Below are 57,671 nucleotides of genomic sequence, written 5' to 3' on the forward strand. Positions count from 1 at the left end.
CTGGTATGATCGTATAATTCGTTTCCCAGTAACTGATGAAGTCTTCAGCAACTTTAACCATCGCCGGGATTCCTTTTATCAGATTCGCTGTCTGATCACGGACAATTGGCCAAATATAAATGACAAAGAGAAAGGCGACGAGCAAAATAATGACGAATACCATAAGAATCGCGACAATACGATGGATTCTAAAACGTTCAAAAAAGTGCATCAACGGCTTCGTCAGATAATAAAGAATCCCTGCTCCGATAATCGGAAATGCTACCGCGCCAACCAATTTAAACAATGGCATAAATATAAAGTCATTGATTGAAACTAGCCAAATCAATAAGAAAATCAAAATCAGACCAACCAGCACTTCAAAAAAACGTTTATTCCTCACCAAAACCATACCCCCGAACCCACTAATCTATTATTCTCATTTTCCCTGCTTTTGTGCTTTTAAATTTATACTATATAATAGTATTATTAACAAAAACTCATGATTTTATTCATGATTCATAGAATAAAAGAATCTGCTGTGTTAATATTTTGATATATATACATATTTAGGGGGAGCGAAATGGCGAAAAACTGGGAACAAACCTTTGAAAAATGGCTTGCTTTCGAGAACTTGGATAGTAACCTCCAAGCCGAATTAAAGGATTTGAAAAACGATCCTAAAGAAACGGAAGATGCTTTTTACCAAGAGTTGACGTTCGGAACAGGAGGTATCCGCGGCGTGCTCGGACCCGGCACGAACCGGATGAATATATATACCGTAAGAAAAGCAGTCAATGGACTTGCAAATTACTTATTGGAGCATGTTGTGAATGCAAAACAACGCGGTGTTGCAATCGCTTACGATTCACGTTACATGTCCCAGGAATTTGCTGTTGAAGCGGCAAAAGTATTAGGGGCATATGGGATTCGCGCGTCTGTCTTTACATCAATCCGGCCTACCCCTGTCCTTTCCTATGCGGTTCGTTACTTGAACGCAGCAGCTGGGATTATGATTACGGCAAGTCATAACCCGCCACAATACAATGGGCTTAAAGTCTACAACGAACAAGGCGGCCAAATTCTACTGGAAGAAGCGGAGCAAATTACAGCAGCAATTCAAGCGACAGGGGATGAACTGCAAGTACCGGTCCGTGACAAGAAGGAATTAGAAGATGAATTGCTGCTTTACTGGCTAGGTGAAGAAGTAGACCGCTCCTACCTGGAAAATCTTATTGGAATGACGAAGATGGGCCAGGAAGAACTTGAACGAGAAAAGGATCTGAAAATCATTTACACGCCGCTTCACGGAACAGGGACAGACTTGGTTGCGCGCGGATTTAAACAACTGAATTTCCCAAATGTCACGATTGTGGAGGAACAAGCAGTCGCAGATCCAGAATTCTCGACCGTTGAATCACCGAACCCGGAAGAACATCAGGCATTTAAGCTGGCGATACAGTATGGGGAAAAAGAGAATGCCGATGTCCTACTTGCGACAGACCCGGATGCCGACCGGCTTGGAGCAGCTGTTAAAAATAAGGCAGGCGAATATGTCGTCCTTACTGGAAACCAGCTCGGTTCTTTATTGCTCGATTATATTTTATCCCATAGCAATCTGAACGTTTACCGAAATGCCCGGATGATTAAAACAGTTGTCACGACAGAACTTGGCCGAGCGATTGCTGATTCTTATGGAGTAGAGACGATTGAAACACTCACTGGCTTTAAATATATCGCAGAGAAAATTGCAGGTTTTGATTCAACTGGTGAAACATTCATGTTTGGTTACGAGGAAAGTTACGGTTACCTTGCAAGTGGATTTACCCGTGATAAAGATGCTGTTCAAGCGGCGATGCTAACTGCGGAAATGGCCCATTACTGGAAGAGCCAAGGGAAGTCTGTTTTAGAAGCCCTTCATTCACTATATGAGAAACACGGCTATTACCTCGAAGGGCTCAATTCCTTAACACTCGAAGGAAAAGAAGGTTCAGAACAAATAGCTAAAATTATGGAAGAGATCCGTCACCGGCCAATGGAAGAAGTTGCTGGAATCCGTGTGGAAAAAGTCGAGAATTACGTAACGAGTGAACGTACGGACACAGCAACCGGCACGACTGAAACGATTAACTTGCCGCAAGAAAACATGATGAAATTCATTCTTGAAGAAGACGGCTGGGTTTGTTTCCGCCCATCAGGAACTGAACCGAAATTGAAATACTACTACGGTGTCCGGGACAAGAGCGAAGAAGCAAGCACGAAAAAGTTAGAAATGATACAAATTGCACTAGATGAAATTCTTGCAGAAATCATCAAAAAATAGCAAAAAACTTTCCTATTCATGTATAAATATTTTGATTTGGGGAACAGTAGAATAGAAAAAGTTTTTACAAATCGCATATGTTTTCCCTGTATGGGGTAAAGATTGACATTTTAACTAGAATAGTGTTTAATATTCCTAAAGATTCCTAAAGGGGAGTAGCTGTACAATTTAAGTCGTCATTACGAGATACCTATCTCCGGCTTGATTGGCAACAATTGTTGTTAGCGAGACCTTTACCCATCGCAGGTAAAGGTCTTTTTCTGTGGCCTTTATCTATAAAGGCCATTTTTTTGTGCCTAAAACCACGCTGAGGGAAGCAGGAGAAGGAGTGTGTACCAATGGGTGCAGATTTGATTTTAGAATATTTATGGGTATTGATCGTTTTAATCGGTCTGGAAGGACTGCTTGCTGCAGATAATGCGCTCGTATTAGCGATTATGGTAAGGCATTTACCGGAAAAACAACGAAAAAGAGCTCTGTTTTATGGACTGGCAGGTGCCTTTGTCCTTCGTTTCGGTTCTTTATTAGTCATTTCTTACCTCGTAGAATTTTGGTGGATACAAGCGCTAGGCGCGATATACTTACTTGGAATTGCAGCTAAAAACTTATACGACCGTTTCAAATCGAAAAGTCCAGAGGAAGCGAGCATTCCAAGGGATAGAGAACCCCTCAAGGAGGCAACACCGAAAGAATTTTGGTTTACGGTATTTAAAGTTGAATTCGCCGATCTTGCTTTTGCTATCGACTCCATATTGGCAGCTGTTGCACTCGCAGTAGCCCTGCCGCCTACTGGACTCGGTCATATTGGAAGTCTTGATGCTGGACAGTTTGCAGTTATTTTTGCCGGCGGGATGATCGGACTAATCATTATGCGATTTGCAGCGAATGTTTTCGTTGGTTTACTTGCTAAACGACCAGGTCTCGAGGTAGCGGCATTTCTCATTGTCGGATGGGTCGGGGTGAAGCTTGCTGTTCTTGTCCTAGCCCATAAAGATATTGCGCTTATTCCACAAGGATTCCCGCATACAACGGGCTGGAAGCTAACGTTTTACATCGTGCTCGTTCTAATCGCAGTTATCGGTTGGTTCTCATCGAAGAAGACGACAACGGATACAGAAGACATTCAATAAATGCTAGGGTAGATGAGCTATGAAGAGAAACGACCGAGGTGGATTTTTCCTTGGTTTTTTTCTTTTAAGCAACTATAAAAGGGTAAGTTCGATTAAGTACGCTCACGTATGGGACAACATCGAACTATCTACCGTCCTGTAAGGCACAGTTTGTACGTTGCTGCGACTACTGTACGTGCTAGTACAAACGCTCTTCGGTGGGACGAGTAATCGTAGTCCCAGGCGCCCGCGTAACGAATCGCGTACCTAGCCTGTAAGGGCACTTGCGCCTTTGTTTTTTTGCTTCCTGTTAAGTAAATAGCAAAAATTATGCTACAATCGGGCTAAGAGGTGATTACATGGCGGAACATAATTTTTATTTGAAGGCGGAATGGCCGGGTGGAAGAAATAGTAGCGGTCGGATTGATGCTGGGAATTTAAAAACAGAGATTTCAATCCCTAAAGAAATGGATGGTCCGGGTATTGGTACGAATCCGGATGAAATGCTGCTTGGAGCAGCTGCGACCTGTTATGTCATCACACTAGCGGCGATGATCGAACGGGCGAATTTGCCACTGGAGGAAATGTCCCACGATGCTGAAGCAATTGTCGACGTGACAAATGGTGTGTTTACGTATAAAAAAATAATCCATAAGCCGACCGTAGTCTTAAAAGCTTCCGCAACGGATGAAGAACATGCGAAATTGAAAAAGTTAGTCAAAAAAGCAGAAACGAGCTGTATGATTTCCCGTGCAATTAAAGGAAATGTTGAAATCGAACTTAAGGCTAATCTAAGATGAAGAAATGATTCCACCTCGGATTGTGGAATCATTTCTTTTATTTACAGAAAGCTTTAATCTCTTAAAGAAAAGCTAATAAACATGTAAATTTTCCTGATAAACTCATTTCTTGCACATCGGATTAATTCATAGTATAGTCTATATCAGACTAATTCTATGGGAATAATAATTTAGGAGGGAAATGATGGATATCGTCTTTATAGTTATAAATATTATTGTCTTATTAGCAATTATTGGCTTGCTGTATACAATGCAGAAAAAACATGTATCCTTTGCGAAGCGTGTCTTTACTGCAATGGGTCTGGGGATTGTTCTTGGTGCCGTCCTGCAGATTATTTACGGAGCGGAGTCGGATGTGTTAACCGGGACGCTTGACTGGTACGATATTGTAGGAAGCGGATATGTCCGTCTCCTGATGCTTATTGTCGTACCACTCGTAATGGTTTCCATTATTCGGGCAATCATCAACTTGGAGAAAACGAAACAACTTGGGAAAATGGCTGGCTGGGTTATCGGTATCTTAATTGGTACGACGATGATTGCAGCTGTTGTCGGAATTAGCTCTGCACTTATTTTTGATCTTTCTGCCGACCAGATTGAATCGGGTCAAGCGGAGAGTGACCGAGCGTTAGCACTTGAAGAGCGCTATTCGGATATGGAAGAGCAGACAACGCCTCAACGAATTTTAAACTTTATTCCAAACAATATTTTCCTTGATATGACTGGAGAGCGTCCGACATCTGTTATTGGTGTCGTTGTCTTTTCATTTATTACAGGTGTCGCCGTTTTAGGTGTCAGAAGGAAACAGCCGGAACAGGCAGAGCTCTTTGTTAAAGGTGTAAATGCGATTTATGCGGTTGTCATGCGGATCGTTACATTGATTCTTCGTCTAACACCATACGGAGTACTCGCGCTAATGACAAATATGGTTGCGACAACGAACTATGCGGGAGTGCTTGAACTCGGTAAATTCGTTCTTGCTTCTTATGTAGCGTTAATTGTCATGTTTATCATCCATTTGGTCCTAGTGTCAATCAGTGGTTTGAACCCATTCATTTACGTGAAAAAAGCTTTCCCTGCCCTTGCATTTGCATTTACATCCCGTTCAAGTGCCGGAGCGATTCCAATCAATATTCAAGCACAGAAGAACGGACTTGGAGTAGATGACGGAACAGCGAATATATCTGCCTCATTCGGTGCGACAATGGGACAAAACGGTTGTGCTGGTATTTATCCGGTTATGCTTGCCGTTATGATCGCTCCAACCGCAGGAATCAATCCATTGGCATTTGACTTTCTAATCCCGCTTGTTATCATCACAGCAATTAGTTCATTTGGTGTAGCGGGTGTAGGTGGTGGAGCTACATTTGCAGCAATTATCGTCCTTTCTTCCATGGGTCTTCCAGTCGGTCTGGCAGGTTTATTGATATCTGTTGAAGCATTAATCGACATGGGGCGTACTGCTTTGAACGTGAATGGAAGTATGGTTGCCGGCACACTTACATCCCGTATTCTCGGCACACATGATTCAGACAAATTTAATGATAAAGATTCCGTTGCTGATGAAGCAATCGTATAAGTTTACGCGAAAAAACCGTCTCTCCATAGGGATGGTTTTTTTTGATTTCAAAAATATTACATTTTGTCATCTAGTTTACATGAGGCTAACAAAACAATGAAAACGCCGCATCATTCCAGCTATTTGGGGCTGTAGCGGGTACAATGGTTTTAGTGACGAATAAAATAATCATGAACAAAAAGGATGAAGAACAATGGAAAGAAATGCGTATTTTGATAATGCTAGAACGATATTGATCTTCCTCGTTGTATTTGGTCATTTGATTCAACCGTTCGCAACGGATTCACTTGGTATGAACACATTATATACATGGGTCTATATTTTCCATATGCCTGCCTTTATTTTAATCTCCGGTTTCTTTGCAAGGGGGGCAGGGGATAGCAAATATATTTGGAAACTCGTAAATAAATTACTTCTGCCATACCTTATTTTCCAGATGTTGTACACTGGCTATTATTACCTTATTGGTAAAGCGGACTGGCAGGCGAGCTTATTTTACCCGCAATGGTCGCTCTGGTTCCTAATAAGCCTATTTTGCTGGCACATATTACTCGAACAATTTAAGAAGCTAAAACCAATGCTAGGTATTAGCATCGCTTTACTGATTGGGATTGTGGTCGGTTACTTTGGCGAGATTGGCCATACATTAAGTTTGTCGCGGACATTTGTCTTTTTCCCATTTTTCCTAATTGGCTACTGGCTTACGGAAGAGCAATTCATGCTTGTGAAAAAGAGATCTGTCAAAATAGCGGGAATTGTCATTATGGCGGTGTTCGCCTTCTTAATCTATTATTTACCGGAAATTAATACCGGTTGGTTGCTTGCTTCGAAATCGTATGGTGATTTAGGGGTGGAGAACTATGGAGGAATTGTTCGTCTGCTCGTCTATGCAGGGTCGGCATTGATGGTTATAAGCGTCCTTGCCTGGATTCCGCAACAACGGATAAAAGGGGTTACCCATCTTGGAGCCCGGACAATCTACGTCTATTTATTACACGGATTCTTTATCCAATACTTCCGTGAAGCGGGATTATTTTCTGTCGACAGTCCACTCGACCTCATTGGCCTTGCCGCCATCTCAGCAGGAATCGTCTATCTCTTAGCATGGAAACCAGTACTCGGCATCTTCCAACCACTAATCGAAGGCCGCACCACCCTCCTAAGAGAAAAACTAAATTAAGATCTGGGACAGGGGGTTAAATTAAGATCTGGGACAGTGGGTCAGAGACACTGTCCCAATTCGAGATCTGGGACAGCGGGGTCAGAGGCACTGTCCCGATACGGGATTCCTATAATCTTTACAAAAAATGAAGAAAGCAGTGAACCGGGTGATGGTCCACTGCTTTCTTCATTTTTTAATCCCGGAAGTGAAGGGATGAGAGTCTCCCGTTCACTTAGCTCACTGGGACAACTGCTCTGACCCCATGTCCCGCTCAAAAGGAGGGACAACTGCTCTGACCCCATGTCCCGCTCAAAAGGAGGGACAACTGCTCTGACCCCATGTCCCGCTCAAAAGGAGGGACAACTGCTCTGACCCTCTGTCCCGATTTCTAAAACAAGAGGTGTGCGATTAGTGTGATGATTGGGAGTGTGATGATCGTCCGTAATAAGAAGATGACGACTAGGTCGATGAAGGAAACTGGAATTTTGGAACCTAGTAATAATCCTCCGACTTCGGATAGGTAGATCAACTGGGTCACAGATAAAGCGGCAATGATGAATCGTGTCATCTCTGACTCAATACCGGAACCGATAATTGCCGGTAAGAACATATCCGCAAAACCGATTAGAATCGTTTCGGATGCTTCCACAGCATTTGGTACTTGCATAAGTTCTAAGAGCGGGATAAACGGTGTTCCGATCCAACTGAAGAATGGTGTATATTCGGCGATGATAAGTGCAATCAGACCGAATGCCATCACAACAGGAGCAACCCCCATCCACATATCTAAAATGTTTTGGAAGCCCTCTTTAAAGAATTTAGACGCATTCGTTTCTTTCTTTGCACGTTCCAGCGCATTTTTCAGACCGTAACTCAACACGTTATATCCTTCAGGAATGGTTTCATCAAGAACATCGTTACTTCCGTCGATATAGCTATCCTTTTTTCGTGAAAGCGGTGGAATTCGCGGCATGATCAGTGCAGCAACAACGCCGGCAATCACAATTGTGATGTAATAAGGAACAAACATATGCTCCAGTCCGACTTCGGATAATACAACTAAAGAAAATGTAATCGACACGATGGAAAACGTTGTCCCGATTACCGTCGCTTCCCGCTTCGTATAAAAGCCGTCTTCATATTGCTTGCTTGTTAGTAGTACTCCGATTGTCCCATCTCCAACCCATGAAGCGAGTGCGTCAATCGAAGACCGTCCCGGAAGTTTAAATACAGGACGCATAATTTTCGTCATCAATGAACCGAAGAACTCAAGTAAGCCAAAGTTCGTCAATAATGGCAAAAATAATCCGGCAAACAAGAAAACCGCGAATAACGTATGCAATAAACCATTAAGTAATGTTCCACCGGTGTCCGGGCTATAAAATGCCTCATGTCCCAGTTTGAAATAGACCATGATCGCAAACACGGCAGCAATCGTCCGGGTAATCGTCCAGAATAATGAAGTAGTAAATAATTGCTTGAAGAAAGGTGTTCGTGCATAAACTTTACCTTGCGATACAAAGCCGATTATTGTACAGATTGCAGTAATCAAGATGATCAGCAACATAATTAGTGATAGATAAGGTGCAAGTGCATCCTCGATAAATCCCGCAAGTAATGCAATTGGAATCGTCGTCCCGTCACTAGTTGAAATCGGGGTAATAAATAAAAGAATCCCGATCAAGGAAGGGATAATGAATAATAAATAGTTCTTCCATGTGTATCCTTTTAACATTTTTTCATCCTCCAAATTAACGTACTGCATAATTATACATCTGGCTGATAAAACATGCAATAGCTGAATAAAATTTCAGTGAATTCTAACTTCTGCTCCGATGTAACTGTTCGTAAAACTCCTACCACAAAAACTCCAGGTCATGCCAAGGAAGTTTGGAGAGGGATAACGGACGCTAAAACCCTGATTCATTCAACTAACAATCAGAGGGAAATGAAGCAAAACCCACATTGATTAAAGTTTCAGTTTAGGTTTGTGTAAATCGGATGATTAAGATAAGGTGAAAGTAGGGAAGATAGGAACAGAGGTGGTTCATTTGCGGAAGCTGCTCAAATATAATTTCCTTTATCGCTATTTAGTAATTATCACCCTTACGATTTCATTTATAACGAGAATATATCTATTCCTGCTCCTTCATTCCGTATGGGATGAGCAGACGAATAAGAAATGGAACAAACTGCTTGAAGAGCTCGGGAAGAAGTACCGGGAGAAAGCAGAAAACCTCGGCGGCGTACTCATTAAAGTGGGACAATTCTTAAGTACAAGAACCGACTTTCTTCCTGATGTCTTCATCCAAGAGTTAACCGGCCTTGTCGACCATGTGCCGTCAATGCCTTTTGAATATGCGGAAAAGATTCTCCGGGAAGACTGGGGAGAGAACATATATGAACATGTGAAATATATTAAGAAACAATCAGTCGCCTCTGCATCGATTGGTGAAGTCTATTACGGTATTTTAAAAAATGACCAAGAAGTTGCAATCAAAGTAAGGCGCCACCGGATTGAAGAAGTATTCCATAAAGATTTTGTCGCACTGCGGATGGTGTTCTGGATTCTTAAAGTGTTTACAAACTTTGGGAAGAAAGCTGATTTAACAGCACTGTATCATGAACTGGTCACCGTCATGGAACGTGAACTTGACTACGGGCAGGAGCTTGAATTCGGAAAGTATTTTAAAAGACGCTATGGTGATATGGAGAATATTCATATTCCACACTTTTATGAAGAACAATGTACGAAACGTATCCTTGTGATGGAATGGATTCATGGGGAAAAAATTACGGATACTGCATTCTTCGCGGAACATCACCTGAACCGGGAACAGATATCCAAGAATCTTTTCGACTTTTACATCGATCAATTCCTGAATCCTGGTAAATTTCATGCAGATCCCCATGCGGGAAACATCCTGCTGCGTGAGGACGGTACCGTTGCGATCATTGATTTCGGAATGATTGGAGAGATTAAGAAACAGGATACTGAAAATTTTAAACTGCTCATCCAAGGATTTATTATCGATAATTATGAAATTGTCATTGATGCATTGGATAAAATGAATTTCCTCCTCCCGAACGCGAATAAGAAGAAAATTAAAGAAGTGTTGATTGATGCCGTTGAAATGTATTCCGATGTTTCATTAAAAAATTTAGATAGACAGGCGATAAATCAAGTATTCGACGAGATAAGCGAGATTGTAAAAGAACAGCCAATCCAGCTTCCTGCCGATTATGCTTATCTGCTCCGAGCGATATCGATCGTCGTTGGGATATTATATACCATTAATCCGGAAATTGATATCGTGAAATGGGGGAAAGATGAGATTAAGGACTGGTTCGGCACGAAGAGTATCGTCGAATCTGTTACCAAGCAGTATGTGAGACGTGCGACTGATCCGTTGTTGTCTTACCCGCGGGCTCTACTTAATTTCTTAGAAAGCGGAGAACGGGACCGGGTCTGGGATAAAGAAAAGAATCAGATAAAAATGAAGCATCAATACTATTTACTGTTAGAGGTTTTTTCCTTTATTATGGTAGTAGTAGGAACATTAATCAGCGTGTACAGCTATGCGATCGATGAAGCTGCTATTCGCTATACAGGTTGGACCATTGCCGTAATTTTTTTTGTTTTATTGAATATCCTATTACTATTCCATCGTAGAATGATACGCAAGCAAAATAAAAAGGGGGTGTAATTGATGACAGATTACTTAAAGAAAGGCTTCTTACTAGGACTTGGTGCTGCAATTGCAAGTAAAGAAAAGCTGGAAAGTAAGCTAGACGAACTCGTTTCTAAAAATGAGATCTCCCAAGAGCAAGCGAAACAAATGATGAATGACTTCATTGAAAAAGGAGAACAAAAAACGGAAGAATGGTCACAGAAACAAGACGACCAGAAACGCAGAGCTGCTGAGGACTTAGGTCTTGCTACAAAAGAGGACATTGCCGCCTTGCACGCACGAATCACAGAACTGGAGTCAAAACTGGAGAGTCAAGAATAAACTTAACGAGAACTGGTTGAATCATCAGCCGGTTCTTTTTTTTCTGTAAAGTTCTTGAAAAAGGCTATAATGTACTTTATAATTGACCCAAACAATCGACCTTTCAAAGGGGGAAGTAAAGCTTTGGAAGAATACAATCAGTTTTGCTTAAACACGGAAATAGTCCTAGGGAGAGCGCTAGAGCAAAGAGAACTGGAATTTTTGTCATGGCTTTACAATCGGTATCTAGAGGAGCAGCAATTAGGGGCAGCAAGCAGACCTCATAAATCCGAGCAGGAGTCTTAGCGGTAAGCTGAGGCTTTTTTGTGTGTCGGAAATTAAAAATTAAAGATGCTGGGGATGACTGGAATTGCTAGCGATAGCCACGTCCGCTCAGCTCCTTTGTTTATCTCTCAAGTTCATCCAGCGCACAACTCGTGCTATAATGGAAGGAACTGCAGAACACTTAAAGGAGTGACAGGATGAGCATGGAGAATCGAACAGTCTTAACTAAAATGATGAAGGAACTTAACACTGCGATAGCTAAGGAACAGGATGGTCAAGATTTCCTTCAGCATATAAATAATATTAAATTGCTCTCTGAACTATTTCTTGAAGAAGCAGGCGAGCCGGTTCGGGAGGTCCAAGCATCCCAATCACAAAATACGTTTTCCGAACAAGAAATTAAGGCAATGCTTGGGGAGAAGAAGAGTACTGTAATAGAGAATCAGAACGCACCTGCTACGATTGATCATGATGGAGCAAATGGTGATTCAATTTTTGACTTTTAAAGGAGATAAGAAAAAATGAAAGCATTGTTACTAGTTGGTGTCATTAACGGATTTCTGGCCGTTGCTTTAGGAGCCTTTGGTGCGCACGGCCTTGAAGGTAGACTTACGGAAAAGCAATTGGAGACATGGGAAAAAGCCGTTAATTATCAAATGTTCCATACGTCAGCGATTCTAGCAACGGGAATCTTAATGTTGAAAGTCCAGGCGGCAAGTATTACGTGGGCAGGCTGGATGTTTGTTCTTGGAATCGTACTGTTTTCTGGAAGCTTGTACTTATATTCCACGACAGGCGTTCGGACACTTGCGATGATTACTCCATTTGGCGGGGTTTCCTTCCTTGTTGGTTGGGTCCTGCTTGGAACAGCGGTTCTGAAACATTTATAAAAAGAAGAGTGAGCTTGCGAGCAGGAGGATGACAACCGCGCGAATGAGTTGCTTCTTCCCTTGAAGCATGCGGGACGAAGTGTACTGATGGCTGTATGCGTCACAAATTAAGCTAATGCTAAGCAGATAAAAGGAAAAAATGACAAGGAAGATAGAACTTTGGAAAAGGGCGATGAAACCAAGCACAACGGACAGGCCTAACGTTAGGAGCTCAATCTGTATAACTTTTTCATATGTCTGTTTCACGGGTTTCACCCCTTTATTGAAAGATGAGGATGGCAAATTAACTTGCCATCCTATTTTATTGCATAGCGTACGATGAAATAAAAATGCTGTGGCTAACCTAGGAGGTATCCAGGGCTAGCCACGTCCGAATCTGCGCCTTTATTGTTTTTATCGTGGTGGGAAGTTGGCTAATTGTTGACCCGTTGCGGCGAAGGGGTAGTCGTAGTTGATTTCTTCGTTAAAGGTGACATAATCCAAGTAGACCATGAGTAAAAGCACGCGACGGCCGGTTCCTTCTTCGCTTAAGATAATATGATCTCTCCCCGCAGCTTCGATGATCCCCGTAAAAGTACGGCTATTATTCCCTTCAAATGTCATATGGACGGTTGCCATTTTCCCGCGATTTAAACGTAAAATATTTTCAATATACGATTGCTGGAGCGGAAGCATGCCATGGCTTCCTGCTTGTTGCTGCGGGGGTGTCATTTGCCGAACAGCAGGATACATCGGGTAGAATCCGTAAGTCTGCTGTTGTTGCTGCGGATAATACACCTGGTTAGGATAATTATAAAAGCTTTGTTCCTCTTGATTCTGATTTATTTCTTTTTCCTCACTCATTTTGAAAAACCTCCTCATATAAAACAAGATTAATGATAAACATTCGGACAGTCAGGATGAATATTCACTAATTATATGTATGTGAGTTGGGCAAAATGATGACAAAAAAAGCCCGGAACTTATATTTCAAGTTCCGGACCCTTGATACAAACTCTTATAAACTAAAGTATTCTGCGAAATCATCATTTGGCAAGTATGCACCGATGATGAAGTCACCAAATTCGCCGTATTTTGTCGTCACTTCATCAAAACGCATTTCATAAACAATCTTTTTGAACTGCAATGGGTCGTGCGCAAACAATGTCACACACCATTCCCACTCATCAAGCCCAATAGATCCGCTAATAATTTCCTTTACTTTTCCAGCATACTTACGACCTGTCATTCCATGCTCATAAAGCAGGCGAGTACGTTCTGCTTTTGAAATTTCAAACCAGTTTGCATTTTGCTCGCGACGACGATTCATCGGATAGAAACAAGCATACTCCCATTTCGGTAAAATTGGTTTCAATCTTGCTTCAACTTGAGGAGATAGCTCCCGGTCTTTCCCTTCCTCCATTGGATTATGCATCGTCATTTCGACGATGGACACATACGAATGACTCGGGATAAGGAAATCACCTAATTTTGATCTATTAATATCACGCTTAATCTCTTCTAACTCATCCATTGTCGGACGCAGGAAAATAAATAGTAAATCTGCTTTGTTTCCAATAACTTTATAAACGGATTGACTGCCTGCTTTATCTGCTTCAACAGCATCCCATTTCTTCATTAATTCTTGAAATTCTTGAATTGCCGCATTGCGTTCTTCTTCTGATGTTAATTTCCATGTCGACCAATCAAAAGTACGTGTATCATGTAACTTACACCAACCATCCATGGTTACTACTGCTTCAGCCATTATGATCTCTCCCTTATAGAGGTTGTTCAAAAAGTCCGGTAAAAATGACACTTCGAACTTCTTCGTTGGCTTGCTTTTTCGCTCCTCATGTACCTACTGACGTACATTCCGGTGCTCAAAGCTTCGCCGCCTCGAATTTCGACGCATAGGACGTGCTAGTGTCGGCGTTGCAACAGGACGTTGCGCTCTTAGCCGACCTCGGTCCTTTTTATCCTCCTATTTGAACATTACCTTAAATTAATGAATTCTGGTTTTACTATAACATATTTACGAATGTTGATTCACCTCGGAACGTGTCTGTCATTACTTTGTCGAATATCTGCACTCCCTCAATGGTTATTTCTTTAAATCTCAAGTCGAATCGCGTAAAATAAAATTAAAGTCAATTTTAGTGGAGGCAATAATATGAGCGATATATTCGAACAACTAAAACCGAAAGTATCAGCTGCAAATAAAAAAATTGTATTCCCAGAAAGCTTAGATGAGCGTATTCTTGAAGCAGCATCGAAGCTAGCGGGGGAGGGCATTCTTACCCCTGTACTAATTGGAGAAGAAGCTGCAATTAAAGACAAGGCAGCATCCTTATCCTTTGATATTAGCGGATGTAAGATTGTTGACCCAACGAATTATTCGGAATTCGCCGCGATGGTGGATGCCTTTGTCGAGCGCCGTAAAGGAAAAGCCACCCCGGAAAGCGCAAGAGAAATCTTACAGACCGAGAATTATTTCGGGACGATGCTTGTGTATCAGGGAGAAGCAGATGGTCTTGTAAGTGGAGCGGTTCATTCCACATCAGACACCGTGCGTCCTGCATTACAAATCATCAAAACAAGACCTGGAGTGAAGAAAACTTCCGGTGTATTCATTATGGTCCGAAATGAGGAAAAATATGTATTTGCCGACTGTGCTATCAATATTGCACCTGACGCAAACGATCTTGCAGAAATTGCCGCAGAAAGTGCAACCACAGCAGATCTCTTCGGAATTGATCCACGTGTAGCAATGCTAAGCTTCTCTACAAAAGGATCGGCAAAATCAGAAGAAACAGAGCGTGTAGCAGAGGCGCTTCAAATAGCGAAAGAAAATAATCCAGAGCTCGTCATTGATGGTGAATTCCAATTCGACGCAGCCTTCGTACCAAGCGTTGCCGCGAAAAAAGCTCCAGATTCAGAAATCAAAGGGGACGCGAATGTTTTTGTATTCCCAAGCCTTGAAGCTGGAAACATCGGCTACAAAATCGCAGAACGTCTCGGTAACTTTGAAGCGGTAGGACCGATTCTACAAGGATTGAACAAACCAGTAAACGACCTATCCCGAGGCTGTAGCACAGAAGACGTCTACAAACTAGCAATCATCACCGCCGCCCAAGCATAATTGGGACATGGGGTCAGAGGTGTTGTCCCACTTGAAGTGGGGAACACCTCTGACCCAGCTTGCTTATCAGCTCGAGCAGACGGAACAAGGGATTGGTAGAATATTGATTTCGTATTTTATAAAAATAATGCAAGCAGTGGACCATATGTTGGTTCACTGCTTTTTAATTCTGCGCACATGAAGGAGATACGAATTTGGAAGCTTAGGCGTCCTTTAGTCGCTCGAAAGGCTGTGACAATCTTCTTGTTCATTTGATTACAATCTCTCTAATCGGTCGAACAAGTGTGATCCTCTCTTGTTCATTTGATTACAAGCTCTTTAATCGCTCGAACAGCTGTGACCCTCTCTCGTTCGTTTGATTACAAGCTCTCTAATCGCTCGAACAGCTGCACCTTCCTTTTCTCGCTCCCTATCCTTTTATTTAATTCTTTCATTTCGTTTTACCATTTGTTCGTACCTTTTTATGAAGGTTTCCTTTTCCAGTTCTGAAAACTCGGTAGTAATGATTTCACCGCTCAATTCCTTTAAAGCATCAAGGGTTCGCTGCTTCACATCCTCGACCGTCAGCGGATAATTCAATAGTTCAGAAAGGGACCCCATCACTTCTGGCTTCACCTCAGGATAAACGAATGTTGTTTCTTCATCTTTCTTGCTCAACTTGTAAAACTTCTGAATATGACGTGCGCGCTTCTTACTATCACCACTCACATCCAAATAGATTTGAATTGCCGCAGCATCCTTAATCCGACGCTGAGAGATGCCGGCGAATTTTACCCCGTTAATACTTAAATCATAATCCCCGGGACAATAAGAGCCGACGATTTCGTACGCTGCAATATTTGCCGTCAAATCGCGGAACATATGCTGGACGAACTGGAACATCGCGTCATATGCATCGTGAATGGAGACATGCTTTACATCGGGTATGACAAGGGATAAATTCAGCACATGTTCATCAAGTGCCACCGCAAGCCCACCGGAATTCCGTATCATCACATGATATCCTAAGCTTTGCAAATAAGAAACACCTTCATCAATAAAAGGAAGCCTGCCATCCGGGATTCCGAGTACAATCGTTTTCGGATGCGCCCAAAGCCGAATTGCAGGAGGGGACTTTTTCTCACTTACCGCTGTCGCAATCGAGTCATCGATCGCAAAGGAAGTGATTGCCGAATTCGGTTTCCCCTCGAATTCCTTAAGTTTGGTATGATCTATATAGCGAAATGTTTCATAATTTATTATTTCATCCCAATTTTTCATCGTTATCTCCTTATCCTTTTTTCCTGTACGAATCTATTATATAATATAATGAACAATGACCGAAAAGAAACGGGTGGAAAATTTGGCATATAAAGATGAACAATTATCAGAGGAGAAGGTTTTTAAAGATCCGGTTCACCGGTATGTGCATGTTCGGGACCGTGTCATCTGGGATTTGATCGCTACCCCAGAGTTCCAGCGGTTGCGACGGATCAAACAGCTTGGCACAACGAATCTGACCTTCCATGGTGCAGAACATAGCCGTTTCAACCATTCCCTCGGGGTCTATGAAATCGTCCGGCGGATCCTTAATAATTTTAAAGGCCGCGAGCATTGGAATAACGAAGAACGCTTGCTATGCCTCTCTGCAGCACTGCTTCACGATTTAGGCCACGGTCCGTTCTCCCATTCCTTCGAGAAGGTTTTCAAACTGGATCACGAGTACTTCACACAAGCGATTATCGTCGGGGATACGAAAGTAAATGAGGTCTTACAGAAGGTGGGCCCTGACTTTCCGAACCGTGTTGCCGATGTCATTGGGAAAACATATGAAGACCAACTTGTTGTTAGCTTGATCTCCAGTCAAATTGATGCGGACCGGATGGATTATCTCCAGCGGGATGCCTATTATACGGGAGTGAGCTACGGTCATTTTGATATGGAACGGATTTTGCGTGTCATGCGTCCGATTGAAGATCAGGTCGTTATTAAATCGACCGGGATGCATGCGGTGGAAGACTATATTATGAGCCGTTATCAGATGTACTGGCAAGTATATTTCCATCCGGTTACCCGCAGTGCCGAGGTAATTTTATCGAAAATCTTCGGGCGGGCAAAAGCGCTCTACCAAGATCCGGATTATGAATTCAAACTGGAACCGACTCATTTTATTTCCTTTTTCGAGGAAAATGTAACGCTAGCAGATTATGTGAAACTCGATGAAACCATCGTCCAGTACTATTTTCACCTCTGGCAAGAGGAAGATGATGCTATTCTAAGTGATCTCTGTGAGCGGTTTATGAATCGCCGGTTGCTTAAATATGTGGAATTCAATCCGAATTTGCAAATGAATGACTACATGGAACTCATGAGGCTGTTCAAGCAAGCGGGCATTGATCCGGAATACTATTTAGTCGTTGATTCTTCCTCTGATTTGCCGTATGATTTTTACCGGCCTGGGGAAGAGGAAGAACGGTTGCCAATCCACTTACAGATGCCAAATGGGAATCTGAAGGAATTATCCCGGCATTCCGATATTGTCGAATCCATTTCAGGGAAAAAACGGACCGATCATAAATTATATTTCCCCGAGGATTTGCTGAAGGCCCTGACAGACAAGCGGGTTAGGAATGCGATTTTGGAAATTCTTTATGGGCAGGGAGAGAGTAGCAATGTTGATTAACCATGCAAAATTAATTCACTTTTTCCAGTTGACAGGTGGAGTCACTGGGAGGAAAAAGTTACAGAAGATGATTTATATTTTACAAAAATCTGCGGTCCCGTTCGAAGAGAAATACCAATTTCATTTCTACGGACCTTATTCCGAAGAACTGACTTTACGGGTAGAGGAGCTTTGTAATCTTGGATTTATAGAAGAGACGCGGGAAGATAAAGCAAATTATTTCCAGTATCATTATGATGTCACAAAGGCGGGAGAGGATTTTCTTAAGCAATTCACCCTCGATATGCCAGACATTACGGATAAAACGGAACTGCTCCAGTTGCGAAGTTCCAGATTTCTCGAACTCGTATCCACGATTCTTTTCTTTGAACATCTGGATAAGCGCGAGCAGATTGAAAAACTGCACCAAATGAAACCAAAACAAAACTTCACCGAAGCAGAAATAAACGAAGCCTACCAATTCATCAAACAAATACGCAGCACGTGACTGGGACATGGGGTCAGAGCACTTGTCCCAGATTGGGACAGGTGCTCTGACCCCATGTCCCAACTTAAAATATCAGGAAGGGAGTTATTCAAATGAACGATGAACAGAAGAAAAAGAAAAATCGTTTTACGATCATTAAAGATGACTCAACCGACGGGCACGGTGGATATGGAGCTGGGGTGATCAGCCTCGAAAACATGTCATCCATTATCGTTGACCCGAATGAAAATAAAGCATATGTTGACATGGCCGCGATGCATGCGCGGAGTGATGTCGAGCGCCGGGTGAAATGGATACCGAATAAAGAAGAAGTGCCGAATGGGAAGCTGTACTGGATCGTGTGGGTGAACCTTGATCGCAATGATCAAGGAACATATTACGCCGGAGTTGCTGCGAGTGAGATTCGTGTCGACCGGGAAATCAAGCGCGCCTATAAATCAATGGGCGAACATGTGAAACATATGGAACAATCTTTAAAAGGGAAGATTGTCGTCGACCATATGGATGACCATTCGAAAAAGCTGTTGGGTGATTACTTAAGGGAATTCAACGAAGAAATGTGGAACAACTCCTCGGATGAATTGAAAAAAGCCCTCTCTCTATAAAAAGTGAACAAATTGTGACGGATGTTAAAAATGGATATAAAAAGTTGTACTTTAACGTGGGAATTTGTAAAATGAGTATACATGGACGTTAATGTATTACTAGGACAAAAAAGTAACCAACAGCAGCTGAACTGGACATTCACTGCTCGTTGGTTACTTTTTATGAGAGGACTAGCCACGTCCGCTCTGCGCCTTTGTTAAAGATACGCCATTAAAGAAGTCGCAATTGAGAAATAAATAAGCAGACCGACTATGTCATTAACAGTTGTAATGAAAGGACCGGATGCAATTGCTGGATCAAGTTTTAGTTTATTAATGATTAATGGGATAGTTGAACCAATGACAGCCGAAATACCGAATGTACAGAGGATGGACACACCGACAATTAATGCTACCATCCAGTTACCAAATATAATGGTAATCATAACGCTGATCAGTGCCATACATATAATTCCAATTAGAATTCCTGTACTGAATTCCCGCCTAATCATTTTCCAGAATCCTCCGTCTTCAATCGTCTCAAGTGCTAGTCCACGCACTGCAACAGCTAGTGATTGCGTTCCGATATTTCCCGCAGAACCCATAATCATAGGAATAAAAGCAGCAAGCACGACGACAGCTTCAAGTGTTTCCTCAAATTGTCTGATTACACCACCGGTAACTAATCCAAAGAGCATGAGAATGATAATCCAAGGCGCACGTTTTTTTGCGGCTGTAAATGGACTTAATGTCAAATCTGTGGCCCCTTTGGTAGCTGAAATTTCTCCAAAGTCTTCTGTAACTTCTTCTTCAAGGATATCCATGACATCATCAAATGTAACAATACCAAGTAGATGATTATCTTTGGAAACAACAGGAGCGGCAAGAAAGTCATACTTCTTAATCATCCGGCCAACATCTTCCTGATCCATATCCTCTGGAACAGACACTGTTCTTGTAGTCATAATATCTTTTATTACCTCGTCGGGAGCAGCGATGATCAAGTCCCTCAAGGAGACGACCCCTACTAGTATTCCCTCACAATCGACTACATAAAGATAATAAATACTTTCGGCACTTGGAGCCTCTTTTCTAAGCATCTCTAATACATCGGCAGCAGTATCTGTAGACGAGATACTGATCAGTTCTTTTGTCATAATCGCTCCAGCAGTTTTAGGAGCATAGGACAGCAAAGCTTTTATCTTCTCGGCCTTTTCTTTATCCATTTGGAGTAAAATATCTTCAGCTCGTTCACTATTAATTTCTGTCAAAAAGTTCACAACATCGTCTGTAAACATTTGATTAAACATACGAATAGAGTAGTCTTCATCCAATTCTAAAAAGAAAAGCTTTTGGTCGCTTATGTCTAATCCGCCAAAAATCTCTGCAAATTCCCCTGGTGTAAGATAGGAATACCCCCGCGACCTAGCGTCACCATCCAATTTTACGAAAATATCGAGTTGATCGGATGGATGTAAGTCTAAGAAAGTATCTCGAAACTTTTCCTTATCGCCAGCATCTAAAGTATCTAAAATTAATTTTGTATATTGTTCCCGTGTTTTTTTGGTTAGTTTAACCATCGTAATTTCCTCCTTTGACAGGAGTCAATCTACTAAAATAAAAAAATATGTGAGAATAGACTCCTGAATTGTTTTAACTTTTCCATCATGCAACAAAAATATGATTCCGAATTGGGTTCGGGAATAAGATCCAATCTATCCCACATCCTTTCTAAATATATAAGAAACTACAAATTAAAATGCTGTGATATCTTAGGTATCCAGGGTTAGCCACGTCCGGCTCCAGCGCCCAGCAACTAGCAGATCTTTTGGTGGGACGAGCAGTGCGCAGTCCCAAACTTCACACTCCTCCAATCGATAAGTCAACATCAACTCAAAACTAAAGGAGGGCCGCTTAAATACGGGCTAAAGCCCAACATCGGCATACCCCTAAAGGGGCATGTTTCCTTTATCTCATTCCGGAGTGCTCCAGTTTGTACGTTGCTAAACGGGCGCTTGCGCCTTTGTTCATAAAAATAAAAATACACCTTCTACGGCTAGAAGGTGTATTGAAAAAAGCATAATTAAGAAGAGTTCTGATTACGAACACAGTTAAAAAAGCTTATCAAATATCCTCCAATCGTAGAGCTTTAGCACTGTGTGGCATAGGAATCATATCCAGCTACATTAAAAACCACCTTATGTCGATGGTTCCTGTTGACCCATTGGCGTCTTTGGACATTTTTGGGCAGTAGCGTATCTCCAACACAGGAGCCTTACCTAACGAAGGTCTATTTACATACGAATACAATGGTACAGGTATTCTGGGCATTAGTCAACCAACCTTACCGAAAAGTTACTGCACCTCCCGCGTCTTAAAAATATTTTCAAAGACTCGAAAGTAAAAAGCTACTCGAACAACAGCTGAAACCATTTTTTAAAAAATCCATCATCATTATCTTCCTGTTCCGGGGCAATTGTTGGCTCACAATAATCAACTGGTTCCGTCCCTTTTTTAAAATACATCATAAGGCTTTCTCCGCAATAGGGAGTCGCCCGTAAACCTGTCTCAAGATCAATCGGAACCCCAACGACACCATCTGGGATAGGGAAGTTTTCCTGCTGTTCCCCTTCATGTGCCTTTTCCATCACACGGGCCCAAATCTCTTTCGCATACGTCGTTTCTTGCACTGCTGTAATAACGCGGTGGTCATCATATCCGGTCCATACACCGGTCACAACAGAAGGACTATAACCGATCATCCAGTTATCGGCCTCTGTCGTCCCGGATTTACCCGCATAGAGTCTTGTTAGATGATGGGAAATCGGACTTCCAGTGACCGGCATATAGCCATTCAGCTTCGGTTCGAAAATCCCGGTAAGCAGCTGGGTCAAAATAAAACTCGTCTGCTCATTCAATACTTGTCGTCCGTTTGAACTTTTTCGCTCATATAGTACCTGGCCATTTTTGTCCGTGATTTTTCGAATCGTATATGTTTCCAGCTCTTTTCCTCCATTTCCAAGCATCCCGTAAGCTGTGACAAGCTCTTCTAACGTAACAGACGCTGTCCCAAGCGCAAGGGAAGGGACGGCAGGCAACTCTTTTTCAAAACCAAAAATTTGCGCAGTATCAATGAACCGTTCGATACCAAGCTGCAGACCTGTGCGAACGGCATACACATTATCGGAAAGGGCGATTGCTTCGGCGAGTGTAATAGGCCCATAAGCATAATAATGATTGAAATTTCCCGGCTCATACACGTTCCCATTCTCGAGCCGGAATGTAGTCGGTTCGCTCATCAATTTCGTCAGTGGTGTAAAGCCGTTTTCCAGTGCAGCATAATATAAAAAAGGTTTGAAACTTGACCCTGGCATCCGAAAAGCATTCCGTACCCGATTAAATTCACTTGCCTGATAGCTTCTTCCACCAGCAAGGGCGAGGACTTCTCCTGAATGGATATCTACAGAGAAAACCCCCGCCTCTAGTTCTGTCGTTTCTGGAATAATTTCCTTCATGGCCGTTTCTACCTGTTCCTGAACGGTTTCATCAATCGTCGTATAGAGCTCATAACCACCCGCGCGAATTAATTGCTCCGTTACTCCAAGAATCGCAGCTGCCTCTTTCATCGCCATGTCCTGGAAATGCCCGGCAAATTCCTCGCGTCCTTCATCTTTATCCGTTCGGTACTCAAGTTTTTCTCTAATTGCCGTATGATATGTTGCGTCATCGATTATCTTTTCTTGCCATAAACGCTTTAAAATCAATTCTTTTCGTGCTTCGGCATTTGCTTCGTTATTAAAAGGCGAATAATAGGTCGGTCCCTTAGGAATCCCAACAAGCATCGCTGTCTCCGCGTACGACAGGTCCGTTTGCGGTTTACCGAAGAAATACTCACTCGCCGCCTCAATCCCGTAAGCACCATGACCGTAATAAATCGTGTTCAAATACCCTTCCAGGATCTCATCTTTCGTATAATGCATCTCAAGCCGTACGGTATAAAACGCTTCTTTCAACTTCCGGATCCATGTCTTTTCATGGGTCAAATATAAATTCCGAGCGAGCTGTTGGGTAATCGTACTCGCACCTTCCCGGAGTGAACCAGAACGGATATTTTTAATAATCGCTCCGCCAATACGTATGAAATCAAAACCATGATGCTCATAAAAATGATGGTCTTCGATTAAAATCGTTGCAGCAATCACTTTTTCCGATAGATCTTCCTTCTCGACCCAATACTGGTTCCGTATCCCGCTCTCAATTCCAATTACCGCATCATCCCTGCTGTAAATCTTCGTATCCTGCTCCGCTCCCATTGGGGGTGGTCCCAAGAGGTAAATGAATGCTAAGAAAAAAACTGCAAAAAGAATAAGCGCTATGACCATATAAATACCGAGCCGCACCAACCGCCACAGCAACCGATGCTTTCTTCGCCTCTTCACTGACACCCAGCTCCCTAAACCTAGCTTTTTTTACAGTATGGGAGAAATTGGCCGATTTTAAACAATAAAAAAGAAAGGAGGACGCCCCATTCCTTGTGTATCAAACTCGTTAATTCTCTTACGGTTTTCAAAGCTACTCGTGCTTCCTGTAATAATACCAACTTTAACCAAAATAATTCCTCCAAAAGTATATAGACTGCATGATCGTGGTGCATTTTTTTGAAATCCTTATGTATCAAGGATAAACCGGATCACCGCACTGAACACCAATAGATTTTCCCTCCTGATTTGTTAATCCACCAACTTGGAATATATCTAAAAAGTAGCCAACAAAGTGTGAGTAAAAGAAAAACACATCTTTTTATTGATTACCATGTCAACTTACCGATATAATAAGGTCATTATTCAAAAAGGAAAGGCGATAGGATGAACGAGCCAGAAAAGCGTGTTGCGCTTCAATTGAAAATGAAGATTCAGGATGCTTCAGACAAGGAAGTAAATCATATAAAAGCAACCGGTGTATTCTTCCGGAAGGGCAAGCTGGATGTACTAAGGTTTGAAGAAACAATAGATGATATGGAAATTTCATCACTTATCACAATCCAGAAAGAGAAAGTGACGATTAAACGAACCGGTGCCGTCTCGATGCATCAGCAATTTCGCCTTGGTCAAGTAACAGAAAATGTTTACAAACACCCGCATGGAAACCTGCATATGGAAACATTCACGCAGCTGATGATGTATCAGCCATTGGGGCAAGGCATACCAGCGCGATTGAACCTGGATTACACTGTTAAACTAAATGGGCAAGATGAACGAAAGCATACATTGGAACTTATTATTATAGAGGAGGACCCCAGATGAACGTACTGGAACAAACAGAACAGAAATTGAAACAAGAAATTTCGGAAGCCGTACTTAAGTCAGACCTTGCAAGCGCAGAAGAACTTCCGGAAATTATTTTAGAGAAACCAAAAGATAAATCCCACGGTGACTTTGCAACGAATATTGCCATGCAGCTTGCCCGAATTGCAAAGAAAGCGCCACGGCAGATTGCTGACGAGATTGTAAAAGTGATCAACGAGACAGAAGCATCAATTGAAAAAATCGAAATCGCAGGACCTGGGTTTATTAACTTTTTTATGAAAAATGATCTTCTCGAGCAAATCATCCCGACAATTCTTAGAGAGCAGGACAATTACGGGAAAAGTGATGCTGGTAAAGGCAAACGTATCCAAGTAGAGTTCGTTTCGGTAAACCCGACTGGTGACCTCCACCTTGGTCATGCCCGCGGAGCAGCTTATGGGGACGTGCTTAGTAGTTTGCTCGCGGCGGCAGGCTATAATGTCGAACGGGAGTATTATATTAACGATGCCGGCAGCCAGATCGATAAGCTAGGGTTCTCGGTTGAAGCACGCTACTTGCAGGAGCTCGGTGAAGACGTTGAGATGCCGGAAGACGGTTATCACGGACAAGTCATTATCGATATGGCAAAAGCAATTGTCGCAGAAGACGGCAATAAATGGCTGGAAAAATCTCATGAAGAACGCTTTGAATACATGAAAGAGTATGGACTTAAGGCTTCACTGCGAAATATTGAACGTGACCTGAAAGACTTCCATGTCGAATTCGATAACTGGTTCTCGGAGCGCACCTTATATGAAGATGATCAAATACCGAATGCAGTCCAGCAGCTGAAAGAGAGTGGCTATATTTATGAAAAAGATGGTGCAACGTGGTTCAAGACGACGGAATTTGGTGATGATAAAGACCGTGTCATCATTAAACAGGATGGTAACTACACGTATCTGACACCGGATATCGCGTACCATAAAAATAAATTGGACCGTGGCTTCGATAAACTCATCAACGTCTGGGGTTCCGATCACCACGGCTATGTCGCTCGTATGAACGCAGCGATTCAAGCGCTCGGTTACCCGGCAGATAAGCTGGAAGTAAAAATCATTCAAATGGTGAATCTCTTTGAAGGCGGGGAAAAGGTACGAATGAGTAAACGTACCGGAAAAGCTGTGAGCTTGCGTGAACTGATGGAAGAGGTCGGAATTGATGCAACCCGTTATTTCTTCGTCGCCCGTTCCAACGATTCCCAGCTTGATTTCGATATAGACCTTGCTCGTTCTCAGTCCAACGAAAACCCGGTTTACTACGTGCAATATGCACATGCACGGATCTGTACGATGCTCTCTCAAGCGGAAACAAGAGGTTTCGATGTTAATGGGAAGTTTGATTTTGCAGAGCTTACATCAGAAAAAGAGCAAGAGCTCCTTATGAAGATCGGCTCCTTCCCGCAAACGGTCGCTGACGCAGCGGAAAAGCATGCACCTCAACGCGTAACGAATTATGTATTCGAACTCGCAAGCTTACTTCATAGCTTCTACAACGCAGAGAAAGTACTTGATGCAGATGCACCGGAACGGACAACTGCAAGAATCGCCTTAATGAAAGCAGTCCGTATCACTATCGCCAACGCACTTAACCTAATCGGCGTAACCGCACCGGAGAAAATGTAAAGAACATAAGAGCCAAATTAATTTCTTTTGTGAAAGGAATTGATTTGGCTCTTTTTTGTTGTTTGAAAGATTTTATGATTAGGGTTCTTCTTACATTAATGGGGGAACAAGTGGTAGATGTTTTCCCATTACCGTGTTGATCTAGCTTGAGTGGGAAAATAAATGGTGTTTATTTTCCCGTTATCGTGTTGATCCAGTGTAGATGGGAAAACAAACGGTGTTTATCTTCCCATTCTCGTGTTGAACTAGCATGAATAGGAAAACAAACGGTAATTATTTTCCGATTATCGAGTTTATCCAGTATGAATGGGCAAACAAATAGCAATTATTTTCCTAATTAGCATCCCCATCTCGCATGAATGACAAAACAAACTAAAAGATTTCGACAAAACTATTGACTGAATGGTCATTCACCTATAAAGTAGTATGTACTATAATGATATGTATCTATATCATTTCAGACGAGAAATTTTTTTAGAACACCATGTAATCGCTATCATTCTGAATAAATGAAAAAAGAGGGGGCATTTAAATGGATACATTTCAAATTATTAACTGGATCGCATTCTTAGTTGTAACCATCTATGCAATCTATTTATTTGCTAGAGTCATTGCAACGAGAATGTCCTATATCAAACTTGGGAGAAAGTCAGAGTTTGATGGCGAAATCAAATTACGTCTAAAACGCGTAGGGAAAATTGTTTTCGGTCAATCGAAGCTGCTGAAGGATAAGAAGTCTGGAACGATTCATGTGATGATGTTCTATGGATTCATCCTTGTCCAGTTCGGCGCAATTGACATGTTCATCAAAGGATTATCACCGGGCAACCATTTGCCATTCGGATCGCTTTATCCAGGGTTCGTCTTTTTCCAAGAACTCGTTACGTTGATGATCCTTGTAGCGGTATTTTGGGCATTTTACCGCCGTTATATGGAAAAGCTTGTCCGACTGAAGCGCGGATTTAAAGCAGGTCTTGTACTTATTTTCATCGGGACACTCATGCTTTCTGTCCTTGCTGGAAATGGGATGCTCATGCTCTGGGAGGAACGGGCAGTAACCTGGACAGAGCCTGTTGCGAGTTTAATTGCAACAGCTTTTAGTTTTCTATCACCAGAGACAGCGATGGTACTGTTTTTCGTTGCTTGGTGGGTGCATACGCTCACGTTGCTTACCTTTTTAGTATACGTTCCGCAATCCAAGCACTTCCACTTGATTGCAGCACCAATCAACGTATTTTTAAGTAAAAAGGTTCCTGGAAAGTTAGAAAAAATTGATTTTGAAATGGACGCGGAAGACGAGGAAGAAGAAATTTCCTTCGGTGTAGGGAAAATTGAGGACTTCAGCCAATACCAGATGATTGATTTTTACGCCTGCGTGGAATGTGGCCGTTGTACCGACGTCTGCCCAGCTGCAGGTACCGGGAAGATGCTTTCCCCAATGGATATTATGATTAAACTGCGTGATCATCTTACAGAAAAGGGAGCAGCAGTAACTGGTAATTCACCTTGGGTGCCGAGCTATGCATTCTCGAATTCTACTGGAAATATGGCCAGTAGCGAGGGAGAGGCTGCAGCAACAATTCAAAATATGAGTCTTGCAGGTGACGTCATTACTGCTGAAGAGCTTTCTGCATGTACGACTTGCCGGAACTGTGAAGATGCTTGCCCAGTAAATAACGAACACGTTGGAACGATCATTGACCTGCGTCGTTACTTAGTGATGACGGAAGGGAAGATGGATTCTGAAATCCAACGTGCCGTGCAAAATATCGAACGTCAAGGTAACCCTTGGGGTCTATCGAAAAAAGATCGCGTGAAATGGCGCGAAGAAGATGAAACAGTATACATTCCGACGGTAAAAGAATTGAAGAAAGAAGACAAAGAGTTTGAATACCTGTTCTGGGTAAGTTCGATGGGGGCCTACGATAGCCGTAGCCAAAAAATCGCTCTTGCTTTTGCGAAACTAATGAACCGGGCAGGTGTCAGCTTTGCGATTTTAGGAAACACTGAAGCAAACTCAGGAGATACAGCCCGCCGTATCGGAAATGAATTTCTTTTCCAAGAGATTGCAGAAAAGAACATAAAGCAATTCAATAAATATAATGTGAAGAAGATTGTTACAATTGACCCGCATGCCTATAATATCTTTAAAAACGAGTATCCAGACTTTGGCTTTGAAGCGGAAGTCTACCATCATACGCAATTACTCTATGATTTAATCATGGAAGGAAAATTGCAGCCAACCGGCCAGATCAATGAACGCCTAACGTACCATGACTCCTGTTATTTGGGCAGATATAATGGCGTATATGACCCACCGCGGGAAATCTTGAAATCGATTCCGGGGCTGGAATTAGTAGAAATGGTCCGTACCCGTGAAAACGGCATGTGCTGCGGGGCCGGCGGAGGCTTAATGTGGACGGAAGAAACAACCGGAAATCGCATCAACGTCGCCCGTACAGAACAAGCATTACAAGTGAACCCATCGATGATTTCGACAGGTTGTCCATACTGCTTGACGATGATCAGCGACGGAACAAAAGCGAAAGAAGTCGACGAAGATATCGGCACGCTTGACGTAGCTGAAATTCTAGCAATCTCCGTATTTGCTGAAGAAGAAGAGAAAACAGCGTAATAATAAAGTGAACCTTCATTCAGTGAGGATTCCTTCCCTCCCCACTGAATGTTAGTTGAACAGAATCAGGTATTTACGGACTGTATTATCCCCCACCTTCACACCTCGGGCTTCACTCATGTTTAGAGATGGGGGTATTACAGACCGTTAATGCGTGATAAAGTGAGGTTGGGAAATGAACTATTTTAATCTATTTCCCAACCTCTAAATTTACTAACCTATAATGAGCGAGCGATCAATCAGACGCGTGCTAATATATTTTTTTAGGAGGATCATAATGAGAAAATCAGTAATTGTGTCAGGTGCAAGAACTCCATTTGGAAGATTCGGAGGCGGATTACAACCTCTCCAAGCAACAGACCTTGGTGGAAAAGTTATTTCTGAAGCGGTCAAACAAGCAAACTTGGAAGGTGACCAAATCGATGAAGTGATTATGGGAACTGTACTACAAGGTGGCCAAGGCCAAATCCCTTCCCGCCAAGCAGCAAGAAAAGCCGGACTCCCTTGGAACGTGAAAACAGAAACAATCAACAAAGTCTGTGCATCCGGACTTCGCGCCGTTACTCTCGCCGATCAACTCATTCGTCTAGGAGATGAGGACACGATCGTAGCAGGTGGAATGGAAAGCATGAGTAATGCCCCTTATATTTTAAAAGATGCCCGCTGGGGACACCGGATGGGTGACAGGCCTGTTGTAGATTTAATGATTCACGACGGACTCACCTGCTCCTTTGAAGGTGTCCATATGGGGAATTATGGAAACAGCACAGCAAATAAATACGATGTCAGCCGCGAAGCTCAAGATGAGTGGGCCTACCGGAGTCATATGCGGGCAGTTGAAGCAATTGAAGAAGGTAAATTCAAAGGTGAGATTGTCCCTGTTGAAATTCCGCAGCGAAAAGGGGATCCGGTCCTTATTGATACAGATGAAGCACCACGGAAAGATACGAGTATCGAAAAACTGGCGAAATTGCGCCCGGCATTTGATAAAGACGGAACGATCACAGCTGGTAACGCACCGGGCGTAAACGACGGAGCCTGTGCATTTGTTGTGATGGGTGATGATACAGCAGAGAAACTTGGGAAAACACCGCTCGCAACGATTCTCGGTCACGCAGAAGTTGCCGTTGAAGCAGAGAATTTCCCGCAAACGCCAGGTCTTGTTATTAACGAACTTTTAAAGAAAACTGGCTATACGAAAGAGGATATTGAACTCTATGAAATCAATGAAGCATTCGCTGTTGTGTCGCTCGCAAGTGGGGAAATCGCTGGAATTGATATGGAGAAAGTAAATGTCAATGGCGGGGCAGTAGCACTTGGTCACCCAATCGGAGCAAGTGGCGGAAGAATTATTTTAACACTTATCCATGAACTGAAAAGAAGAGGCGGCGGTCTCGGAATTGCTGCGATCTGTAGTGGCGGTGGTCAAGGAGATGCCATCTTAATTGAAGTGAAATAAGAGGGGGAACGATGATGACAATTAAACGCGTAATGGTAATCGGTGCAGGTCAAATGGGGGCAGGGATCGCCCAAGTGGCGGCCCAAGCTGGTTTTGAAGTGCTTTTACACGATGCAAATGGAACAGCGCTTGATGAAGGGATACAACGAATTGAAAAACTCCTCACCCGAGCCGTCCAAAAGACGAGAATCACAGATGAAGAGAAGGCATCAACGCTGAACAATCTAAAGCGAGCAAAGAAACTAGAAGATGCGCGTACTTGTGATTTAGTCATCGAAGCAATTGTTGAAAATATGGACGTGAAAACAAAACTTTTCCGTGAACTGGATGAAATTACTCCAGCTCATACAATTTTAGCGACGAATACATCATCTTTACCGATTACGGAAATTGCCGCTGTAACAAATCGTCCGGAACAAGTTATCGGCATGCATTTTATGAACCCGGTCCCGGTTATGAAGCTCGTCGAAGTCATCCGCGGGATTCAAACAAATGATGAGACATATGAAAAAATTTCTCAGATGGCAGAAGAACTAGGAAAGACTTCTGTTGAAGTTGCTGATTTCCCAGGTTTTGCAGCGAACCGGATTTTAATGCCGATGATTAACGAAGCAATTTATGCGGTTTACGAAGGTGTCGCTTCACCAGAAGATATTGATACGGTGATGAAGCTCGGTATGAATCACCCGATGGGACCACTTCAGCTGGCAGATTTCATCGGGCTTGATACATGTCTCTACATTATGGAAGTGCTCTATGATGGTTTTGCAGATAGTAAATATCGTCCGTGCCCATTACTTAGAAAATATGTGAAAGCAGGCTGGCACGGTAAGAAATCCGGTCGTGGCTTTTACGTATATAGCTAATACAGCAAGAGAACAGCAAAGGGGGTAACCGGAATGGATTTGACATTTACCGAAGAACAGGAAATGATCCGTAAAATGGTCCGTGATTTTGCCGAAACAGAGATTGCGAATGAAGTGGAGCGGATGGAGCGTGAAGACCGCTTTCCAGAAGAAGTGATCCGGAAAATGGGTAAGCTCGGTTTAATGGGGATTCCAATTCCAGAGAAATACGGTGGAAGTGGAATGGATTTTACATCGTACATTATCGCTATTAACGAAATTTCAAAGGTGAGTGCTGGTATCGGCGCTATCTTATCTGTTCATACATCCGTTGGTACGAACCCGATTTTAAAATTTGGTACGGAACAACAGAAAGAAAAATATATCCCGAAGCTTGCAAGTGGAGAATACGTGGGAGCATTCGCGCTCACGGAACCTGGTGCGGGCTCGGACGCCGCAAATATTAAAACAACGGCAAAAAGAGACGGGGATCACTATATTTTAAACGGCTCGAAACTGTTCATCACGAATGGTACCCATGCAGATACGTTCATTACATTTGCAAGAACCGGTGAAGGGGCGACTGGAGTTAGTGCCTTTATCGTGGAAAGGGAAACCTCCGGTTTTTCCATTGGGAAAGCTGAGAAGAAGATGGGCATGCATGGTACTGGGACGGTTACACTGAATTTTGACCACTGTAAAGTACCGAAAGAGCAACTCCTCGGAGGAGAAACGGAAGGCTTTAAAATTGCGATGGCGAACCTGAATGTCGGGCGTATTGGTATCGCTGCCCAAGGCCTTGGTATTGCAGAGGCCGCTCTTGAGCATGCAATCCATTATGCGAAAGAGCGTGAACAATTCGGCAAGCCAATCGCCCACCATCAAGGGATTTCATTTAAACTTGCCGATATGGCAACAGAGGTTGAAGCTGCCAGGTTATTAGTTTATCGGGCAGTAGATCACGTTGAAAAAAATCTTTTGCTCAGCAAAGAAGCATCCATGGCGAAAATGTACGCATCAAACACGGCGATGAAGACCGCGATTGAAGCGGTACAAATCCATGGCGGCTACGGATATACCGAAGATTACGCTGTCGAACGGTTTTTCCGGGAAGCGAAAGTTACCCAGATTTATGAAGGTACCAATGAAATCCAACATGTTGTCATATCGAAAAACTTACTGGATTAGGAGTGAACAAAAATGAATTTTCAACTGACGGAAGAACAGGAAATGCTGCGGAAAATGGTCCGCGAATTTGCAATGAATGAAGTGGAACCGACTGCAGCCGAAAGAGATGAGGAAGAACGCTTTGACCGGGAGATTTTTGATAAAATGGCTGAACTCGGTCTGACTGGAATCCCGTGGCCGGAAAAATACGGTGGAATTGGTGCAGACTTCGTAAGTTATTGTATTGCGGTTGAAGAATTATCCCGTGTTTGTGCGTCTACCGGTGTGACATTGTCTGCCCATCTATCCCTTGCTAGCTGGCCGATTTATACGTACGGTACGGAGGAGCAGAAGAAGACGTTTCTTTACCTGCTTGCGACTGGGGAAGCGCTTGGTGCCTATGCCTTATCTGAACCAGGTGCAGGAAGTGACGTTGCAGCAATGAAGACCATTGCGAAAAAAGATGGCGACGATTATATATTAAATGGCAATAAGGTTTGGATTACAAATGGTGGAGTTGCTGATATCTATATCGTTTTTGCGAAAACGGATCCTGCTGCAAACCACAAGGGCATCAGTGCATTCATCGTGGAGAAAGGAACAGAAGGCTTCACCTTTGGTAAAAAGGAGAAAAAACTCGGTATTCGTTCGTCACCTACGACCGAATTAATTTTTGAAAACTGTCGGATACCGAAAGAGAACTTACTTGGCGAAGAAGGGGAAGGCTTTAAAATTGCGATGACAACTCTAGATGGCGGGAGAAACGGAATCGCTGCCCAAGCTGTCGGGATTGCTCAAGGAGCACTCGACGCATCGATAAATTACGCGAAAGAAAGAGAACAGTTTGGAAAACCAATTGCCCATAACCAAGGAATTTCATTTAAACTTGCTGACATGGCAACAGAAGTCGAAGCCGCTCGTTTATTAACGTACCAGGCAGCATGGCTTGAGAGTAACGGAAAACCATACGGAAAAGAATCCGCCATGTCCAAACTATTCGCAGGAGACGCAGCCATGCGGATTACTGTAGAAGCAGTCCAAATCTTCGGCGGTTACGGCTATACGAAAGATTATCCGGTCGAACGCTATATGCGTGACGCGAAAATCACCCAAATCTACGAAGGCACCCAAGAAGTCCAACGCCTCGTCATCGGCCGCACCATCACAAAATAACCTGGGACACTGGGGTCAGAGCACCTGTCCCAGTCGGGTTGGGACACGGGGTCAGAGCACTTGTCCCAGTAAGAAGTGGGACACGGGGTCAGAGCGCCTGTCCCAGTATGAAGCGGGACAGTGGGGTCAGAGCGCCTGTCCCAGTATGAAGCGGGACAGTGGGGTCAGAGCGCCTGTCCCAGTATGAAGCGGGACAGTGGAGTCAGAGCACCTGTCCCAGTAAGAAGTGGGACACTAGGGTCAGAGCTGTTGTCCCAGCAAACTGGGACAACAGCTCTGACCCCATGTCCCGGTGGAAAGGAAGGGCATCATGTATGAGTTGGTTGAAAGGTTGAAACAAAAGGATATACGTGCGCTTGCTCGGGCGATTACGATGGTGGAGAATGATCATCCGGAAAAGCTGGAGCTGTTAAGTGCGGTGTTCAGCGAGCGGAAACACGCTGTATATGTAGGGCTGACTGGCTCACCTGGTGCAGGTAAGAGCTCACTTGTAAACCGGCTTGTCACCCAGATCCGGAGTGAGGGGAAAACGTGTGCTGTTATCGCGGTTGATCCAACAAGTCCATTTAGTGGTGGCGCACTCCTCGGGGACCGGGTCCGTATGAATGAACATTTCCTTGATGACGGCGTGTTCATCCGCAGTATGGCGACGCGCGGTAGTCTCGGTGGCCTTGCCCGGGCAACAAAGGATGCGGTGCGCATATGTGATGCCTACGGGTTTGATGTGATTTTAGTCGAAACAGTCGGTGTCGGCCAGTCCGAGCTCGACATCATGAAAATCGTCGACACAACAGCCGTCGTCCTTACACCGAACAGCGGAGACGTGCTCCAGATTTTTAAAGCAGGCATTATGGAAATCGCCGACCTTTTCGTCGTCAACAAAGCAGACCTCCCAGGCTTCGGTAAATTGAAGGCATTACTGAAAGAACTTGTCATGATCACCGCAACCGAAGAACGGGAAACCCCGATCATCAAGACGATCACGACGGAAAATAAAGGAATCGATAAACTGTGGGGAAAAATCAAAGACCATCATGAATATCTCTACAAGACCCACGAAGGAAAAAGAAAACGTAAGATGCAGCAAGAACTTGAAGTCTATGAACTCATCCGCGAAGAAATTTGGCGAGAGGTGAAACAATTTATCGAATCAAAGAGACACCTTGAGCCAATTAAAGCAGATGCGGATCCTTACAAACTCGCGATAGACTGGTACGCAAGATGGAAGAAGGAAGGAGGCTTTACAGATGATGGATAAGAGTCGAATTATCTCCTCCGTAAAAGACGAAGACCTGATCAAAAAACGCCGCGATCAGATGATTCAAGGCGCGATTCGGCTTTTTAAAGAGAAGGGCTTCCACCGGACGACAACGAGGGAAATCGCTAAAGAATCTGGCTTCAGTATCGGTACACTTTATGAATATATTAGAAAGAAGGAAGATGTCCTTTTTCTTGTTTGCGATTACATTTATGATGGCGTGCGCGATCATTTTGAAACAGAGCTGCAGCTGGAAAACCCTTCAGAGGAAAATTTGAAGGCAGTTTTCAAGTTTTATTATGAGCTTATGGATGACATGCAGGAAGAAATTCTCGTTCTCTATCAAGAAATAAAAGGCTTAAATAAGGAGACGAGGAAATATGTGCTGCAAAAGGAGAAAGATATGGTCGCTATGCTTGAGAAGCTTATCCTTTCTTGCTACCCGGATGCATTAAATGAAGAGGAAGTAAGCATAGCAGCGAATAATATCTTTGTTCAAGGCCATATGTGGGGCTTTCGTCGGTGGATTCTGCAACAGAAGTTCACGATAGAAGAATACATCGATATCCAAATTAAGCTGAACCTCCATGGCCTCTTGCATAAAAAATGATGATCCAAAGGGGAGGAGAAACATCATGCAACAAGTAGAAGTTTACAAACCGAAAAATCCGATTCGTTTTGTCACGGCATCAAGCCTATTTGATGGCCACGATGCCTCGGTCAATATAATGCGCCGAATCCTGCAAGCAACTGGGGCAGAAGTTATCCACCTCGGTCATAACCGTTCCGTGGAAGAAGTCGTCTACGCTGCGATTCAGGAAGATGCTCAAGCGATTGCCGTCTCTTCTTATCAAGGCGGACACGTCGAATATTTTAAATATATTATCGATCTATTAAAAGAAAACGATGCCGACCATATTAAAGTTTTCGGTGGTGGAGGTGGAACGATTATCCCGAGGGAAATTAAAGAACTTCATAATTATGGGGTTGACTGGATATTTTCCCCTGAGGATGGTCGTAAATACGGTCTTCAAGGTATGATTAACCGAATGATGGAAGCGAGCGACTTTCCAACGCCGCTTCAGATTGAAAAGGAGAAAGAGCGTTTATACAAGAGTGAGCGGGACGCCATGGCGAAGTTCATTACGTATATGGAAAACACGCCGAGCGATTCCAAGGAGAAACAACAGCTTCTCGAAGAATTTCGCAGTAAAGCAGATCAAGCGATTCCCGTGCTTGGGATTACGGGTACAGGTGGAGCGGGGAAAAGTTCGCTTACGGATGAACTCATACGCCGCTTCCTTAATGAAGTTCCCGATAAAAAGATTGCCGTCATCTCCATCGACCCGACGAAACGGAAAACTGGCGGAGCATTACTCGGTGATAGGATTCGTATGAATGCTATTTTTCATGATCGCGTCTATATGCGCTCACTTGCAACGAGGGAATCGCGGGACGAACTTTCCACGGCAATTAATGATGTCCTTGATGTCGTCAGGGCAACTGGTTTTGACTTTGTCATTGTGGAAACGAGCGGGATTGGCCAAGGAAATGCTGCAATTACCGATGTCACAGATCTTTCCATGTACGTCATGACCGCTGAATTCGGTGCTCCCACTCAGCTTGAGAAGATTGATATGATTGATTACGCGGATTTTATCGTCATTAACAAGTTCGAACAACGGGGTTCAGAAGATGCGTTGAATCAAGTACGTAAACAATATGAGCGGAGCCGCATGCTTTTCGGTCAAGACAAAACAAAATATCCAGTATTCGGAACGATTGCGAGCCAATTCAATGATACAGGAACGAATTCTCTATTTGCTTCCATTATCGATACGCTGAACGAGCGCTACGGATGGGAGGAGGAGGTTGAGTTTGAAAGGCATGTCCTTTCCGAGAAGCAAAATCAAATCATCTCCGGAGATCGCCGCCATTATTTACGGGAAATTGCTAGTATCGTCCGTGATTATAATAAACAAACCGAAAATCAAAGCGAGATAGCGCGAAAACTGTATCAGCTGCAAGGAACTTTGGAAATCATCGAGGACCCTGAAGCGAAAGAATTACTAGAACAAACTATAACCCAATATAAAAAACAGCTGAGCAATCATTCGCTAGAGCTGCTTGAATCATGGGATGATACGCAGGAAAAATATAGTCAGGACACGATGACCTTTAAAGTCCGTGATAAGGATATCGTTACGGAAATCACAACAGAATCCTTGTCTGGCCTGAAGATCCCGAAAGTCGCCTTCCCGAAATTCCAAGACTGGGGTGAACGCCTCCGCTGGCTTATGAAGGAAAACGTTCCGGGCAGATTCCCATTCACAGCAGGAGTATTTCCGTTCAAGCGGGAAGGGGAAGATCCAACCCGTCAATTCGCTGGAGAAGGGACGCCAGAGCGGACGAACCGGAGATTCCATTATTTATCAAAAGATTCCGAGGCAAAACGGCTTTCGACCGCCTTTGACTCTGTTACTCTATACGGTGAAGACCCGGCAGAGCGCCCGGATATTTACGGAAAAGTCGGGGAAAGTGGCGTCAATATATGTACCCTCGAAGATATGAAGAAATTGTATGCAGGCTTTGATTTGACGAACCCACTCACCTCCGTCTCTATGACGATTAACGGACCGGCCCCAATTATTTTAGCGATGTATTTCAATACAGCAATCGATCAACAAATTGATAAATTTACAGAAGAACATGGCCGGAAACCGACAGATGAGGAATATGAAGCTATTAAGAATAAAACAGTTTCCACCATTCGCGGAACCGTTCAAGCCGATATTTTAAAAGAAGATCAAGGGCAAAACACATGTATCTTCTCAACAGAATTCGCCCTGCGCATGATGGGGGATATCCAGGAATATTTTATTGAAAAAAATGTGCGCAACTATTATTCTGTCTCCATCTCGGGCTACCATATTGCGGAGGCTGGTGCAAATCCAATTACCCAGCTCGCCTTCACACTCGCAAATGGGTTCACCTATGTGGAATATTATTTAAGCCGGGGCATGGACGTGAATAAATTCGCACAAAACCTGTCCTTCTTCTTTTCGAATGGACTGGACCCGGAATATACGGTAATTGGCCGGGTTGCCCGCAGGATTTGGTCGATCGTTTTAAGGGAAAAATACGGAGCAAATGAGCGAAGTCAAAAACTTAAATACCATGTCCAGACTTCTGGACGCTCCCTACACGCCCAAGAGATTGACTTTAACGATATTCGTACAACACTGCAAGCACTTCTAGCAATCCAAGATAATACAAATTCCTTACACACGAATGCATATGACGAGGCAATCACGACACCGACAGAAGAATCCGTGCGCCGAGCGATGGCGATCCAAATGATCATCAATAAAGAATTCGGACTGACGAAAAATGAAAACTCTACCCAAGGTTCTTTTATCGTCGAGGAATTGACGGATCTTGTCGAAGAAGCAGTGCTCCAAGAGTTTGAGCGGATGAATGACCGTGGAGGTGTGCTCGGAGCAATGGAACGGCAATACCAGCGGGGGAAAATCCAGGAAGAATCACTTTACTATGAAAGCAAGAAACATTCCGGTGAACTTCCGATTATCGGGGTGAACACGTATGTAAACCCGAACCCGCCAAGTGATGAAGAGATTGATTCCATGGAGCTTGCCCGTGCCTCCCAGGAAGAGAAACAACATCAAATTACAGAACTGCGCAAATTCCAAAAGCAGCATGCAGATGAAACAGAAGCAGCTCTAAGTCGTCTCAAACAAGTAGCAGTCCAAGGAGGCAACATCTTCGCCGAACTCCTCGAAACCGTCAAAGTTGCGAGCCTCGGCCAAATCACAACTGCTTTATATGAAGTCGGCGGGCAGTATCGAAGGAATATGTGATTTTTTTGGGTAAAATATAACGTTCATAATTAAGATTGTAAATCCGAACAAATCGAGGGAGAGCGTTTTGTTCGGATTTTTCGTGTATAGGGTAGTTATGTATTTTACTGCTCGGGATGGCGTTTCTTTTCCCTATCGTGCGCTCACTTTGTCCGAATAGGCAAATAACCGGTGTTTCTTTTCCCAATCCTGCGGTCACTTTGTTCGAATGGGCAAATAACCGGTGTTTCTTTTCCAAATCATAGGGTCACTTTGTCCGAATGGGCGAATAACCGTCGTTTCTTTTCCCAATACTATGCACCCGCCGTTCAAATGGGAAAATAACCAGCAATTCTTTTCCCAATACTATGCACCCGCCGTTCAAATGGGAAAATAACCAGCAATTCTTTTCCCAATACTATGCACCCACCGTTCAAATGGGAAAATAAACGGTATTTCTCTTCCCATTATTACGCAGTTCCCTTCCAAAAGGGAAAAGAACCGTTATTTGTTTTCCCAATGCCGCGCTACATCTGTCTAAAAGAGAAAATAAAAGATGTTTTTTTCCTTATGCAACGTCTTATCCTTGGAAAAAGGAAGTCAATATGAAATATCCCACTGAAAACTTAACTTTTTAGCCAAAAACCCTAGCATAAACACTACATACTTGTATATAATGAAAGGTATGTTTATCTTAGTAATATAGAAATGTAATCAATCATTTATTAATATACAGTAAAAGGAGTGCGTATTTGTGTTAGATCAATACAGCCGCGAAGAATTAAAAGGAAAATCCATGCTCGGCCTAGCCAGTCTCATTTTAAAAGACACAAAAAAAGCATTAGATTTCCAGGAACTCTATAACCAAATTACAGAACTAAAAGGACTAACCAAACAAGCAAAAGAAAATCAAATTGCTCAATTCTACACAGAGCTCAACGTTGACGGTCGCTTTATAACACTAGGCTCAAACATATGGGGCCTAAAAGAATGGTACCCAATCGACCAAGCAGACGAACAAATCACACAAACACCTAAGAAACGGAAAAAGAAAAAAGCAGACGAATTTGATGAAGAGGAAGAACTGGAATACGAAGGAGACCTTGTTGAGCTTGGCGAAGAAGAGGTTGACGAGGACGGAGAGATAGTGGGAATTGATGAATTCGATGAAGACTTTGACGAAGATCTAGACGAAGAAGACGAGGAAGAACTCGATGTAGAAATCGACCTTGACGACGAGGAAGAAGAATAAAAAATGAGGAAGCCCACTTGACTTTTTTTCATAGGATAAGTAGAATTTTATTTGGGCTCCTTAATCGACAAACAGGCGTTTTCCCAGAAAAAAATGGGAAGGCGCTTTTATTATTTTAGAGGGTGCTGCCAAATAAGTTATAAATGTTTGTCTTCGGGCAACATATAAATAGAATCTTAGGAAAGAAAGAGGGAAAGAGCAGTGACTAAATATATTTTTGTTACAGGTGGAGTTGTCTCTTCATTAGGAAAAGGTATTACAGCTGCCTCACTTGGTCGCTTATTGAAAAATCGTGGTTTGAAGGTGACCATTCAGAAATTCGATCCATATATCAACGTGGATCCGGGCACAATGAGTCCGTATCAGCACGGAGAGGTTTTCGTAACGAATGATGGTGCGGAAACGGATTTGGACCTTGGTCACTATGAACGGTTCATTGATATTAATCTGAACAAATACAGTAATATCACAACGGGTAAAGTGTATTCCACCGTTATTAAAAAAGAAAGACGCGGCGATTATCTCGGCGGTACCGTCCAAGTCATCCCACATATTACAAATGAAATTAAAGACCAAGTTTTCCGTGCAGGCAGCGCAACGAATGCGGATGTCGTCATTACTGAAATAGGCGGTACGGTCGGCGATATTGAGTCACTTCCTTTCCTTGAAGCTATTCGCCAGATTAAAAATGAAGTAGGAAGAAACAGTGTCATGTATATCCATTGTACACTTGTTCCTTACCTTGCAGCAGCCGGTGAACTTAAAACGAAACCGACACAGCACAGTGTGAAGGAATTACGTTCACTAGGGATTCAACCAGATATTATCGTGCTTCGTACTGAAGTGGAGGTTTCCAGAGAACAAAAAGAAAAAATTGCTTTATTCTGTGATATAGCAAAAGATGCGGTAATTGAAATGCCGGATGCGGATACCCTTTATCAAGTGCCGATTTCCCTTCAGGAACAACATTTGGATGACATCGTTTTGAAGCATTTCGGTTTGGAATACCCGCAAGCAAAAATGGATGACTGGTTCCAACTGCTTGAAAGGGTAAGAAACCTATCGAAAACAATTGACATCGGACTTGTTGGGAAGTATGTGGAACTGCAGGATGCTTACCTTTCTGTTGTAGAATCCTTGAAACATGCAGGTTACGACTATGATGCAGACATTAATATCCACTGGATTAATTCAGAGACACTAACAAAAGAAGCGATTGAAGAAGAAATATCTCATGTGGACGGAATTGTTGTACCAGGCGGCTTCGGTACTCGAGGCGTTGACGGGAAAATTGAGGCGATTCGCTATGCAAGGGAAAATAAAATTCCATTCTTTGGAATCTGCTTAGGAATGCAGCTTGCAACAGTCGAGTTTGCCCGTAATGTGCTCGGCCTGGAAGATGCTCACTCTACAGAAATTGATCCGGAAACACCACATCCAGTTATCTCGCTTCGTCCAGAACAAGAGGACGTAGAAGACCTTGGCGGAACACTTCGTCTCGGTGCCTACCCATGTAAACTAGTGGCGGGAACGAAAGCGAAAGCGGCTTACGGCGAAAGTGATATGATTGAAGAACGTCACCGTCACCGCTATGAAGTTAACAATGCATATCGGAAACAGCTTGAGGAAAATGGGTTCATTATTTCAGGACTTAGCCCCGATGAAAGGTTAGTAGAGATTATTGAATTAAAAGACCACCCGTGGTTTGTCGCTTGTCAATTCCACCCAGAATTCACATCACGACCAACCCGCCCTCAACCACTGTTTAAAGGTTTTATTGAAAAAATTGTAAATGGAGACAAGAGCTGATGCTTTATGCATCGGCTTTTTTAATTGACCCTTGCTTATTGCTTTCATTCAGCGTAAGTATTTTGCGCATTCATTTTATTGGCGTTCTAATTACCGTTCAGTTGCCCGGCGGACGGATGCGCATCCTAAGGCACGGCCTCAGCCTCCTCGGAAGAAAACCGCTTCCTGCTCAGGTCTGGACTCGTGCTATTCCCGTAGGAGTCACCGTCCGCCGGGCAATTGAACTGATAGGAGCAATTATTATAAATGGAAACTATTCTCTTCAGATCAGCATTCTATTCCTAAATTGAAAAATAGTGCTCCAAATTTAGCCTTTCCTCGGAGCAGTCCAGACACCTCGAGACTCCTGCGGGAGGGTAGGCTTGGTGAGACCCCGCAGTGGGCTTGCCCACGAGGAGGCTCACCAGCCGCCCGCGGAAAGCGAGAGGTGTCTGGACTGCGAACCTCCAGAAGAAAGTTGCCGACACTTACGCTGAATGAAAGCAATCAACATTTGCGAAAATTGACTTAGGACCTTAAAAATATGTCTTTATCCAATATTTCCCTGTAAACAATTTGCATAATTCATTAAAAAAGCAGGATATTTTCTTTTTTTAGCGAACTTAAGAAATGGGGAGAATGAAAAAGGGGGCAAAAAATAATGACAAAGGAGTTATTGATTGTAGATGACCAACCAGGGATACGCCTACTGCTTACTGACATCTTAATGAACGCCGGCTATGAGATCACGACGGCATCTGATGGGAAGGAAGCTATTGACTTGCTTGGGGAGAAGCAATTTGATTTAGTAATGTTGGACTACAAGTTACCATTGGTCGACGGGATTGGAGTTCTGGAGAGAATAAGAGAAATGGAGCAATCGGTCCCAACAATTGTGATGAGTGGACTCGTGGAAAAAATTGAAATGGAACTGCAAGATTTTCCGCAGGTGAAGAAAATTTTGGCAAAACCGTTCAATATTGAAGACATTCCGGTTATCGTGGAAGATGCGATCGGTGATGTATTAATGGAGTAAACTCGAAAATTTTGTTACATTTTTCACAACCAAAAGGACGTCAATCGCCTGTAACAGCGCTACAATCGGCTTCTTGGGGGAAATAGGGGGATATTACATCTAAGAGACAAGTATGAGAATCAGTTGCACCAATGATTAGGAGTTGGTATTCTTATAGTATAAATGCCGATGCGGATTTTTTGCTCTAAAGACGAAAGATGTCGTTAGAAGGACGAATTCGAATTGGGCAGTTGCTTTTCATACATCAAAGGAGGAATTACCATGTCATTAGTATCAATGAAAGACATGCTCGAAAAAGCGAAAGAAAACGGGTATGCCGTTGGTCAGTTCAATATTAATAATTTAGAATATGCTCAAGCAATCCTACAAGCTGCAGAAGAGGAGCAATCTCCGGTTATTCTAGGAGTTTCCGCAGGTGCCGGTAAATATATGGGCGGTCTGAAAGTAGTTGTAGCAATGGTGAAATCGTTAATGGAATCATACGGAACAACCGTACCTGTTGCGATTCACTTAGACCATGGTACAAGCTTTGAGTTATGTGCAGAAGCAATTCATGCTGGCTTTACGTCCGTTATGATTGACGCATCACACTCACCAATTGAAGAAAATATCGCAACAACGAAAAAAGTAGTCGAACTCGCTCATATCCACGGAGTATCCGTTGAAGCGGAAGTAGGTACAGTAGGTGGGGAAGAAGACGGAGTCATTGGCGGAATCATGTATGCTGACAAGGATGAATGTAAAAAGCTCGTTGACGAAACAAATGTTGACTGTCTTGCACCAGCATTAGGTTCTGTTCACGGACCATATCAAGGAGAACCTAACCTTGGCTTTAAAGAAATGGAAGAAATCCTGAACCTCGTACAAATCCCACTTGTGCTTCACGGTGGAACAGGGATTCCACTGAAAGATATCCAAAGAGCGATTTCACTTGGAACTGCAAAAATTAACGTAAATACGGAGAACCAAATGGCACAGGCAGAAGCAGTGCGTAAAGTTCTTAACGAAAAACCAGATCTATATGATCCACGTAAATATTTAGGACCAGGTACAGAAGCAATTAAAGCAACAGTTAAAGAGAAAATGCGTGAATTTGGTTCTTCTCAACAAGCATAAAGTGAAACTCATTCAGTGGAGGTACCCTTACCCCTCCATTGAATGTTAGTTGAACAGAATCAGGGATTTACGGATCGACCGTTAATACGTGATAAAAAATCTTCACATGGAGGGATTACGATGAAATTTTTTATTGATACAGCGAATATAGAAGAAATCAAAGCGGCAAATGCCCTAGGGGTACTGGCTGGTGTAACAACCAACCCATCCCTTGTAGCGAAGGAAGGCGTATCTTTCCATGACAGGCTTCGTGAAATTACAACAGAAGTAACATCTGGCTCTGTCAGTGCAGAAGTAATCGCTGAAGACGCAGAAGGCATGATTGAAGAAGGTAAGGAGTTGGCGGCAATTGCACCGAACATTACGGTTAAAGTGCCAATGACTCTAGAAGGTTTAAAAGCTGTAAAAGCATTCAGCGACCTAAATATTAAAACTAACGTTACCCTGATCTTCAATGCGAATCAGGCGCTACTTGCAGCTCGGGCAGGTGCAACGTACGTATCACCGTTTTTAGGACGTCTTGACGATATCGGTCATAACGGAATGGAATTAATTGCGACAATTGCGGAAATCTTTGACCGTCATGAAGTGAAAACAGAAATCATCGCAGCATCCATCCGCCACCCGCTGCACGTAACAGACGCAGCTTTAAACGGAGCACATATTTCAACGATCCCTTACAACGTTCTTGAGCAGCTTGTGAAACACCCACTCACAGACCAAGGAATCGAACGCTTCCTAGCCGACTGGAACAACGCAAACAAATAGTATAAAATCGAAGAACACAGGAAAGATAAAAAGAATGGGAATCTGTTCATTCGGAGTGACTTGAGGCCGAGACAACAAGTACCGGCCTCAAGAACAGATTTCAAATAGCCTCATTTAGGAGCGAATCAAGATATGCAGAAAATATTAATTGAAGGTGGACATCCGCTTAATGGAAAAATAAGAGTAAGTGGTGCAAAAAACAGTGCAGTGGCCTTACTTCCAGCATCGATTTTAGCCGATTCGGAAGTAACGATTGAAGGCTTGCCAAACATATCCGACGTACACACTTTAAGTGACCTCTTAGAAGAAATCGGTGGAACAACATCACGAAACGGGAACGACATTACAATCAACCCCGAAAACATGGTAGCTATGCCACTTCCAAACGGGAAAGTGAAAAAACTCCGTGCCTCTTATTATTTCATGGGAGCAATGCTCGGCAAGTTTAAAAAGGCCGTCATCGGCTTACCTGGTGGATGTTATCTTGGACCAAGACCGATTGATCAGCATATTAAAGGTTTTGAAGCACTGGGGGCGACCGTCACGAATGAACAGGGAGCCATTTACCTTCGTGCCGAAGAATTGCGCGGTGCAAGGATTTATCTAGACGTCGTCAGTGTCGGTGCAACGATTAATATTATGCTTGCAGCGGTAAGGGCAAAAGGGAAAACCGTAATTGAAAACGCGGCAAAAGAACCGGAAATCATTGATGTAGCAACCCTCCTGAGTAACATGGGAGCAAAAATTAAAGGAGTAGGAACCGATGTAATCCGTATTGAAGGGGTTCCGAGCCTGAAAGGGTGCACGCATACGATTATCCCTGACCGGATTGAAGCAGGTACATACGTAATTGCAGCAGCAGCTCAAGGGGAGGAAGTCGTGATTGACAATGTCATCCCCCAGCATATCGAATCACTTATCGCCAAGCTTCGGGAAATGGGTGTCACCATTGAAGAGAGTGATGAGCAACTTCTTATTAAACCGGGTAAAAAATTGCATAGTGTCGATATCAAAACGTTAGTATATCCTGGATTTCCAACCGACCTCCAGCAACCGTTTACATCGTTGTTGACAAAAGCTAAAGATACCGGGGTCATTACAGACACAATTTATTCCGCCCGCTTAAAGCATATTGATGAATTAAGGCGTATGAATGCTGAAATCAAGGTGGAAGGCGGTTCGGTCATCGTCTCCGGGCCAGTCCAGTTGGAAGGGGCGAAGGTGAAAGCATCTGATTTAAGAGCAGGCGCTTCCCTTATTGTTGCCGGTCTTATGGCCAATGGAATCACAGAGATAACTGGTATAGATCATATCGATAGAGGCTATGAACAGATTACAGAGAAACTTTCCGCTCTTGGTGCCAGTATTTGGCGTGAAGAAATGACAGAAGAAGAAATTATCCAATTGCAGAATTCGTAACTTTTGATGCCTGTTCTGTAGGTTCATACAATAAAATCTCCTTTTGGGATGAGGATATTTTATTGAAGAGGGTTCAAAAAGAGGATGAAAAGGACCGAAGTCGATTAAGTGTGCGCTAATCGTTATTGCAACACCAACGCTGGTACGTGGTGTGCGTCTAATTTCGAGGTGCGAGGGCTTCCGGCCCCGGAATGTACGTCGGACCGGTACATGAGGCAACGAGTTTTTTGCGTGTGTGGTGAGTTCTACGTTGTCTACAGACGTGGATTGTTTTAGTAGAACTTCCTTTTTCACGAAATGTCCTTTTCACCGGACTTTTTGAACAACTTCTTGAAGGGGAGAGGACAACAGATGGAAAGAAGTTTATCAATGGAGTTAGTTCGAGTAACGGAAGCAGCAGCTTTATCATCCGCCCGTTGGATGGGGAGAGGCGAGAAGAACGATGCAGATGATGCCGCGACCTCAGCGATGCGGGATGTATTTGATACGATTCCGATGGAAGGGGTAGTCGTAATCGGAGAAGGGGAAATGGACGAGGCGCCAATGCTTTATATTGGTGAAGAACTTGGTACCGGAGAAGGTCCTAAGGTGGATGTCGCAGTCGATCCGCTGGAAGGTACATCCCTTGTCGCCCACGGATCCTGGAACGCCCTATCAGTTGTTGCAATTGCGGATAAAGATACGTTGCTCCACGCTCCGGATATGTATATGGATAAAATTGCAGTTGGCCCGGCGGCAGTTGGAAAAGTAGATATTAACGCACCCGTCATCGATAACCTCCGCAGTGTAGCCGAGGCAAAAAATAAAAAAATTGAAGACGTACTTGTCACCGTACTCGATCGCCCGCGTCATGCCAAACTGATTCAAGAAATCCGTGAAGCAGGTGCCCGGATTAAAGTGATTGCAGATGGTGACGTAGCAGGTGCGATCAATACTGCTTTTGATTGGACAGGTGTCGATATTTTACTCGGCAGCGGTGGTGCACCTGAGGGTGTTCTTGCGGCTGCAGCATTAAAATGTCTTGGCGGAGAAATCCAAGGAAAACTACTGCCGAAAAATGATGAAGAACTTGCTCGTTGTAAAGCAATGGGAATAGAAGATATCAATAAAGTATTTAAAATGGAAGACTTCTGTAAAGGAGACGACGCCATCTTCGCAGCAACCGGCGTAACCGACGGAGAATTGCTGAAAGGTGTCCAGTTCAAAGGGTCCAAAGCAACAACTGAAAGTGTCGTCATGCGCGCTAAAAGCGGCACCGTCCGCTTTATCCAAGGCGAACATAGTCTAATCAAAAAACCAAACTTAGTAATGAATGAAGCCGAATAGACTAAGAATAAGGAAGAGGTTGAGACTTTAAGTGGATGTCCCAACCTCTTTCCTCCTGATTTCCTCTAATAAGAAAATTTTCAGCAAAATATTACGTTAAATGGACGAGAAGATGTTGAATAATCCAGAGTAAACGTGTAATATAAGATATGTTTAGAACACGTGTTATTTGGTTATTCTATCAATAAAAGAATGAAAGCTAGCCAATCGCACACTTCCAATCTTACTTCCAATTTCTCTTCATTTCTTCCAGGAACACCATTCAACCATAGAAATGGACATAAAGTGAAACTCATTCAGTGGGCGTACCCTTATCTCCCTCACTGAATGTTAGTTAAACAGAATCAGGGATTTACGGACTGTTTATCCCCCAGCCTTCACATATTGGGTTTCCCTCATGTTTAGAGGAGGGGGTATTACAGACCGTTAATACGTGATAAATTTATAAAATAATAGCAAACCAAAGACAAAAGAATAGGCGTGATATATTTATGGCGGAATTAACAATTTCCCAATTGGAAACATTAACACTAAAAGAATTATATGCATTAGCAAAAGAGTACAAAATTTCCTATTATGCGAAATTAACGAAAAAGGAACTTATCTTTGCTATTTTAAAGAGCCAAGCGGAAAAAGATGGCTTCCTGTTCATGGATGGGGTGCTCGAAATCATCCCGTCGGAAGGATTCGGTTTCCTGCGCCCCATCAACTATTCACCGAGCGCGGAAGATATCTATATCTCAGCTTCCCAAATTCGTAGATTCGATCTCCGTAATGGAGATAAAATTTCTGGAAAAGTGCGACCACCTAAAGAAAATGAACGTTACTACGGTCTGCTCCATGTAGATGCTGTAAACAGTGAAGACCCGGATTCTTCAAAAGACCGGGTTCATTTCCCGGCACTGACCGCCCTTTATCCGGACCGGTTTATGAAACTGGAATCAGAATCTGATAAATTATCAACAAGAATCATAGATTTGATGACACCGGTTGGGTATGGCCAACGTGGGTTAATCGTCGCCCCACCAAAAGCTGGAAAAACAATGCTTATCAAAGAAATCGCGAATAGCATTTCCAAGAACCATCCTGAAGCAAAATTAATTATCCTTTTAGTGGACGAGCGTCCGGAAGAAGTTACCGATATTGAACGATCTGTCGCACCAGATGTCGATGTCGTAAGTTCAACTTTCGATGAAGTACCGGAAAGTCATATCCGCGTCTCTGAGCTTGTTTTAGAGCGTGCGATGCGTCTTGTTGAGCATAAGCGCGATGTGATTGTGTTGATGGATAGTATTACACGACTAGCTCGGGCTTATAACCTTGTTATTCCGCCAAGTGGACGGACGCTATCTGGAGGGATTGACCCAGCAGCATTTCACCGTCCGAAACGCTTTTTTGGAGCGGCGCGTAATATTGAAGAAGGTGGCAGTTTCACTATTTTAGCAACCGCTTTAGTTGATACTGGCTCCCGTATGGATGATGTTATTTATGAAGAATTTAAAGGAACAGGGAATATGGAGCTTCATCTTGATCGTAATCTCGCGAACCGCCGTATTTTCCCAGCGATCGATATTCTGCGTTCCGGTACACGGAAAGAAGAATTACTCGTCGACAAAGATCACTTAGATAAAATGTGGACACTTCGCAGAACAATGCAAGATTCCAATGATTTTCTTGAACGTTTCCTGAAAAAACTCAAGAGCACAAAAACAAACGAAGAATTCTTATATGAGATGGAAGAAGAAATGAAACGCAAAGGCATCAAGCGCACAGAAAAATAAATCGTGCTTTAGGTATAACTTTTTGGTATAAAAAAATGATTGCAAACTTAAACTGATACTGGTATAATTCTTTTATGTGAGTTTTGATAAGTTTTTTATCACTTATGACGGCTCTTACAATAACTCTGTCTCCACAGGATTCAGGGCAAAAAGGAGTGGAATGAAATGAAAAAGGATATTCATCCAGAATACCGTAAAGTAGTTTTTCTTGATACAAGCTCAGATTTCAAATTCTTAAGCGGCTCTACAAGAGAGTCTAACGAAACGATTGAATGGGAGGACGGCAACACGTACCCACTAATCAAAGTTGAAATCAGCTCAGACTCCCACCCGTTCTACACAGGCAAACAAAAAGCCGATCGCGTAGGCGGACGAGTAGACCGATTCAAGAAGAAATATAATATGAAATAAAAAGGTGAGGCGACTGTTCGGAAGCTGAACGCTAGCAAGGGACCGAAAAGCGGGTGCACTCCCCGCTATTCGTGTCCCATGCTTATGACGACAGCTTCAAGGAGCCGAATCTAGATTGAACCTAGAATTGAACAAAAGGGTGAAAGGACTCGCCAGCCCTTAAATCTAGATTGAAATAATAAAAAAGACAGGCAAAATGTCGAAAGCCAATTTGCCTGTCTTTTGTTTGTTTATATATCATGCTTGTTACACTCAAAATTAATTTTAATATTTTTCTCGAACAGGGTTAAAATACACTGCAAATTGGTATACACTTGTATAAGCAATTTGTTAGCGAGATAAAGGAGGAAGTGCCCATACAGGCTAAGTACGCGATTCGTTACGCGGGCGCTTATACTAAGCACGTCCGGTAGGCAAAGCGGCGTATAAACTGAAGCAGTCCGAGTCACTGGGCGCTAGACGTGGCTAGTACTAGCAACTAGTTATCCACAGCATTTTTATTTTATTGTTTGCTATGCAACAAGAAAAGAGGTCAACGCACATGTATATGATGAAGCAAAGCGGCTGGATCGAAGTAATTTGCGGCAGCATGTTTTCAGGAAAATCAGAAGAACTTATACGCCGGATTCGCCGCGCCAGCTATGCAAATATGCAGATTCGCGTGTTTAAGCCGGTAATCGACAACCGGTATGACGACGAGTCCGTCGTATCTCATAACGGAACGACAATTATGGCTCGCCCGATCAAACATGCAAAAGATATATTCGAGTACGTCGACGAAACAGTTGAAGTTGTCGGCGTCGATGAAGTGCAATTTTTTGATGAATCAATCATTGAAGTAATTGATGAACTCGCCAATCGCGGCATCCTTGTCATTGCTGCCGGACTCGACACCGATTTCCGCGGTGAACCATTCGGGCCGATGCCAAGATTAATGGCGATGAGTGAATACGTAACGAAACTTAATGCAATTTGCCCGATTTGTGGATCACCTGCAACGCGCACGCAACGATTAATCAACGGAAAACCAGCCTCCTACGATGATCCGGTCATTCTCGTCGGTGCCTCTGAATCCTATGAACCAAGATGCAGACATCATCATGAAGTACCGAACAAACCTAGTAGAATAGGTTTCGTTAACAAGTTAACAAACAGCACAAAATAGAGCATTTTTAATCGATTGGAGTTTAGTAGAGAAGTTTTAAACTTTCGAACGAGTCGGTAGAGCATTACTTCGATTGCTTTAGGTGCTCTAACCGCTCGAACAGGCGGGCAACTGACGTCTTCGGCTTATTATGGGCCCTAATCGTTCGAAAAAACGTACCGGGCCCACTACTTCGATTGATTACAAGTGCTCCAACCTCTCAAACAAGAATGCCACCCACTTACTCCAGCTTATAATCGCTGGAAAAACGAGCTGATTCAACTTTCCGGTCATTTATAAGCAGTATAACTCAATCAACGACTTACCTCGGGTGTTTACCACCTCCGCATCTTAAAAAAATTTTGACCAACTGTAGCGGCTATACTATAATTAGAGTGTTAATTCAAAAAGAGGTGTTCGTGATGTTAGATCGCTTACAAGCGTTGGAAGATCGTTATAATAAATTGAATGAATTATTAAGTGACCCGGAAGTGTCGAGTGATCCGAATAAATTACGCGAGTACGGAAAAGAACAATCTGATTTGGAAGATGTTGTTCAAGCATACCGCGAATATAAAGGTTTATCGACTGAGCTTTCCGATGCGAAAGAAATGCTCGAGGATGAGCTCGACGGTGATATGGAAGAAATGGTAAAAATGGAAATCAGTGAACTTGAAGAACAACTCGAGACATTAGAAGACAATATGAAAGTCCTTCTATTGCCAAAAGACCCGAACGATGGTAAAAACGTTATCGTGGAAATCCGCGGTGCGGCAGGAGGAGACGAAGCAGCGCTCTTTGCTGGTGATTTATACCGGATGTATTCCCGTTATGCCGAAGAAAAGGGCTGGAAAACAGATGTGATGGAAGCAAACACGACAGGTGTCGGCGGCTATAAAGAGATTATCTTCATGATTAATGGAAAAGATGTATATTCTCGCTTGAAGTACGAAAACGGTGCCCACCGTGTGCAGCGTGTACCAGAAACAGAATCTGGCGGACGTATCCATACATCGACCGCAACCGTTGCAGTACTTCCGGAAGCGGAGGAAGTGGAAATAGATATCCATGAAAAAGATATACGTGTTGATACCTTTGCCTCGAGCGGACCTGGAGGACAAAGTGTTAACACGACAATGTCAGCCGTTCGTTTGACCCACGAACCAACAGGAATTGTCGTCTCCATCCAAGATGAGAAATCACAAATTAAAAACAAAGAAAAAGCAATGAAAGTTCTGCGCGCAAGAATTTATGATAAATACCAGCAGGAAGCTCAAGCAGAATATGATGAAACGCGTAAGTCTGCGGTTGGTACAGGTGACCGTTCCGAACGTATCCGCACATATAATTTCCCGCAGAACCGTGTAACGGATCATCGTATCGGGCTTACTATCCAAAAGCTCGATCAAATTCTTGACGGGAAACTAGATGAATTTATTGAGGCCCTAGTTTTAGAAGAACAGACAGCGAAATTAGAGCAAATTGGTGAATAAAATGACGTTAAAACAATATGAAGTCCTGAAACGGGCTTCTCTTTTTTTAGAAGCAAATAACCGAGAACCTCGTTTTGCCGAGTTACTCCTCCAACATCATCTCGGCCTCTCGCGATCAGCGTTTTTCCTAAATATGCGTGAGACGATTCCGGAAGAAGTGTATCATGCTTTTCAAACGGATCTGGAAAAGCATGTAAACACGGGTATCCCATTACAGCATCTTACCGGTTATGAGGAATTTTACGGCCGGCGTTTTCAGGTGAATGAATCAGTCCTCATTCCCCGCCCGGAAACGGAAGAACTCGTGCAGCATACGATTGCAGCCGTATACTTGAGGGGAAATCAAAAGGTGAGAATCGTTGATGTAGGTACGGGTAGCGGAATTATTGCGATTACACTGGCCTTGGAACTCCCTGAAGCAGACGTTTTCGCAACCGATATTTCCGAGGCAGCACTCCACGTCGCGCGGGCGAATGCAGCGAGGCTTGGAGCTGATGTTACTTTTTTTGAAGGTGATTTTTTACAACCACTCACGGAAAGACAACTACCTGTGGATATCCTCGTTTCAAATCCGCCTTATATTGCTGAAGCGGAACGGGGGGAACTTCATGACACGGTGAAAAACTTCGATCCCGATCTTGCCCTTTTTGCAGCAGACGACGGACTTGCTGCATATAAAAAAATCGTGAAACAAGCAACGGAGCTTATCAATCGAAACGGCTTGATTGCCTTTGAAATCGGGCATATGCAAGGAGAAGCAGTGAAACAACTTGTAGAGGAAAGTTTCCCTGACAGCAATGTGGAAATCATTCAAGATATCAACGGAAAAGATCGTATCGTTCTCGTAAAAATCTGCTAAAGTGAAACTCATTCAGTGGGTGTATCCTTACCTCGCCCACTGAATGTTTAGTTGAACAGAATCAGGTATTACAGACCGTTAATACGTGACAAATAACTTTTTACTAGAATACTAGTTTAAATTTTCGTTTCTTTGGTCATACTGTGGATAATTCAGTTGAAAAAGGAGTACCGAAAATGAAAAAACTAGTATTCTTTATTTTTATTATAGCTTTTATGTGGACAAGTCTTGCGGGATGGACTCCCGATGAACAAACAGAAAATCTAGATTACCAGGTCATTCCTGACGAAGCGATTCGCCTGCGGATTTTAGCAAACAGTGATGAGGAAAAGGACCAGCAAATCAAGCGTGAGGTAAGAGATGAAGTTAATAAAGTAGTAAGCAGATGGGTGGCGGATATTACAGATATTGAGGAAGCACGCGAACTCATTCAGGAGCGTCTGCCTGAAATTGACCAGCTTGTCGGAGAAGTTTTGCAAGAGTCGGATGAAAATAGGGAATACACAGTAGATTACGGCAAGAATATTACGTTTCCAATGAAGTTGTATGGGGACTATCTGTACCCGGCAGGTGAGTATGAAGCGATTTTAATTACACTTGGTGAAGGTGATGGCTCCAACTGGTGGTGTGTGTTATTCCCGCCCCTTTGCTTTCTTGATTTCTCATTCGGAACAACGGTAGAAGCGAAAGATGGCGAGTTAGACCAAGAACTAGAGGAAGAAGAGGAAACCGAGATTAAATTTTTCCTTTTTGAATGGCTTGGTTGGTCATAGTTTTCTTCGATTTGCATAACATGTCAGAAAGGGAACAATCAAATCTAGTAGAGGTGAATCGAAATGAAAGTAATGCCCGTAAAACACGCGACCTATGAGCAGCTTGATGATTTCTTGACGAGAAATGACCGTATCGATAAACCGTTACTCTTTGATAAGGGATTTGTAGTAGAAATTGGAGGGCGGATTGAGGCGAGTTTTATTCTTGATGAATTGGATTCTGGTGGATGTTGGTTGAAGCAGCTCTATATTACCCAGTCACATGCCGCGAAGTTACCTGTCTTGCTGGAAACGATTCTGCAGATTGCCCGTAAACAAGAGGCAAAAATTGTATATGTCCACAGTCACCAACCGGTTGTGGATATCCTGCTTGAGTCGCTTGACTTCCAACAGGAAAAAAATAAACAAAATATCCCCGAGAAGTCAGTAACATCAGGGTGTTGGTGGAGTTATCACGTTTCGTAAACAGCTATTTTATTTTCCACATTTTCCTGTGAATAACTTGTTGATAATTTACTTATAAATTTCAAAAATGTTTATATGCCCACTTATTTTGAATAAAGTCCTGTGGATAAATTGCCGCAGGATTTTTTGTGGATAAATCAGTGGATTGCACAATATAAAAATATCAACTAAACTGGTAACATAGTAGCGAAGGTTAACGAAAGAGAAACGAGGATTTAATGAATGGAAACGAAACGATGGAACATACAACGAGGAACGACGATAAATAAACAATTCATTAGCGAGGCAGCTGCCCTCCTAAAGGTTGGAGAGACCGTTGCTTTTCCGACTGAGACGGTGTATGGTCTTGGAGCTGATGCAACGAACAAGTCAGCCGTCGCGAAAATATTTGAAGCGAAGGGGAGACCTCAAGATAATCCGCTTATCGCCCATGTCGCAAATGTTGAACAATTGCAACAACTTGTGGATAACCTCCCCGAATATGTGGATGACTTAATTACTGCTTTTTCTCCCGGTCCATTAACATACGTGCTCGAAAGTAATGGGGCTTGTGCAGAGAATGTGACTGCTGGACTATCCACAATCGGTGTGCGTATCCCTGATCATCCGGTTGCCTTGGAGCTGCTTCAAGCATGTAATTTCCCGGTCGCTGCCCCGAGTGCCAATCTTTCGGGTAAGCCAAGTCCGACCACTGCAGACCATGTGGATGAGGACTTAAACGGGAAGATATCGGGGATTGTAGATGGTGGTCCGACTGGGGTGGGTGTGGAGTCTACTGTCATTTCCTGTAGGGAACACGATGTTGTGATTCTTCGCCCAGGTGGCATTACGAAAGAACAAATTGAACAAATTGTTCCTGTTGCCGAGCCCGTGAATGAAACTGTGGATAAACCTGCCTCCCCGGGGATGAAATATAAACATTATTCACCGGATGTTCCCCTGTGGCTTGTGGGCGGAGGTGCGGAGAAAATCCAAAACGTAATTGCTGAGGAAACCGCGAAAGGAAAAAAGGTTGCTCTTCTTGCGCGTGATGCGATTCTCGAGCTTGTCGAAGCAGATTTGAAACTTAGCCTCGGCTCAAGCTTAGAAGATGTTGCAAACAAGCTGTATGATAACTTACGGAAAGTTAAAAGATCGGATGTGGATATAATCGTTTCTGAAGTTTTTCCCGAATCGGGAATCGGACAAGCAATCATGAACCGTTTGAAAAAAGCGAAGACGGATTATATCCCTTAGTTTAATTATAGTAATTGGATGAAAAAAGCGATTCGTCTCGCAACATCGACATTAACGCGTTCTGTGCGTCGGAACTTCCACTGAATGAAGTTTCGTTTTATTAAACGCTGGTGGTATAATAAGAAGTAAGAGTATTGTGGATAACTAAAATTGCAGGTACGGCGTCCGCACCCAGCAAAACTCAAATGAATTACAACTTCATGATATAGGTCTAAAGGTCCCCGTCCCCTTAATCTCCCTTTAGGTAAAAAGGAAATCGATTAAGATCACGCACATATAGGCACCAACATCGAACTTCTTTCCATCCTGGAGGTACAGTTTGTGCATTGCTGTGACTACTGAACGCGCTCGTACAAAAATTCCTCGGTGGGACGATTAATCGCAATCTTTAGGCGGCCGCGCGAAAGCAAATCTTACTGTATGGCGCGGTTTTCGTCTTTGTTAATTTTCCACATATCCCCTCTTGGACATGCATATAGTGTATAAGCATGTCCAAGGGGGGATTTTTGTTGGGCATTTCAACAGGAGAATTTGTCACACTCATTTTTATGGGCCAGGCTCTTGCACTGGACGCTTTTTCGGTCTGCCTAGGGATCGGCATGCAGCAGATCCGATTAAAACGCATTCTGTGGATAAGTTTAATCATTGGGGCATTTCATATCATCATGCCGTTAATTGGAATTCTTATGGGAATAATGGTAGCAGGGCCATTTGAAAGTTATGCCCACCTGATCGGGGGAGCGTTACTTGTTTTCATCGGTTCCCAGATGTTTTTCAACGCTTTTACCGAAGAGAAAAAACTCATCATCCAGCCAGCTGGAATTGGTCTGATTATCCTTAGCTTTACCGTAAGCATGGATAGCTTCACAGTCGGTTTTGGTCTTGGGATTACAGGGGTCCATATTGCGCTTGCCCTTATATTATTCGGTGCATCCAGTGCCTTGTTATCTTGTATCGCCTTATTAATCGGGCGCCGTGTTCAAGGATTTCTAGGAAGATACAGTGAACTCCTTGGCGGAAGCATCCTATTCGGATTTGGCCTATACATCCTGCTCGCTTGAAAGGGACAGGGGGTCAGAGCATTTGTCCCGCGAAATGGGACAAATGCTCTGACCCCCTGTCCCGATTTTTCTGTCCGTGGGTGCTAGAGTGTGGTATATTTATAGGTAGATAGTCAGTGTTATCTTGCTTGGGGGGGAAAAGAGATGAATATTTTATTTGTTTGTACAGGGAATACGTGCCGCAGTCCGATGGCGGAAGCGATTTTACGGGATCGATATCCACAGGTCGCGGTTCAATCGGCAGGAGTTTTTGCTGTAGATGGAGTCTGTGCAAGTGGCAATACTTATAAAGCACTGGAGGAGTGTAATATTACACTGGATCACCGTTCCCAACCAGCCACTGAAGAATTGCTCCGGTGGGCAGAGCTTGTCCTTACAATGACGAGTCAGCATAAGCAGCTGCTTATTATGGAATATCCAGAATATGAAGCGAAAATTTACACACTGAAAGAGTACACAGGTAACGCAGATGAAGAAAGTCACGAGTATGATATTTCCGATCCATACGGTGGTGACTTGCACGTATACCGTTCCACTCGTGCGGAATTAGAAGAGCAAATCGACCGCCTAATAGAAAAAATAGAATCGGCAAAGGGGAAATAATAGTAAATGGAGAGAAAATATTCATTCAGTATCCGTAAGAAGCTTGTTTTATTCACCGTTTCATTAGCCATTATTACATATAGCACATCATTTGTTTTTATTTTTTTCCTATATGACTTTTTCCAGGATTACATACCGTTCAGTCTCGAATGGTTCACAATCATTACCTTTATTCTTGGAATCACGTGGTCGGGCATCCTAGCCTTCTTCTTCGCGAGCTTTATCACCAAGTCGATTGAAAAACTGGAAAAAGTTGCCACGATTGCAGCGGAAGGAAACTTGAACCAGACAGTCGAAATCCCGAAATCGAATGACGAAATACGTGGTCTGGCCCTCTCATTCAACACCATGCTGACGAATTTAAATAGTATCGTACAAAATATTGATGAAAACTTTGACAAGACGAATCAAGCAGTTATACAAATGAAAGAAGCATCAACAACTGCCCATACTCATTCCCGAATGATCGGTACATCGATTGGGGAAATCTCAAATGGAGCTGAAGATTCCTCTGTAGCGATTCAAAATACAGCAGAATCTGTCGAAATTGCGTCCGATCTTGCCTTAAAAGTTCAAGACCGGGCAGGGGAGTCAAAGGGTAAATCCGATCAAATGCTTGATACATTGAATGCGACGAAGGAAGTCGTGAACAATCTTGTTCAAGGCATTGACCAGATAGCAAAAGAACAGCAAGTGTCGTTAACTAGTGTTAATAATTTAAAACAAAATGCGATTCAAGTGGAATCCATTATCTCGATGGTTGGAGAAATCGCCGAACAGACGAACCTCCTTGCGTTAAATGC

General features: G+C 43.1%; 50 protein-coding genes and 1 riboswitch (2 of these 51 cut by a window edge). Of the genes, 41 read left to right on the forward strand and 9 right to left on the reverse strand.

Annotation, left to right across the window (positions count from 1 at the left end; translation table 11 throughout):
• Positions 1-391, reverse strand: partial view of an AI-2E family transporter gene (locus GN217_RS00270; RefSeq protein WP_370459677.1) — the 5' end (the start) only. 713 nt of this gene lie to the left of the window's left edge; only the first 391 of its 1,104 coding nucleotides appear in the window; the start codon lies at positions 389-391; its stop codon lies off the left edge, out of view.
• A gap of 171 nt (positions 392-562) precedes the next feature.
• Here GN217_RS00270 and GN217_RS00275 point away from each other — a divergent pair, with 171 nt between their 5' ends.
• The 5 genes from GN217_RS00275 (at position 563) to GN217_RS00295 (ending at position 6,970) form a co-directional block, all read left to right on the forward strand.
• Complete coding sequence (locus GN217_RS00275; RefSeq protein WP_156854163.1) at positions 563-2,302, forward strand: phospho-sugar mutase; 1,740 nt, start codon at positions 563-565, stop codon at positions 2,300-2,302.
• Between the two features lie 338 nt (positions 2,303-2,640).
• Positions 2,641-3,432, forward strand: a complete 792-nt coding sequence (locus tag GN217_RS00280) for a TerC family protein (RefSeq protein ID WP_156854165.1) — start codon at positions 2,641-2,643, stop codon at positions 3,430-3,432.
• Between the two features lie 338 nt (positions 3,433-3,770).
• Positions 3,771-4,211 (forward strand): OsmC family protein, encoded by a 441-nt coding sequence (locus GN217_RS00285; protein WP_156854167.1) that lies wholly within the window; start codon positions 3,771-3,773, stop codon positions 4,209-4,211.
• Between the two features lie 184 nt (positions 4,212-4,395).
• The gene (locus GN217_RS00290; protein ID WP_156854521.1) at positions 4,396-5,790 is read left to right on the forward strand and encodes an L-cystine transporter; all 1,395 of its coding nucleotides are present in this window, start codon (positions 4,396-4,398) and stop codon (positions 5,788-5,790) included.
• A gap of 193 nt (positions 5,791-5,983) precedes the next feature.
• Entirely contained in the window at positions 5,984-6,970 is a 987-nt protein-coding gene (locus GN217_RS00295) for an acyltransferase family protein (protein WP_156854169.1), read from the forward strand.
• Positions 6,971-7,340: 370 nt separating this feature from the next.
• Here the strand turns inward: GN217_RS00295 and GN217_RS00300 are convergent, their stop codons facing one another.
• On the reverse strand, positions 7,341-8,687 hold the full coding sequence (locus tag GN217_RS00300) for a YjiH family protein (RefSeq protein WP_156854171.1): 1,347 nt from the start codon (positions 8,685-8,687) through the stop codon (positions 7,341-7,343).
• 316 nt (positions 8,688-9,003) lie between these two features.
• Between GN217_RS00300 and GN217_RS00305 the strand changes: the two genes are divergently transcribed.
• The 4 genes from GN217_RS00305 to GN217_RS00320 all read left to right on the forward strand — a co-directional run bounded on the left by GN217_RS00305 (position 9,004) and on the right by GN217_RS00320 (position 12,119).
• Positions 9,004-10,659, forward strand: coding sequence for an ABC1 kinase family protein (locus GN217_RS00305; RefSeq protein ID WP_156854173.1), 1,656 nt, complete (start codon positions 9,004-9,006; stop codon positions 10,657-10,659).
• A gap of 3 nt (positions 10,660-10,662) precedes the next feature.
• Positions 10,663-10,965, forward strand: coding sequence for a phasin family protein (locus tag GN217_RS00310; protein ID WP_156854175.1), 303 nt, complete (start codon positions 10,663-10,665; stop codon positions 10,963-10,965).
• Positions 10,966-11,432: 467 nt separating this feature from the next.
• Positions 11,433-11,735, forward strand: a complete 303-nt coding sequence (locus tag GN217_RS00315; protein WP_156854177.1) for a YwdI family protein — start codon at positions 11,433-11,435, stop codon at positions 11,733-11,735.
• 15 nt (positions 11,736-11,750) lie between these two features.
• The gene (locus GN217_RS00320) at positions 11,751-12,119 is read left to right on the forward strand and encodes a DUF423 domain-containing protein (protein WP_156854179.1); all 369 of its coding nucleotides are present in this window, start codon (positions 11,751-11,753) and stop codon (positions 12,117-12,119) included.
• On the opposite strand, the gene GN217_RS00325 is transcribed toward GN217_RS00320, so the two are convergent.
• The 3 genes from GN217_RS00325 to hemQ form a co-directional block, all read right to left on the reverse strand.
• Entirely contained in the window at positions 12,114-12,365 is a 252-nt protein-coding gene (locus GN217_RS00325; protein ID WP_156854181.1) for a hypothetical protein, read from the reverse strand. The genes GN217_RS00320 and GN217_RS00325 overlap by 6 nt on opposite strands.
• 147 nt (positions 12,366-12,512) lie before the next feature.
• Complete coding sequence (gerQ, locus tag GN217_RS00330; protein WP_156854183.1) at positions 12,513-12,962, reverse strand: spore coat protein GerQ; 450 nt, start codon at positions 12,960-12,962, stop codon at positions 12,513-12,515.
• A 154-nt stretch (positions 12,963-13,116) separates the two neighbouring features.
• Positions 13,117-13,866, reverse strand: a complete 750-nt coding sequence (hemQ, locus tag GN217_RS00335) for a hydrogen peroxide-dependent heme synthase (protein ID WP_156854185.1) — start codon at positions 13,864-13,866, stop codon at positions 13,117-13,119.
• Between the two features lie 405 nt (positions 13,867-14,271).
• On the opposite strand from hemQ, the gene pta reads away from it, so the two are divergent.
• The gene (pta, locus tag GN217_RS00340; protein WP_156854187.1) at positions 14,272-15,240 is read left to right on the forward strand and encodes a phosphate acetyltransferase; all 969 of its coding nucleotides are present in this window, start codon (positions 14,272-14,274) and stop codon (positions 15,238-15,240) included.
• A gap of 417 nt (positions 15,241-15,657) precedes the next feature.
• Here pta and GN217_RS00345 read toward each other — a convergent pair whose 3' ends face one another.
• Positions 15,658-16,500, reverse strand: a complete 843-nt coding sequence (locus GN217_RS00345; RefSeq protein WP_156854189.1) for a lipoate--protein ligase family protein — start codon at positions 16,498-16,500, stop codon at positions 15,658-15,660.
• Between the two features lie 82 nt (positions 16,501-16,582).
• Here GN217_RS00345 and GN217_RS00350 point away from each other — a divergent pair, with 82 nt between their 5' ends.
• From GN217_RS00350 to GN217_RS00360, 3 genes are all read left to right on the forward strand, one after another.
• Positions 16,583-17,902, forward strand: coding sequence for an HD domain-containing protein (locus tag GN217_RS00350; protein ID WP_156854191.1), 1,320 nt, complete (start codon positions 16,583-16,585; stop codon positions 17,900-17,902).
• Entirely contained in the window at positions 17,892-18,389 is a 498-nt protein-coding gene (locus GN217_RS00355) for a YwgA family protein (RefSeq protein ID WP_156854193.1), read from the forward strand. Before GN217_RS00350 ends, GN217_RS00355 begins: the two co-directional genes overlap by 11 nt.
• Before the next feature lie 92 nt (positions 18,390-18,481).
• On the forward strand, positions 18,482-18,994 hold the full coding sequence (locus GN217_RS00360) for a YwhD family protein (protein ID WP_156854195.1): 513 nt from the start codon (positions 18,482-18,484) through the stop codon (positions 18,992-18,994).
• A gap of 197 nt (positions 18,995-19,191) precedes the next feature.
• Here GN217_RS00360 and mgtE read toward each other — a convergent pair whose 3' ends face one another.
• Positions 19,192-20,553 (reverse strand): magnesium transporter, encoded by a 1,362-nt coding sequence (gene mgtE / locus GN217_RS00365; RefSeq protein WP_156854197.1) that lies wholly within the window; start codon positions 20,551-20,553, stop codon positions 19,192-19,194.
• A gap of 547 nt (positions 20,554-21,100) precedes the next feature.
• Positions 21,101-21,267: riboswitch (M-box (ykoK) riboswitch) on the reverse strand.
• A 114-nt stretch (positions 21,268-21,381) separates the two neighbouring features.
• Entirely contained in the window at positions 21,382-23,412 is a 2,031-nt protein-coding gene (locus GN217_RS00370; protein WP_232334277.1) for a transglycosylase domain-containing protein, read from the reverse strand.
• 426 nt (positions 23,413-23,838) lie between these two features.
• On the opposite strand from GN217_RS00370, the gene GN217_RS00375 reads away from it, so the two are divergent.
• From GN217_RS00375 to glpX, 17 genes are all read left to right on the forward strand, one after another.
• On the forward strand, positions 23,839-24,276 hold the full coding sequence (locus GN217_RS00375; protein WP_156854199.1) for a YwiB family protein: 438 nt from the start codon (positions 23,839-23,841) through the stop codon (positions 24,274-24,276).
• Complete coding sequence (gene argS / locus GN217_RS00380; protein ID WP_156854201.1) at positions 24,273-25,943, forward strand: arginine--tRNA ligase; 1,671 nt, start codon at positions 24,273-24,275, stop codon at positions 25,941-25,943. Before GN217_RS00375 ends, argS begins: the two co-directional genes overlap by 4 nt.
• A gap of 532 nt (positions 25,944-26,475) precedes the next feature.
• Positions 26,476-28,578 carry a heterodisulfide reductase-related iron-sulfur binding cluster gene (locus tag GN217_RS00385; protein WP_156854203.1) on the forward strand — a complete coding sequence of 701 codons (2,103 nt, stop codon included), beginning with the start codon at positions 26,476-26,478 and terminating at the stop codon, positions 28,576-28,578.
• Positions 28,579-28,855: 277 nt separating this feature from the next.
• Positions 28,856-30,037: an acetyl-CoA C-acetyltransferase gene (locus GN217_RS00390; protein WP_156854205.1), complete on the forward strand. Its 1,182-nt coding sequence runs from the start codon at positions 28,856-28,858 to the stop codon at positions 30,035-30,037.
• A 14-nt stretch (positions 30,038-30,051) separates the two neighbouring features.
• Positions 30,052-30,903 (forward strand): 3-hydroxybutyryl-CoA dehydrogenase, encoded by an 852-nt coding sequence (locus tag GN217_RS00395; RefSeq protein ID WP_198042538.1) that lies wholly within the window; start codon positions 30,052-30,054, stop codon positions 30,901-30,903.
• Between the two features lie 33 nt (positions 30,904-30,936).
• Positions 30,937-32,070, forward strand: coding sequence for an acyl-CoA dehydrogenase (locus GN217_RS00400; protein ID WP_156854209.1), 1,134 nt, complete (start codon positions 30,937-30,939; stop codon positions 32,068-32,070).
• Between the two features lie 12 nt (positions 32,071-32,082).
• Entirely contained in the window at positions 32,083-33,222 is a 1,140-nt protein-coding gene (locus GN217_RS00405) for an acyl-CoA dehydrogenase (protein WP_156854211.1), read from the forward strand.
• A 310-nt stretch (positions 33,223-33,532) separates the two neighbouring features.
• Positions 33,533-34,480: a methylmalonyl Co-A mutase-associated GTPase MeaB gene (gene meaB, locus GN217_RS00410; RefSeq protein ID WP_156854213.1), complete on the forward strand. Its 948-nt coding sequence runs from the start codon at positions 33,533-33,535 to the stop codon at positions 34,478-34,480.
• A complete protein-coding gene (locus GN217_RS00415) occupies positions 34,473-35,090 on the forward strand; it encodes a TetR/AcrR family transcriptional regulator (protein ID WP_156854525.1) in 618 nt (205 codons plus the stop codon). The genes meaB and GN217_RS00415 overlap by 8 nt, the downstream gene beginning before the upstream one ends.
• Positions 35,091-35,115: 25 nt before the next feature.
• Positions 35,116-38,358, forward strand: coding sequence for a fused isobutyryl-CoA mutase/GTPase IcmF (gene icmF, locus GN217_RS00420; RefSeq protein ID WP_156854215.1), 3,243 nt, complete (start codon positions 35,116-35,118; stop codon positions 38,356-38,358).
• A 733-nt stretch (positions 38,359-39,091) separates the two neighbouring features.
• Positions 39,092-39,589: a DNA-directed RNA polymerase subunit delta gene (rpoE, locus tag GN217_RS00425; protein ID WP_229782526.1), complete on the forward strand. Its 498-nt coding sequence runs from the start codon at positions 39,092-39,094 to the stop codon at positions 39,587-39,589.
• Positions 39,590-39,790: 201 nt separating this feature from the next.
• Positions 39,791-41,398 carry a CTP synthase gene (locus GN217_RS00430; protein WP_156854217.1) on the forward strand — a complete coding sequence of 536 codons (1,608 nt, stop codon included), beginning with the start codon at positions 39,791-39,793 and terminating at the stop codon, positions 41,396-41,398.
• 640 nt (positions 41,399-42,038) lie between these two features.
• On the forward strand, positions 42,039-42,413 hold the full coding sequence (locus GN217_RS00435) for a response regulator (protein WP_156854219.1): 375 nt from the start codon (positions 42,039-42,041) through the stop codon (positions 42,411-42,413).
• A 261-nt stretch (positions 42,414-42,674) separates the two neighbouring features.
• Entirely contained in the window at positions 42,675-43,529 is an 855-nt protein-coding gene (gene fba / locus GN217_RS00440) for a class II fructose-1,6-bisphosphate aldolase (protein ID WP_156854221.1), read from the forward strand.
• A 120-nt stretch (positions 43,530-43,649) separates the two neighbouring features.
• On the forward strand, positions 43,650-44,297 hold the full coding sequence (gene fsa, locus GN217_RS00445; RefSeq protein ID WP_156854223.1) for a fructose-6-phosphate aldolase: 648 nt from the start codon (positions 43,650-43,652) through the stop codon (positions 44,295-44,297).
• Positions 44,298-44,429: 132 nt separating this feature from the next.
• A complete protein-coding gene (locus tag GN217_RS00450; protein ID WP_156854225.1) occupies positions 44,430-45,716 on the forward strand; it encodes a UDP-N-acetylglucosamine 1-carboxyvinyltransferase in 1,287 nt (428 codons plus the stop codon).
• A gap of 351 nt (positions 45,717-46,067) precedes the next feature.
• Positions 46,068-47,042: a class II fructose-bisphosphatase gene (gene glpX, locus GN217_RS00455; protein ID WP_156854227.1), complete on the forward strand. Its 975-nt coding sequence runs from the start codon at positions 46,068-46,070 to the stop codon at positions 47,040-47,042.
• A gap of 173 nt (positions 47,043-47,215) precedes the next feature.
• Here the strand turns inward: glpX and GN217_RS19125 are convergent, their stop codons facing one another.
• Positions 47,216-47,338 (reverse strand): hypothetical protein, encoded by a 123-nt coding sequence (locus GN217_RS19125; protein ID WP_255454317.1) that lies wholly within the window; start codon positions 47,336-47,338, stop codon positions 47,216-47,218.
• A 195-nt stretch (positions 47,339-47,533) separates the two neighbouring features.
• Here GN217_RS19125 and rho point away from each other — a divergent pair, with 195 nt between their 5' ends.
• From rho to GN217_RS00510, 11 genes are all read left to right on the forward strand, one after another.
• Positions 47,534-48,823 (forward strand): transcription termination factor Rho, encoded by a 1,290-nt coding sequence (gene rho / locus GN217_RS00460; protein WP_156854229.1) that lies wholly within the window; start codon positions 47,534-47,536, stop codon positions 48,821-48,823.
• Positions 48,824-48,988: 165 nt separating this feature from the next.
• Positions 48,989-49,234 (forward strand): type B 50S ribosomal protein L31, encoded by a 246-nt coding sequence (locus GN217_RS00465; protein WP_156854231.1) that lies wholly within the window; start codon positions 48,989-48,991, stop codon positions 49,232-49,234.
• A 541-nt stretch (positions 49,235-49,775) separates the two neighbouring features.
• Positions 49,776-50,399, forward strand: coding sequence for a thymidine kinase (locus tag GN217_RS00470; protein ID WP_156854233.1), 624 nt, complete (start codon positions 49,776-49,778; stop codon positions 50,397-50,399).
• Between the two features lie 401 nt (positions 50,400-50,800).
• Positions 50,801-51,871, forward strand: coding sequence for a peptide chain release factor 1 (gene prfA / locus GN217_RS00475; RefSeq protein ID WP_156854235.1), 1,071 nt, complete (start codon positions 50,801-50,803; stop codon positions 51,869-51,871).
• 1 nt (position 51,872) lies between these two features.
• The gene (gene prmC / locus GN217_RS00480) at positions 51,873-52,730 is read left to right on the forward strand and encodes a peptide chain release factor N(5)-glutamine methyltransferase (protein ID WP_156854237.1); all 858 of its coding nucleotides are present in this window, start codon (positions 51,873-51,875) and stop codon (positions 52,728-52,730) included.
• A gap of 176 nt (positions 52,731-52,906) precedes the next feature.
• A complete protein-coding gene (gene spoIIR, locus GN217_RS00485) occupies positions 52,907-53,503 on the forward strand; it encodes a stage II sporulation protein R (RefSeq protein ID WP_156854239.1) in 597 nt (198 codons plus the stop codon).
• A gap of 63 nt (positions 53,504-53,566) precedes the next feature.
• Positions 53,567-53,968 (forward strand): GNAT family N-acetyltransferase, encoded by a 402-nt coding sequence (locus tag GN217_RS00490; RefSeq protein WP_156854241.1) that lies wholly within the window; start codon positions 53,567-53,569, stop codon positions 53,966-53,968.
• Positions 53,969-54,190: 222 nt separating this feature from the next.
• The gene (locus GN217_RS00495) at positions 54,191-55,204 is read left to right on the forward strand and encodes an L-threonylcarbamoyladenylate synthase (RefSeq protein ID WP_156854243.1); all 1,014 of its coding nucleotides are present in this window, start codon (positions 54,191-54,193) and stop codon (positions 55,202-55,204) included.
• 509 nt (positions 55,205-55,713) lie between these two features.
• Positions 55,714-56,265, forward strand: coding sequence for a manganese efflux pump MntP (locus GN217_RS00500; protein ID WP_232334278.1), 552 nt, complete (start codon positions 55,714-55,716; stop codon positions 56,263-56,265).
• 144 nt (positions 56,266-56,409) lie between these two features.
• Complete coding sequence (locus GN217_RS00505; RefSeq protein WP_156854247.1) at positions 56,410-56,868, forward strand: low molecular weight protein arginine phosphatase; 459 nt, start codon at positions 56,410-56,412, stop codon at positions 56,866-56,868.
• A gap of 6 nt (positions 56,869-56,874) precedes the next feature.
• Positions 56,875-57,671, forward strand: the 5' portion of a protein-coding gene (locus GN217_RS00510) for a methyl-accepting chemotaxis protein (protein ID WP_156854249.1). 493 nt of this gene lie beyond the right edge of the window; 797 of the gene's 1,290 nt are visible here — the first part of the coding sequence; its start codon is at positions 56,875-56,877; the stop codon falls past the right edge of the window.

Source organism: Oceanobacillus sp. AG (assembly GCF_009746545.1).
Taxonomy (GTDB): domain Bacteria; phylum Bacillota; class Bacilli; order Bacillales; family Amphibacillaceae; genus Oceanobacillus; species Oceanobacillus indicireducens.

What these genes read in the sequence shown, in the direction of transcription:
- hemQ (WP_156854185.1), bottom strand. Translation starts at nt 13,866, where the DNA reads ATGGCTGAAGCAGTAGTAACCATGGATGGTTGGTGTAAGTTACATGAT.
- GN217_RS00345 (WP_156854189.1), bottom strand. Translation starts at nt 16,500, where the DNA reads ATGAAAAATTGGGATGAAATAATAAATTATGAAACATTTCGCTATATA.
- GN217_RS00280 (WP_156854165.1), top strand. Translation starts at nt 2,641, where the DNA reads ATGGGTGCAGATTTGATTTTAGAATATTTATGGGTATTGATCGTTTTA.
- GN217_RS00275 (WP_156854163.1), top strand. Translation starts at nt 563, where the DNA reads ATGGCGAAAAACTGGGAACAAACCTTTGAAAAATGGCTTGCTTTCGAG.
- rho (WP_156854229.1), top strand. Translation starts at nt 47,534, where the DNA reads ATGGCGGAATTAACAATTTCCCAATTGGAAACATTAACACTAAAAGAA.
- mgtE (WP_156854197.1), bottom strand. Translation starts at nt 20,553, where the DNA reads ATGGTTAAACTAACCAAAAAAACACGGGAACAATATACAAAATTAATT.
- GN217_RS00395 (WP_198042538.1), top strand. Translation starts at nt 30,052, where the DNA reads ATGACAATTAAACGCGTAATGGTAATCGGTGCAGGTCAAATGGGGGCA.
- GN217_RS00435 (WP_156854219.1), top strand. Translation starts at nt 42,039, where the DNA reads ATGACAAAGGAGTTATTGATTGTAGATGACCAACCAGGGATACGCCTA.
- GN217_RS00310 (WP_156854175.1), top strand. Translation starts at nt 10,663, where the DNA reads ATGACAGATTACTTAAAGAAAGGCTTCTTACTAGGACTTGGTGCTGCA.
- GN217_RS00390 (WP_156854205.1), top strand. Translation starts at nt 28,856, where the DNA reads ATGAGAAAATCAGTAATTGTGTCAGGTGCAAGAACTCCATTTGGAAGA.
- gerQ (WP_156854183.1), bottom strand. Translation starts at nt 12,962, where the DNA reads ATGAGTGAGGAAAAAGAAATAAATCAGAATCAAGAGGAACAAAGCTTT.
- icmF (WP_156854215.1), top strand. Translation starts at nt 35,116, where the DNA reads ATGCAACAAGTAGAAGTTTACAAACCGAAAAATCCGATTCGTTTTGTC.
- GN217_RS00315 (WP_156854177.1), top strand. Translation starts at nt 11,433, where the DNA reads ATGGAGAATCGAACAGTCTTAACTAAAATGATGAAGGAACTTAACACT.
- GN217_RS00470 (WP_156854233.1), top strand. Translation starts at nt 49,776, where the DNA reads ATGTATATGATGAAGCAAAGCGGCTGGATCGAAGTAATTTGCGGCAGC.
- GN217_RS00505 (WP_156854247.1), top strand. Translation starts at nt 56,410, where the DNA reads ATGAATATTTTATTTGTTTGTACAGGGAATACGTGCCGCAGTCCGATG.
- fsa (WP_156854223.1), top strand. Translation starts at nt 43,650, where the DNA reads ATGAAATTTTTTATTGATACAGCGAATATAGAAGAAATCAAAGCGGCA.
- GN217_RS00290 (WP_156854521.1), top strand. Translation starts at nt 4,396, where the DNA reads ATGGATATCGTCTTTATAGTTATAAATATTATTGTCTTATTAGCAATT.
- GN217_RS00300 (WP_156854171.1), bottom strand. Translation starts at nt 8,687, where the DNA reads ATGTTAAAAGGATACACATGGAAGAACTATTTATTATTCATTATCCCT.
- GN217_RS00355 (WP_156854193.1), top strand. Translation starts at nt 17,892, where the DNA reads ATGTTGATTAACCATGCAAAATTAATTCACTTTTTCCAGTTGACAGGT.
- GN217_RS00295 (WP_156854169.1), top strand. Translation starts at nt 5,984, where the DNA reads ATGGAAAGAAATGCGTATTTTGATAATGCTAGAACGATATTGATCTTC.
- GN217_RS00385 (WP_156854203.1), top strand. Translation starts at nt 26,476, where the DNA reads ATGGATACATTTCAAATTATTAACTGGATCGCATTCTTAGTTGTAACC.
- GN217_RS00375 (WP_156854199.1), top strand. Translation starts at nt 23,839, where the DNA reads ATGAACGAGCCAGAAAAGCGTGTTGCGCTTCAATTGAAAATGAAGATT.
- argS (WP_156854201.1), top strand. Translation starts at nt 24,273, where the DNA reads ATGAACGTACTGGAACAAACAGAACAGAAATTGAAACAAGAAATTTCG.
- glpX (WP_156854227.1), top strand. Translation starts at nt 46,068, where the DNA reads ATGGAAAGAAGTTTATCAATGGAGTTAGTTCGAGTAACGGAAGCAGCA.
- prmC (WP_156854237.1), top strand. Translation starts at nt 51,873, where the DNA reads ATGACGTTAAAACAATATGAAGTCCTGAAACGGGCTTCTCTTTTTTTA.
- GN217_RS00490 (WP_156854241.1), top strand. Translation starts at nt 53,567, where the DNA reads ATGAAAGTAATGCCCGTAAAACACGCGACCTATGAGCAGCTTGATGAT.
- GN217_RS00360 (WP_156854195.1), top strand. Translation starts at nt 18,482, where the DNA reads ATGAACGATGAACAGAAGAAAAAGAAAAATCGTTTTACGATCATTAAA.
- GN217_RS00405 (WP_156854211.1), top strand. Translation starts at nt 32,083, where the DNA reads ATGAATTTTCAACTGACGGAAGAACAGGAAATGCTGCGGAAAATGGTC.
- fba (WP_156854221.1), top strand. Translation starts at nt 42,675, where the DNA reads ATGTCATTAGTATCAATGAAAGACATGCTCGAAAAAGCGAAAGAAAAC.
- meaB (WP_156854213.1), top strand. Translation starts at nt 33,533, where the DNA reads ATGTATGAGTTGGTTGAAAGGTTGAAACAAAAGGATATACGTGCGCTT.
- GN217_RS00450 (WP_156854225.1), top strand. Translation starts at nt 44,430, where the DNA reads ATGCAGAAAATATTAATTGAAGGTGGACATCCGCTTAATGGAAAAATA.
- spoIIR (WP_156854239.1), top strand. Translation starts at nt 52,907, where the DNA reads ATGAAAAAACTAGTATTCTTTATTTTTATTATAGCTTTTATGTGGACA.
- GN217_RS00465 (WP_156854231.1), top strand. Translation starts at nt 48,989, where the DNA reads ATGAAAAAGGATATTCATCCAGAATACCGTAAAGTAGTTTTTCTTGAT.
- GN217_RS19125 (WP_255454317.1), bottom strand. Translation starts at nt 47,338, where the DNA reads ATGAGTTTCACTTTATGTCCATTTCTATGGTTGAATGGTGTTCCTGGA.
- GN217_RS00415 (WP_156854525.1), top strand. Translation starts at nt 34,473, where the DNA reads ATGGATAAGAGTCGAATTATCTCCTCCGTAAAAGACGAAGACCTGATC.
- GN217_RS00400 (WP_156854209.1), top strand. Translation starts at nt 30,937, where the DNA reads ATGGATTTGACATTTACCGAAGAACAGGAAATGATCCGTAAAATGGTC.
- pta (WP_156854187.1), top strand. Translation starts at nt 14,272, where the DNA reads ATGAGCGATATATTCGAACAACTAAAACCGAAAGTATCAGCTGCAAAT.
- prfA (WP_156854235.1), top strand. Translation starts at nt 50,801, where the DNA reads ATGTTAGATCGCTTACAAGCGTTGGAAGATCGTTATAATAAATTGAAT.
- GN217_RS00320 (WP_156854179.1), top strand. Translation starts at nt 11,751, where the DNA reads ATGAAAGCATTGTTACTAGTTGGTGTCATTAACGGATTTCTGGCCGTT.
- GN217_RS00285 (WP_156854167.1), top strand. Translation starts at nt 3,771, where the DNA reads ATGGCGGAACATAATTTTTATTTGAAGGCGGAATGGCCGGGTGGAAGA.
- GN217_RS00495 (WP_156854243.1), top strand. Translation starts at nt 54,191, where the DNA reads ATGGAAACGAAACGATGGAACATACAACGAGGAACGACGATAAATAAA.